The organism is Sphaerisporangium sp. TRM90804 (genome assembly GCF_029846175.1).
Taxonomy (GTDB): Bacteria; Actinomycetota; Actinomycetes; order Streptosporangiales; family Streptosporangiaceae; genus Sphaerisporangium.
The window spans coordinates 393,740-442,517 of sequence record NZ_JARWAC010000004.1; the positions used below are offsets into that span (position 1 = coordinate 393,740).

35 protein-coding genes and 1 tRNA gene (1 of these 36 only partly in view) are annotated in these 48,778 nt (G+C 72.4%); 12 read left to right on the forward strand and 24 right to left on the reverse strand.

Annotated features, from left to right (window positions below):
• Positions 1-618 carry the 5' portion of a hypothetical protein gene (locus tag PYR91_RS05810; protein ID WP_279777983.1) on the reverse strand. 9 nt of this gene lie to the left of the window's left edge, so only the first 618 of its 627 coding nucleotides appear in the window; it begins with the start codon at positions 616-618; its stop codon lies off the left edge, out of view.
• Between the two features lie 206 nt (positions 619-824).
• Between PYR91_RS05810 and PYR91_RS05815 the strand changes: the two genes are divergently transcribed.
• Entirely contained in the window at positions 825-2,204 is a 1,380-nt protein-coding gene (locus PYR91_RS05815; protein WP_279777985.1) for a helix-turn-helix transcriptional regulator, read from the forward strand.
• Between the two features lie 80 nt (positions 2,205-2,284).
• On the opposite strand, the gene PYR91_RS05820 is transcribed toward PYR91_RS05815, so the two are convergent.
• The 5 genes from PYR91_RS05820 to PYR91_RS05840 all read right to left on the reverse strand — a co-directional run bounded on the left by PYR91_RS05820 (position 2,285) and on the right by PYR91_RS05840 (position 7,747).
• Entirely contained in the window at positions 2,285-2,572 is a 288-nt protein-coding gene (locus PYR91_RS05820; RefSeq protein WP_279777986.1) for an iron-sulfur cluster biosynthesis family protein, read from the reverse strand.
• Between the two features lie 160 nt (positions 2,573-2,732).
• Positions 2,733-3,143, reverse strand: a complete 411-nt coding sequence (locus tag PYR91_RS05825) for a VOC family protein (RefSeq protein ID WP_279777987.1) — start codon at positions 3,141-3,143, stop codon at positions 2,733-2,735.
• A gap of 112 nt (positions 3,144-3,255) precedes the next feature.
• A complete protein-coding gene (gene fumC, locus PYR91_RS05830; RefSeq protein WP_279777988.1) occupies positions 3,256-4,719 on the reverse strand; it encodes a class II fumarate hydratase in 1,464 nt (487 codons plus the stop codon).
• 86 nt (positions 4,720-4,805) lie between these two features.
• On the reverse strand, positions 4,806-6,578 hold the full coding sequence (locus PYR91_RS05835) for an NAD-dependent malic enzyme (protein WP_279777989.1): 1,773 nt from the start codon (positions 6,576-6,578) through the stop codon (positions 4,806-4,808).
• A 161-nt stretch (positions 6,579-6,739) separates the two neighbouring features.
• Positions 6,740-7,747, reverse strand: a complete 1,008-nt coding sequence (locus PYR91_RS05840) for a helix-turn-helix domain-containing protein (RefSeq protein ID WP_279777990.1) — start codon at positions 7,745-7,747, stop codon at positions 6,740-6,742.
• 221 nt (positions 7,748-7,968) lie between these two features.
• On the opposite strand from PYR91_RS05840, the gene PYR91_RS05845 reads away from it, so the two are divergent.
• The gene (locus tag PYR91_RS05845) at positions 7,969-9,165 is read left to right on the forward strand and encodes an MFS transporter (protein WP_279777991.1); all 1,197 of its coding nucleotides are present in this window, start codon (positions 7,969-7,971) and stop codon (positions 9,163-9,165) included.
• Between the two features lie 29 nt (positions 9,166-9,194).
• Here PYR91_RS05845 and PYR91_RS05850 read toward each other — a convergent pair whose 3' ends face one another.
• The 3 genes from PYR91_RS05850 to PYR91_RS05860 form a co-directional block, all read right to left on the reverse strand.
• Positions 9,195-10,793 carry a LuxR C-terminal-related transcriptional regulator gene (locus PYR91_RS05850; protein WP_279777992.1) on the reverse strand — a complete coding sequence of 533 codons (1,599 nt, stop codon included), beginning with the start codon at positions 10,791-10,793 and terminating at the stop codon, positions 9,195-9,197.
• Positions 10,790-10,981: a hypothetical protein gene (locus tag PYR91_RS05855; protein WP_279777993.1), complete on the reverse strand. Its 192-nt coding sequence runs from the start codon at positions 10,979-10,981 to the stop codon at positions 10,790-10,792. The genes PYR91_RS05850 and PYR91_RS05855 overlap by 4 nt, the downstream gene beginning before the upstream one ends.
• A gap of 614 nt (positions 10,982-11,595) precedes the next feature.
• Positions 11,596-13,971, reverse strand: a complete 2,376-nt coding sequence (locus PYR91_RS05860) for a discoidin domain-containing protein (protein WP_279777994.1) — start codon at positions 13,969-13,971, stop codon at positions 11,596-11,598.
• A gap of 570 nt (positions 13,972-14,541) precedes the next feature.
• On the opposite strand from PYR91_RS05860, the gene PYR91_RS05865 reads away from it, so the two are divergent.
• From PYR91_RS05865 to PYR91_RS05880, 4 genes are all read left to right on the forward strand, one after another.
• Positions 14,542-15,918 carry an extracellular solute-binding protein gene (locus PYR91_RS05865; RefSeq protein ID WP_279777995.1) on the forward strand — a complete coding sequence of 459 codons (1,377 nt, stop codon included), beginning with the start codon at positions 14,542-14,544 and terminating at the stop codon, positions 15,916-15,918.
• A gap of 70 nt (positions 15,919-15,988) precedes the next feature.
• Positions 15,989-16,906, forward strand: coding sequence for a sugar ABC transporter permease (locus PYR91_RS05870; RefSeq protein WP_279777996.1), 918 nt, complete (start codon positions 15,989-15,991; stop codon positions 16,904-16,906).
• A gap of 15 nt (positions 16,907-16,921) precedes the next feature.
• The gene (locus PYR91_RS05875; RefSeq protein WP_279777997.1) at positions 16,922-17,926 is read left to right on the forward strand and encodes a carbohydrate ABC transporter permease; all 1,005 of its coding nucleotides are present in this window, start codon (positions 16,922-16,924) and stop codon (positions 17,924-17,926) included.
• An 88-nt stretch (positions 17,927-18,014) separates the two neighbouring features.
• Complete coding sequence (locus PYR91_RS05880) at positions 18,015-19,565, forward strand: glycoside hydrolase family 13 protein (protein WP_279777998.1); 1,551 nt, start codon at positions 18,015-18,017, stop codon at positions 19,563-19,565.
• A gap of 177 nt (positions 19,566-19,742) precedes the next feature.
• Here PYR91_RS05880 and PYR91_RS05885 read toward each other — a convergent pair whose 3' ends face one another.
• The 4 genes from PYR91_RS05885 to PYR91_RS05900 form a co-directional block, all read right to left on the reverse strand.
• Positions 19,743-20,393 (reverse strand): TetR/AcrR family transcriptional regulator, encoded by a 651-nt coding sequence (locus PYR91_RS05885; RefSeq protein ID WP_279777999.1) that lies wholly within the window; start codon positions 20,391-20,393, stop codon positions 19,743-19,745.
• 136 nt (positions 20,394-20,529) lie between these two features.
• The gene (gene mshB, locus PYR91_RS05890) at positions 20,530-21,384 is read right to left on the reverse strand and encodes an N-acetyl-1-D-myo-inositol-2-amino-2-deoxy-alpha-D-glucopyranoside deacetylase (RefSeq protein ID WP_279778000.1); all 855 of its coding nucleotides are present in this window, start codon (positions 21,382-21,384) and stop codon (positions 20,530-20,532) included.
• Positions 21,385-21,547: 163 nt separating this feature from the next.
• On the reverse strand, positions 21,548-22,576 hold the full coding sequence (locus PYR91_RS05895; protein WP_279778001.1) for a LacI family DNA-binding transcriptional regulator: 1,029 nt from the start codon (positions 22,574-22,576) through the stop codon (positions 21,548-21,550).
• 287 nt (positions 22,577-22,863) lie between these two features.
• A complete protein-coding gene (locus PYR91_RS05900; RefSeq protein WP_279778002.1) occupies positions 22,864-23,793 on the reverse strand; it encodes a pyridoxal-phosphate dependent enzyme in 930 nt (309 codons plus the stop codon).
• Between the two features lie 81 nt (positions 23,794-23,874).
• On the opposite strand from PYR91_RS05900, the gene galK reads away from it, so the two are divergent.
• On the forward strand, positions 23,875-24,999 hold the full coding sequence (galK, locus tag PYR91_RS05905; protein ID WP_279778003.1) for a galactokinase: 1,125 nt from the start codon (positions 23,875-23,877) through the stop codon (positions 24,997-24,999).
• A 198-nt stretch (positions 25,000-25,197) separates the two neighbouring features.
• Here galK and PYR91_RS05910 read toward each other — a convergent pair whose 3' ends face one another.
• The 5 genes from PYR91_RS05910 to PYR91_RS05930 form a co-directional block, all read right to left on the reverse strand.
• Positions 25,198-25,548, reverse strand: coding sequence for an STAS domain-containing protein (locus PYR91_RS05910; protein WP_279778004.1), 351 nt, complete (start codon positions 25,546-25,548; stop codon positions 25,198-25,200).
• Positions 25,549-25,662: 114 nt separating this feature from the next.
• Complete coding sequence (locus PYR91_RS05915) at positions 25,663-25,866, reverse strand: cold-shock protein (protein ID WP_279778006.1); 204 nt, start codon at positions 25,864-25,866, stop codon at positions 25,663-25,665.
• Between the two features lie 326 nt (positions 25,867-26,192).
• A complete protein-coding gene (locus PYR91_RS05920) occupies positions 26,193-26,969 on the reverse strand; it encodes an enoyl-CoA hydratase-related protein (RefSeq protein WP_279778007.1) in 777 nt (258 codons plus the stop codon).
• Positions 26,970-27,005: 36 nt separating this feature from the next.
• Complete coding sequence (locus PYR91_RS05925; protein ID WP_279778008.1) at positions 27,006-28,271, reverse strand: nitric oxide synthase oxygenase; 1,266 nt, start codon at positions 28,269-28,271, stop codon at positions 27,006-27,008.
• Positions 28,272-28,678: 407 nt separating this feature from the next.
• A tRNA-Asn gene (locus tag PYR91_RS05930) sits at positions 28,679-28,751 on the reverse strand.
• A 228-nt stretch (positions 28,752-28,979) separates the two neighbouring features.
• On the opposite strand from PYR91_RS05930, the gene PYR91_RS05935 reads away from it, so the two are divergent.
• Positions 28,980-29,282, forward strand: a complete 303-nt coding sequence (locus PYR91_RS05935; protein WP_279778009.1) for a YtxH domain-containing protein — start codon at positions 28,980-28,982, stop codon at positions 29,280-29,282.
• A 164-nt stretch (positions 29,283-29,446) separates the two neighbouring features.
• Here PYR91_RS05935 and PYR91_RS05940 read toward each other — a convergent pair whose 3' ends face one another.
• The 3 genes from PYR91_RS05940 to dnaG all read right to left on the reverse strand — a co-directional run bounded on the left by PYR91_RS05940 (position 29,447) and on the right by dnaG (position 33,219).
• A complete protein-coding gene (locus PYR91_RS05940) occupies positions 29,447-29,926 on the reverse strand; it encodes a hypothetical protein (protein WP_279778010.1) in 480 nt (159 codons plus the stop codon).
• 119 nt (positions 29,927-30,045) lie between these two features.
• Positions 30,046-31,149 (reverse strand): RNA polymerase sigma factor RpoD, encoded by a 1,104-nt coding sequence (gene rpoD / locus PYR91_RS05945; RefSeq protein ID WP_279778011.1) that lies wholly within the window; start codon positions 31,147-31,149, stop codon positions 30,046-30,048.
• Between the two features lie 177 nt (positions 31,150-31,326).
• Positions 31,327-33,219, reverse strand: a complete 1,893-nt coding sequence (gene dnaG / locus PYR91_RS05950) for a DNA primase (RefSeq protein ID WP_279778012.1) — start codon at positions 33,217-33,219, stop codon at positions 31,327-31,329.
• A 133-nt stretch (positions 33,220-33,352) separates the two neighbouring features.
• Between dnaG and PYR91_RS05955 the strand changes: the two genes are divergently transcribed.
• Positions 33,353-34,348, forward strand: coding sequence for a M23 family metallopeptidase (locus PYR91_RS05955; protein WP_279778013.1), 996 nt, complete (start codon positions 33,353-33,355; stop codon positions 34,346-34,348).
• Here the strand turns inward: PYR91_RS05955 and PYR91_RS05960 are convergent.
• Both PYR91_RS05960 and ppdK read right to left on the reverse strand, forming a co-directional pair.
• Positions 34,320-35,582 (reverse strand): deoxyguanosinetriphosphate triphosphohydrolase, encoded by a 1,263-nt coding sequence (locus tag PYR91_RS05960; RefSeq protein WP_279778014.1) that lies wholly within the window; start codon positions 35,580-35,582, stop codon positions 34,320-34,322. The two genes, PYR91_RS05955 and PYR91_RS05960, sit on opposite strands and share 29 nt — an antisense overlap.
• 192 nt (positions 35,583-35,774) lie before the next feature.
• Complete coding sequence (gene ppdK / locus PYR91_RS05965) at positions 35,775-38,447, reverse strand: pyruvate, phosphate dikinase (RefSeq protein WP_279778015.1); 2,673 nt, start codon at positions 38,445-38,447, stop codon at positions 35,775-35,777.
• A gap of 397 nt (positions 38,448-38,844) precedes the next feature.
• On the opposite strand from ppdK, the gene PYR91_RS05970 reads away from it, so the two are divergent.
• Positions 38,845-39,636, forward strand: coding sequence for an aminotransferase class IV family protein (locus PYR91_RS05970; RefSeq protein ID WP_279778016.1), 792 nt, complete (start codon positions 38,845-38,847; stop codon positions 39,634-39,636).
• Positions 39,637-39,818: 182 nt separating this feature from the next.
• Positions 39,819-41,066 carry a serine hydrolase gene (locus PYR91_RS05975; RefSeq protein ID WP_279778032.1) on the forward strand — a complete coding sequence of 416 codons (1,248 nt, stop codon included), beginning with the start codon at positions 39,819-39,821 and terminating at the stop codon, positions 41,064-41,066.
• A 127-nt stretch (positions 41,067-41,193) separates the two neighbouring features.
• Here PYR91_RS05975 and PYR91_RS05980 read toward each other — a convergent pair whose 3' ends face one another.
• Positions 41,194-45,339, reverse strand: a complete 4,146-nt coding sequence (locus tag PYR91_RS05980) for a helix-turn-helix domain-containing protein (RefSeq protein ID WP_279778017.1) — start codon at positions 45,337-45,339, stop codon at positions 41,194-41,196.
• A 213-nt stretch (positions 45,340-45,552) separates the two neighbouring features.
• Between PYR91_RS05980 and PYR91_RS05985 the strand changes: the two genes are divergently transcribed.
• The gene (locus PYR91_RS05985; protein WP_279778018.1) at positions 45,553-48,519 is read left to right on the forward strand and encodes a hypothetical protein; all 2,967 of its coding nucleotides are present in this window, start codon (positions 45,553-45,555) and stop codon (positions 48,517-48,519) included.
• The last annotated feature ends 259 nt before the right edge of the window (positions 48,520-48,778 follow it).

Consider the following 48,778-nt stretch of genomic DNA (forward strand, 5'->3'; position numbering starts at 1 on the left):
GCAGGAGAACGACGCGTCGACGAGGTGCGGCAACGGCAGATCCTCGCCCGAACGTGTCGGCAGAGCGAAGGCCACCGCCTTGGCGGGCGCGCCGGTGATGATCGTGCGGGTGGGGTAGGCCCGGCAGCGGCCGTCGGAGAGCTGGTAGGCGAGCAGCAGGCCCCGGCCGCTCTCGGCGAACAGGTCGAGCCCCTCCGCCCGGGCGTACACCACCCCCTCGGCCTCCTGGAGCCCCACCGCCTCGCCGTCATCGCCGTCGCGGGCGCCCAGGGCGGGGCCGACCTTCAGGCGCAGGACGTCGAGCACCCGGGAGACCTCGCCGAGGTCGGGATCGGCGTCCACGATCTCACACCAGATGGGGACGTCCCCCAGGCTGAGGACGCGCAGCTCGTACGGCTGGCGCGCGTGCCGTTCGCAGTTGGCGGCGAGCTCGGCCACGACGATCTCGGCGTCGCCGATGGCGGGCTCCCGCACCCCCGCGCCCTGGAGCGCCTCCCTGATCACCGCGCGTGCCCGGCGCGACGCCGAACCGGGCGGCAGGATCCTGACCAGCACGCTGAGATCGTCATGGGGCCGGCCCCCGGAAACGTCGGCCGGGCCGGTGTCGGCTGGTCGCATGCACGCTCCATTCACATCGGTGATCGCGCACAGCAGGAAACGCCATGTAGCCAGGGTGGCAAAGGCTGATTTCACTCCCTTTCCACCTCGCCGGAGCCCTTGCCGATCTGGTGCCGTTTTCCGGACGTTTCCTGAGCCCGGATGGCGGCACCCGCATACTGCCATGACAATCTGTAGTCATTCGATTACCCAAGAGGAGCGTGGCGATGCGTGCGATGCGCCGTTACACGGGTCGTCCGGGTCTGGTCAGGGCGCGCAAGCGGCTCGGCATGAGCCAGGAGGCGGCGGCCGAGGTCGTCGGCGTGACGCCGAGAACGTGGGGGCGGTGGGAGCGCGGCGACCAGGGCGTCCGCCCCGTCTACCGCAGACGCCTGGCCGTCATGTTCGACGTCGACCCCGCCGAGGTCGAGCGGTGGCTGGAGGGCGAGACCCTCACTCCGGCCACCAAACTGTCCCCGATGACGGACTTCGGGCGCGGATCGCTGGTCGCTACGGTGAGGACGGCCGAGCATCTGTGGAGGTGCGACATGGACCTGTCCCGCCGTCACGTCCTCACCGCGCTGCCCTTCGTCCCCACGGCCCTGGGCGAGTGGCTGTCGGGCTGGGCCTACGACACGCCGGGCTCGCCTGCGGTACACGAGTCGGCCGCCCCGTCGGTAGGCTTCGGCGACGTCACCCGGATCAATGAGGCACGGCACGCCTTCGAGCAGATGGACAACCAGTTCGGCGCCGCGCTCGTCCGACCGGCCGTCGTGGACTACCTGAACACCGACGTGGGCCCCCTGTTGCGCGGCCAGTACGGCGGCAAGGTGGGGCCGTCCCTCATGACGGCCGCCGCCGGGATGACCGAGATGGCAGGCTGGACGGCCTTCGACCTCGGTCATCAGGGGCTCGCCCAGTACTACCTCGGCCAGGCGTTGAAGCTGTCGCAAGCGGGCGACGACCCGATGATGGTCGTCCGGGCGCTGAGCACCCTCACCGTCCAGGCCATTCACCTGGAGCAGCCCCGGTGGGCGGTGCGGCTGGCACGCGCGTCCGTCGACGCGGCGACTCAGGCGCACGCCTCGCCCCGCTACATGGCTTTGCTGCTGGGACGACAGGCATGGGCTCAAGCCCTTCAGGTGAACCTGGCGGATACACGCGACGGGCACGGTGCCACCGAGGTGGAACACCTGCTCACCCGAGTTGAGGACGCGTATCAGGCGGGGCCCTCCGAACGTGACCCCCGGTGGGCCTACTGGTACGGAACAGCGGCCCTGGCCGCCGAGACCGGCCGCGTCTGGCATCTCCTGGGCGAGCACCGGCGGGCGGCGAGTTGCGCGGAGACGGCGGCGCGAGAGTACGGTCAGGCGTTTCCCCGCGGGATACAGATCTCCCATGTGAACGCCGCCGAGGCGTACCTCGGGATGGGCGAGCTTGAGCGGGCGCTGGACCTCGCGGGGGCCTCGGTCTCCATGGCGCGGACCCTGACCTCAAGTCGCTCGCTCGAACGGCTGCAACGCTTTTCCAAGCGACTCGACCCGTACGCGGGCACCGTCCAGGTCCGCGAGTTCCGCGACCGCATGCGCCACGAACTCGCCGCCTGACCGGTCCCCGAAGGCGATCAGGTGGGGGCGTGGTCGTCGGCGGTGCCCCTGGCGGGGGCACCGGGTGTGGGAGTGCCGGGTCAGACGATCTGGTTCTCCACGTGGAAGGAGACGCCGCCCTGGTCGTCGATGTCGGCGTCCAGGGCCTTGTCGTCGAGGACGGTGGCGGCTACGGGGTCGAGGTAGACCCTGGCGCCGGCGCTTTCGATCACCTTGTCGGTGTTCTCCGGGCCCTCGGCGACCGAGAGCATCAGGGAGCCGGCGTCCTCGCCCTGCGAGGAGATGCGGATCCCTCGCTCGGCGGGCCCCTCGGCCTGGCCGTTCAGGTCACGGATCACCTTCGCGGCGGTGTCTGTCAGCGTGAGCATGTCCGTCTCCTCGCGGTGGTGGATTTGTCCCGCTTAGTCCGGCTTTGCCGCCCGTCACATGTCTAAAACCGCCACGCCGGGCGATGCGAGGTCCAAAGTAGACAAAACCCTTTGGCACCCCGTTGACACGACCACCGGTGACGAAGAGCCGGGTGGACGGTCAGCGGCCCCGGGCGGAGATCTGCTGGACGGCCCAGGCGTTGCCGTCGGGGTCGTTGAAGAAGAGGAAGCCGACGTTGTCCAGCGGGTCGAGCGTGGGGGTGCGGCTCTCGCCCAGCACCTGCACCTCGCCGACGTCCACGCCCCGGTGTGCCAGCTCGGCGCGGGCCTTGCGAATGTCGGGCACCACGAGCTGCAGGCCCTTGAGGGACCCCGGCGCCATCTCGGGCGCGACGCCCGTGCCGATCACGATCGAGCACCCCGACCCCGGCGGGGTCAGCTGGACGACGCGGAAGTCCTCGCTGGCCCGGGTGTCGTGGTCGACGTGGAACCCAAGCTGGTCGGCGTAGAAGGCCTTGGCCCGGTCGACGTCCGACACCGGCACCACCACGACCTCAAGCGTCCAGTTCACAATGCTCCTCAAAGCTCTCCGCCGACCACGATTCCGGCCGGTCGCCGCCCCATCCTGCCGCGCGACGGGGCCGGGCCGAGCAGCTCTCAGAACACCAGCGCGATCAATGGCCTCACCCGTGCGCCGGACCGTCCCCGGCTCCGCCCCCGTCCTGACCGGCCGTGCCGGGGCGGGTGAGGCGTTCGGGGACCACGACCTCGTCGAAGAGCTTCTCGGACACGCCGCACGCCAGGGCGGCCTGCTTGAGGGTGAGGTTCTCGTCCAGGGCGCGATGGGCGATGCGGGCGGCGTGGTCGTAGCCGATGATCGGGCTGAGGGCGGTGACCAGCATGAGCGAGCGGTCGACGTCGCGCCTCAGCCGGGCGCCGTCGAGCTTGGCGCCCTCGACCATGAACCTCCTGAAGTGGTCGCACGCGTCGGCGAGCAGGCGCACCGAGTGCAGCACGTTGCCGATCACCACCGGGCGGAACGCGTTCAGCTCGAAGTTGCCCTCCGCGCCCGCCATCGCGACGGCCGCGTCGTCGCCCGCCACCTGGACGCACACCATCAGCATCGCCTCGGCCTGGGTCGGGTTCACCTTGCCGGGCATGATGGACGATCCCGGCTCGTTGGCCGGCAGGATCAGCTCGCCCAGGCCCGTGCGCGGCCCCGAGCCGAGCCAGCGCAGGTCGTTGGCGAACTTGAACAGCGAGACGCTCAGGGCGCGCAGCGCGCCCGACACCCGGACGAGCGGGTCGAGCGACGCCTGCGCGGCGAACCTGTTGGGAGCGCCCACGAAGGGGTGCCCGGTCAGCCCGGCGATCCGCGCGGCCACCTCGTCACCGAACCCGGGCGGCGCGTTCAGCCCGGTCCCGACCGCCGTCCCCCCGATGGCCAGCCGGTACAGGCCCGCGACCGCGACCCGCAGGAACGCGGCGCCGTCGTCGAGCTGGGCGACGTAACCCGACCACTCCTGACCGGCCGTGAGCGGGGTGGCGTCCTCCAGGTGCGTGCGGCCGATCTTCACCTCGTGCGCCCACTCGCGGCTCTTGCGGGCCGCGGCGTCGCGCAGGCGCGCCAGCGCGGGCAGCAGCGCCTCGTCGATCGCGATCACCACCGCGATGTGCATGGCCGTGGGGAAGGTGTCGTTGGACGACTGGCCCATGTTGACGTGGTCGTTGGGGTGGACGGGCGTCTTGCCGCCCAGCTCGCCGCCGAGGAGCTGGATCGCCCGGTTGGAGATCACCTCGTTGACGTTCATGTTGGTCTGGGTGCCCGACCCGGTCTGCCACAGGTACAGCGGGAACTCCGCGTCCAGGTGCCCGGCGATCACCTCGTCGCAGACCCGCTCGATCAGGTCGGCCATCCAGACGGGCAGCCGGCCCGCGCTCGCGTTGGCCGTCGCCGCGGCCTTCTTGACGTAGCCGTACGCGTGGTAGACGGCCTTCGGCATGCGGTCGTCGCCGATGTCGAAGTGCCGGAGGGAGCGCTCGGTCTGCGCGCCCCAGTAGTGGTCCGCGGGCACCTCGACCTCGCCGAGCGAGTCGCTCTCGGTGCGCGTACCCCGCGCGTCCAGCCCGATCGGCACGTCACGCACCGGCGGCCCCTCGCCCGCCCCGGCGGAATCCCGGCCGGGCGCGGCGCGGCGCTCCCGCGGCCCCTCGCGGGCTCCCGAGGGCATGGTCAGCCCGCCCTGAGCCGGTGGTACTCGGGCGACCACATCGCCGCGGCCACCTGCGCGGGGATGTCGTGCAGGTCGGCGCGGGCCAGCCCCTCCTCGGCCGCCTGCCGGGCGACGGCGACCGCCACCGCGGCCGAGACCTCCCGCAGGTTGTCCACCTGCGGGAGCAGGGAGGCGCCTGGCGCGCGCACGTCCACCAGGCCCGCGACCGCCTCGGCCGCGGCGGAGAACATGCCCGCGCTGATCCGCCGTGCCCTCGCCACGACCGCGCCCAGCCCGAGGCCGGGGTAGAGCAGCGCGTTGTTGGCCTGGGCGATGACGTGCGTGACGCCGTCCACGGTCACCGGGCCGACCGGGATGCCGGTGGCGACCAGGGCACGCCCGCCGGTCCACCGCAGGACGTCGCCGGGCATCGCCTCGATGCGCTCGGTCGGGTTGGACAGCGGGAAGATCACCGGCCGCTCGACACGCGCCGCCATCTCCCGGACGATCTCCTCGGTGAAGGCCCCGCGCGCGGTGGAGGTCCCGACCAGCATGGTGGGCCGCACCCGCGCGACCACCTCCCGCAACCCGATGCCGCCCTCCCCCGCCGTCGAGGCCGCGCCGGACGCCGCTCCCCGGCCGGGCCGCGCGCCCGCCCCCGCCCAGGACGCCACCTCGGCCGCGGGGCGGGCGTATGGAACCTGGTAGTCACGCAGATCCGGCATGTCGTCGGTGAGCAGGCCCTGCTTGTCGACGGCCCAGACGCGGCGGGTGGCCGTCTCGGCGTCCAGGCCGTCGCGGACCATCGCGTCGCGGAGCTGGTCGGCGATGCCCATGCCCGCCGTCCCCGCCCCGAAGACGACGACGCGCTGGTCGCGCAGCGGCGTGCCGCTCGCGCGGACGGCGCTGAGCAGCGCGGCCAGGGTGATGGCGCCGGTGCCCTGCATGTCGTCGTTGAAGGTGGCCACCCGGCCGGCGTACTTCTCCAGGATGCGCCGGCCGTTGCCCGGCCCGAAGTCCTCCCAGTGCAGCACGGCCGAGGGGAACATGCCGGTCACCGTCGACACGTAGGTCTCGATGAAGTCGTCATAGGCCCGCCCGCGCACCCGCGCGTGCCGGTTGCCCACGTAGAAGGGGTCCTCCAGCAGGGCCGGGTTGTCGGTGCCGACGTCCAGCGCGACCGGAATCACCCGCGCCGGGTCGATGCCCGCGGCGGCGGTGTAGACGGCGAGCTTGCCGACGGCGATGCCGATCGCGCCGCCCGCCCCCCAGTCGCCGATCCCCAGGATCTCCTCGGCGTCCGACGCCACGATCAGGTCGACGTCCCCCGGCCCCAGCCCGAGGTTGGCGAACGCCGTCGCGACACCGCCCGGGTCGTCGACCGACAGGTACACCCCCCGTGGCCGGCGGTACTCGTGGCTGTACCGTTTGATCGCCTCGCCCACGGTGGGGTCGTAGACGATCGGCAGCATCTCACGCAGGTGATCGGCGAGCAGCCGGTAGAACAGCACCTCGTCTCGGTCGTGCAGCGCGGTCAGGTAGACGTTCTTCAGCAGGTCGCTCGGCTGGGCCAGGTACTGCTCGTACGCCCGTCGCGCCTGCTCCTCCAGCGACTGGACGGCCGCCGGCAGCAGCCCGTCGAGCCCCAGCTCCGCGCGCTCGGCCTGGGTGAACGCCGTCCCCTTGTCCAGCAGCGGATCGCGAAGCACCTCCATCCCCCTGGCGGAGGTGACGTAGGCGCCGTCCGGCTCCTCACGGAAGACATGATGCGCTCCAGTCGATCTGGCGGTCACGGCGACCTCCCAGGACACGCGGCGGCGGGTCGAGGCCGCCTGCTGAAAGCCTAGGCGCCCGGCCTCCAACCCCCGGTCAACACCTGGTCACCTCGAACCGGTCGAATCACACCGGACGGCGATCACAAAGAGCGCCGTCGTCACAGCTCACCCCCGGCCGGTCACCGCGCCGGACGGCGATCGCGGGGCGGGCCGCCGCCGTGCGTCTGGGCCGTGACCAGGATGTCGCCGGCGTCCGTGCGGTGGTAGAGCACCGAGCGGCCCGCGCGGCGGCGCCGCACCAGGCCGGCGTCCAGCAGCACCTTCAGGTGACGGCCCACCGAGCCAAGGCCCTGGCCGGTCAGCGCGACGAGCTGCGTCGTGCTCACGGGCGTGCCCAGCAGCACCAGCACGCCCGCCCGCGCGGGGCCGAGCAGCCGCGACAGCGCGCCAGGCACGGCGACCGCCGGCCCGACGTCCGCCAGCGCGCCCGTGCAGGGGTACACCGCCGCGTACCGGTGCGGCTCGTCCCAGGAGACCCAGCCGTGGCGCGAGGTGACCGGGACGAACATCAGCCGCGCGCCGGAGATCTCCCGGGGCGGATAGTCGTACGCGTTGATCTGCAGCCGGCCCTCGCCGAGCCACCGCATGCCCGGCCGCAGCTCGTCCAGCGCGGCGGCCCAGCCGCCCTGGCTCAGCCGCGTCGTGCGGGCCACGATGTCGGCCTCGATGATCCGCCGCCGTCGCGGCCAGTACGGGACGACGGTCTCCTCCCACACCCACTCCAGCAGCCCGGCGGCGCGCAGCGGCAGGTCGGCGCGCTGCAGCGCGGCGGGCAGCGGCCCGCCGAGCGAGACCGACACGTCGGCGCGCGCCACCTCGGGCGGCGTCTCGCGAACCCGGGCCAGCTCGGCCGCGAAGTCCGGCTCGCCCTCCCCGGTGGGCGTGGGCAGGAGGAAGTCCGACAACCACGGCCCGCTCAGCGCCACCCGTATGAGCAGCGCCGTCACCGGGTCGTCCGCCAGCCGCTCGCGGAACGCGGGCCGGTGGTCGTCCAGCCACGCCCGCTCGGCGGGATGCGCGGCCGCCCCTTTGACGAGCGTCATCAGGCTCGCGGTGGCCTCGGCGATCGGCGACACCACGAACCGGCTCCGCGCCAGCGTGTCCGCGCTGACCTGCCACCACCCCATCCCCCACCCCCCGTGAGATCGCACCGTCCTGTCCGGGCCCGGCCGCCCCCGGCGTGCGGCGGTACCAGGCGGGCGCCGCCCCGAGGGATCATGCCGTCGGCGCCCACCGGGCGCTCCCCCGCGAGACGCATGACCGTACGCGCCGGGGCCACCGTCCCGAAGTTTCGCCCTCACGCGAAACTGTAACGCCCGCGGCGGTGGCCGCCCGAGACTTCCCGGCCATGCGCACCTATCGGGAGCTGTTCGGCACGCCGGAGTTCACCCCACTCTTCCTGACCGTGTCGGCGCAAGTCGCGGGCGGCACCGTGAGCGGTCTGGCGCTGGCCACCCTCATGTACGCCGCCACCGGGTCGCCGCTGCTGAGCGCGCTCGCCATGTTCGGCCCCGCCCTGGCCCAGCTCGTCGGCGCGACCACGCTGCTGTCGGCGGCCGACCGGCTGCCGCCGCGCGCCGCGCTGAGCGCCCTGGCGCTGCTCTACGGCCTCGGCGTCGCCGCCCAGGCGATCCCCGGGATGCCCGTGTGGGGCGCGTTCGCGATCCTGCTGGCCCAGGGGATGCTCGGCGCGCTCGGCGGCGGGGTGCGGTTCGGCCTGCTGAACGAGATCCTCTCCAGGGACGGCTTCCTGCTGGGCAGGTCGGTGCTCAACATGTCGGTCGGCACCGTGCAGATCTGCGGGTTCGCCCTCGGCGGCCTGCTGGTGACCACGCTGTCCCCGCCCGGCACGCTGCTCGCGGGCGCCGCCCTGTTCGCCGTCGCGGCGGCGGTCGCCCGGTTCGGCCTCACCCGCCGCCCGCCCCGCGCCACCGGCCGCCCGTCGGTCGCCGCGACCTGGCGGACCAACGGCCTGCTGTGGTCCTCCCGCCCCCGCCGCTACGTCTACCTGGCCCTGTGGGTGCCCAACGGGCTGATCGTGGGCTGCGAGTCCCTGTTCGTCTCCTACGCCCCCCGCCACGCGGGCCTGCTCTTCGCCTGCGCCGCCGCCGGCATGCTCGCCGGCGACGTCCTGGCCGGCCGCTTCCTGCCGCCCCGGTGGCGCGAACGGCTCGGCGCGCCCCTGCGCCTGCTGCTGGCCGCCCCCTACCTGGTCTTCCTGCTCGCCCCTCCGCTGCCGGTCGCCGTGGCCGCGGTCACGCTGGCGTCGGTCGGCTACTCGGCCAGCCTCCTGCTCCAGGAACGCCTGATGTCCCTCACCCCCGACCACCTCAGCGGCCACGCCATGGGCCTCAACACCTCAGGCATGCTGGCGGGCCAGGGCGTCTGCGCCGCCCTCGCCGGCACCGTCGCCCAGTTCACCACCCCCGCCACCGCCATCGTCGTGATGTCCGCCGCCTCCCTGGCCGTCACCCTGGCGCTGGCGAACGGCCTGCGCCCCCGCCCCGACGTCCTCGTTCCCGGGGACCCGGCGCGGCGGACGTGAGGCGACGGTTCACCTGGCCCTCGATGTCCTCACCGGGCCGCCATTATCTTCATGACGGCCGCCACCCGTGACGAGACACCGAGCTTGGTGAAGATACGCGAGAGGTGGTTCCGAACCGTACTGACGGAGAGGTACAGCGCCTCGGCCATCTCGCGGTCGCTGTACCCCTTCGTCATCAGCATCGCGACCTCCACCTCACGGGACGTCAGTCCCAGCAGGCCCGACTTGACGCCCCAGTCGGACGGGAAGGCGACCCACCCGTCGAGGTTGCCTTCCTTCACACCGATACTCATCGGCGTGAATGCGGAGCCGGGCAGGCCCTCGTACTGGGTGGAGAAGCTCTCCTCGTAGAGGTCGTTGGAGACGATCAGGCCAAGGGAGGCGGGCCTCGCCGAGAAGGCCGACCTGAACTCGTCGGCGTCGAGCATCCTGAAGGCGTTGACGATGGCGCGCCCGGTCATGCCGTTGGCGTCCGTGTGCACCACCCCCACGTCGATCGCCATGCGCAGGCGAATCCGTGCCCGTTCTGAGGAGGTCTGGTTGTGCTGCCGCAGGTGGCCGAGGAGCCGGTCGACCAAGGCGGTGATCGTGAGCGGGTCCACGCGCGCGGAGTCGAGGACGACGACGGCGCCGTCCCCCTGGTCCTGGACGATGGCGCCGTCCCAGCCGAGGCCCACCTCGTCGAACGAGCGGCGCAGCATTCGGTACAACGCGTCACGGATGTGCAGTTGCACGGCGTCGGCGCGGCTGCTGTATTCGAAGACGTCCACCGCGATCACCACGCTGCGGCCGGCGACGGAGGGAACCTCCCGGAGGTCGCCGCCCGCCACCCACTTCGTCCCGCGCTCCGCACTGTCACCCTCTGCTGTGCCGGGCTCGTATCCGGAGAACGGAATGTCCACGTACCCCGCCGGCACCAGTTCCTCGGGTGTTAGTCGCGCCACCTGACGCAGCGCCTCGACATCGGCGAGCGTGACACGACCGCGACCAGTGCCGACCACACCCGCTTCGCGTAGTGAGCGCAGGGCTCGGGCGACCGAGGGCAGCGAGGAGTCGGTCAGACCGGCGAGGTGGGACTGGGTCAACGGGAAGGGGATCTCGGCGACGCCGTCCGCCGGGCCGTGGCGGGCCGCCAGCAGAGCCAGTGTCGCGGCCAGACGTTCCCTGGCGTCGCCCGAGGCGTTCAACTTCGTTCGCCGGTCGGCCTCGTCGAGGCGGAACTGCAGTACCTGCCACAACGCCAGCCAGGCTGTTGCACTGCGTCGCAGGAGGTCGATGAACCGGGTGACCGGGACCAGCAGGGCGCTCACGTCGGTGAGCGTCCTGCTGGTCTCCCGGATCACTCCCGGCCGGTTCAGGGGCGCCACCGCCGATTCCCCCACCAGGTCACCCGGCCCGTACACCCGCAGCACGGACTCGACGCCCTCGCGGCCGGCGGCGGCCAGGGCCCACCCGCTGCGGAGGATCAGCACGTGGCCGGTGACGGCCCCTTCGCTCATGAGCACGTCCCCGGCCTTGTAGAGGGCCGGGGCCGACATCGACATGAGGGCTACCCGGGCGTTCGGCGACAGCAGGGTCAGAAAACTGTCGCGCCGAACCCCGCCCTGAACGCCCGGGCGCCCGCTCACGCGCCGAAGACCGCGTACAGCACGGCGGGCAGGGCTACGAGGATCGGCGCCAGTGAGGCGATGATCACGGCCGGCCTCGTCCGCTCGGAACGCGTGACGATATAACCGACCAGGAAGAACAGCGAGAGACAGATGACCACGATGCCTAAAACAGGCACGACGGAATCAACCAGTTGGGCGGACCACATGGGACGTCGGCTCCTTCACGGTGTTCGGCTGGGATCTGGACTTGCCCGCCGCGGGAGCCGGTAGGGACCGGGAATTGTGCTGTCGAAGTCCGGTCCGTCACCTCGCCGACAGCGAGTAACAAAGACGGTATCCGCATCGGAGAGTTAAAACCAGTGCACCCAGAGCGCATGAAAAGGCGGGCCCCCTCGGACTTCGACCTCCGAGGGGCCCCACCTGGGCAGACGCCAGATCCCAGCCAGGACGCCAACGTCTGTAGTCCGAGTTAACCGCGACGCCGCTCCGCTCTCCATATCAGATGACATCATTGGAGGCTCTTATGCATCGGCGATTGTCAAATAGTTGAACGAAGCGGGGACTGTGCACACGTGGTCGACAGGGATACCCCGCGAGATGACGGCCGGCGCCCGCGTCACCGAAAGCCCCCGAGTCCGGCAGGGCCCGCACAGGGCCGTGCCCCCGGAGGAGAGGGGATTCCTCTCCTCCGGGAGCGTTGGCGCCGGGCCAGTCCAGGTTGGCCCGGGTCTTTGGGGGGGCGGCACGTGGCGGGCCGGGGGGAGGGCCTCGGGGGCGGGTGCGTCCTGCCGTCCCCGAGGGCCCGGTCCGCGTCCCCGGGTCAGGAGCTGTAGACCTCGAACTCCGAGAGCTGGCCCGCCGGCCAGCCGGTGTTGGCGGTGAAGTTCAGGCGCAGGTAGCGGCGGTTGGTGGGCGTGAAGGTGATGGTGGCGGTGTTGCCGGTCGCCGGGTTGAAGGTGTGGGACGCGGGGCCGGTGACGGTGCTGAAGGAGCCGCCGTCGGTGCTGCCCAGCACGGCGATCGTCTGCGAGCGGGTGGCCCAGGCCGCCGCCGGGGGCAGCTTGAGCACGACCCTGCCGACGGTCGCGGTCGTGCCGAGGTCGACCGTCAGCCACTGCGGGAAGGCGTTGTTCGGGCTCTCCCAGTAGGTGTTCGCGTCGCCGTCGACCGCGTTGCCCGAACCGTAGTTCTGGGTGTGGCCGCTCTCGCTGGTCGCCTTGCCGCGCGCCAGGTTGCCGGTCGGCGGCGTGGGCGTCGGGGTGGGGGTGGGCGTGACGGTCGGGGTGGGCGTCGGGCCGGGGTTGCCGCCGCCACCGGGATAGATGTAGTTCGGCGCCGGCCAGGTGCCGGTGCAGGTGGTGGAGCTCGGGCTCCAGCCGGAGTTGCCCGAGCCCTGGGTGATGTTGAGACCCTGACCCACGCAGTTGTGGATGGCGACGCCGGCGCCGATGTGGTCGGCCCGGGTGTTGGTGAACGACACGTTGGCCGCGGCCTGCGCCTGGATCATGTAGGTGCCGGTGCCGTCGACGCGGACGTTGTTGAAGTTGACCGTGCTCGTGCTGCCCTCGATGAAGTGGATGGCGGCGTACGAGCTGTCCAGGATGTCGGTGTCGGTGACGTTGATCGTGGCGTTGACCGGTTCGTTGAGCCCGCTGAACCAGATGGCGCCGACGCCGAAGTTCCAGTTGTAGTCGGAGTTGCCCGCCCGCAGCAGCGTGTTGCGCGCCACGGTGTGCGTTCCGGAGACCGCGGTGCCGCGTCCGGAGTTCACGTTGGTGTACCGGTTGGCGATGTGGATGCCGCCGCCGTTGGTGACGGTGTCGGTCACCACGTTGTCGGTGATCTTGATGTCCCTGCCGCCGTACGTGACGATGTTGTTCGCCAGGATCGGCGCCACCACGGTGTTGCGCGTGAAGGAGTTGTTCACGTTCGGCACGCTGTCGGACCACATGGCCAGGCCGTCGTCGCCGGCGTTGCGCACGAACGTGTTGGTCACCGTCGAGTTGGTGACGCCCCAGTGGAAGTTCACGCCGTCCGCGGTCTGGTCGAGGATGCGGCTGTTCCTGATCGTGAAGTTGTTCATCGGGCCGTCCATCCAGGCGCCGACCTTGGTGTGCTGCATCCAGACGTTGTCCACCACGGAGTCGCTCATCGCGCCGCCCATGGCGTTGACCTGGTCGTTGTCCACGCGCTCGGTGATCTCGCCCATGATGGCGAAGTCCCGCAGGGTGACGTTGCGGCTCGGGCCGTTCGCCTCGTGCGAGCGCACGCCGCCGCCGTAGCCGCCGCCGGGGACGTACTTGCCGTACACGCCGACGGCCCTGCTCCGGTCGGTCGGGTGGCGCCCGGTGAGCACGCTGTACCAGGGGCCGGCGCCGGCGAGCGTCACGCCGTCGACCACCACGTGGTCCCACAGGGTGTAGGTGCCCTCGGGGATGTAGACGACCTTGCCCTGCGCCTTGCCGGCGTCGACCGCGCGCTGGAACGCCGCGGTGGAGTCGGTCGTGCCGTTGCGGACGGCGCCGAAGTCGTCGACCGACAGCGAGCCCGAGGGCCGGCCGATCGGGGCGGGCACCAGCTCGAAGTCGGCCAGGTCGACGGTGATGGAGTTGGTCACCGCGGTGGTGGAGACCTGGATGCGGACCTTGGCCCCGGCGGGCAGCGTGGACCCGAACATGGTGCGGGTCTCGTCGTAGAAGTGGTGCGGGTTGTTGCCCGGCTGGTTGGTGAAGGGGTAACCGCCGTAGTACCAGCCGTACCGCGAGGTGAACGACAGGTCCTTCAGCCGCGAGCCGTTGACCCGCAGCTCGACCGGGGTGGTCAGGCCGGTGCCGGACGGGCTGTCGGGGATGCTGTAGCGCACCACCATCGCGTTGGCGGGCTTGGTGAGGGTGAACTCGACGTACTGGCCCACCGCCGACAGGCGCACCGCGCGCCGACCGGAGGCCTCGGAGGGCAGCCGGCCGTAGATGCGGTCGGGGCCGATGACCTGGCCGTTGTGGGTGGCGTGCGCCGTGTCCTCGGCCTCGAACTCGGTGAACGGGACGGTGGCGCCGCGCCCCGAGAAGTCCCAGGGCGTGTCCGCCGCGGCCGCCGCCACGGCGTCCGTCGGCAGCAGCGGCAGGGACACCGCTCCCGCCGCCAGAGCCGTGATCGCGGCGATCGTCCAGGCGCGAAGCCTGCCGGTCGTCTTCATGCAGTTGACCTTTCCGGGGAGGGGGGAAGCCGGACGTTTCGCGGTCGGGGACGCGCGGACCGTCGCCTGCCCGGCGGACTGGCCAACACCCTAAGATGACAGACAGATAACTGCAATGTTTCGACGGAAATCTGCAACGTAACGACCAGGCGCCGGGAACTTCGCCCCATTCCACCTGCGGTGCCGGGTTCCGACGGTCGCTACGCCAGCCGCACGGCTACATCTCGCAAGTAACTTGCAGAATCCTGACAAGTATTTGCGACATCTCTACCCGTCCGGTGTGTCAACGACCGCCCCATCGCACGCCACGGCGCGCGGCAGGCCCCGCATCCGGCCACACCCCCTCCCGTGAGGGCGTCCGCCATGGACGGCCCGGGCTGGATCCGTGGCCGCTCGGGACCCCAGGGACGCCCGTTCCCCATGCGCCGGAGAGCACTGTCACTTTCTTGCATCATGTTCGGCGGGCTCTTGCTGTCATATGTCCCCCTCTATATGTTGCTCCCAACCGGTTCGCGAAGTGCTAACAGATCTTGAGCCCGGCCTCGGGGGAAGTCCAGGAGGGAAACACCCATGAAACCCCGCAACCTCGCGATCCTGCTCAGCGCAGGACTCGCTTTCGCCGCCGCGGGATGCGGCAGCGACTCTGGCTCCACCCAAAGTGGCGCGTCGCCCTCGGGCTCCGCGGCCGGCGCCGCCGCCCCCGTGACGATCAGCGTGGGCTGCCAGCCGCCGAAGTCGAACCCGAAGGAACGCGCCCAGTGGGACGCCGACGTCGCCGAGTTCCAGAAGGCGAACCCGACCGTCACCGTCAAGGGCAACGACGCGTTCCCGTGCATCGTCCCTGAGACCTTCCAGGCCAAACTGGCCGGCGGCGACATGGACGACGTCTTCTACGTCTACTACACGGACGTGCGCAAGATCATCCAGGCCGGGCAGGCCGCGGACATCTCGCCGTACCTCAGCGAGGTCCCCGCGCTGGCGAACATCCGTCCCGACGTGATGAGCGTCTTCAAGGACGGCGAGAAGGTCTACGGCCTGCCGAGGACCAACTACTCCACCGGCCTCGTCTACAACCGCAAGCTCTTCACCCAGGCGGGCCTGGACCCCGACGCCCCGCCGAAGACCTGGGCCGAGGTCCAGGAGGCCGCCAAGAAGATCGCCGGCCTCGGCGCGGGCTACGTCGGATTCGGCGAGTACAGCGCCGGCAACACCGGCGGATGGCACTTCACCTCCTCGCTCTACGGGCGCGGCGGCGAGGTCGTCAGCCCCGACGGCAAGACGGCCGCGTTCAACTCGCCCCAGGGCAAGGCGGTCCTGGAGAACCTCAAGACCATGCGCTGGACGAACGACAGCATGGGCACCAAGCAGCTGCTGCGCTGGGAGGACCTCATGCGCATGATGGGCAGCGGCAAGCTCGGCATGATGATCGGCGCCCCGGACGTCGTCAAGGAGGTCAACAACACCTTCAAGGGCAAGTTCGAGGACTACGGTGTGGCCGGCCTGCCCGAGGCCACCGCCTCGCTCAGCGGCGGCGACGGTTACATGTTCAACCCGAAGGCCACGCCCGACCAGATCAAGGCCGGTCTGAAGTGGCTGGAGTTCAAGTTCCTCACCCCCGGCAAGGGACAGTTCAACTACGAGCGCGCCAAGAACGACGGGCTGCCGGTCGGCCTGCCCGACACCGACCTGTTCGGCAGCACCGAGCCGGGCGCCAAGGTGCAGGAGCTGCGCAAGCAGTTCGCGACGGTCCCGGTGGAGCACTTCCAGCCCTACGTCGACGCCAACGCCAACGTGCAGTTCAAGCTGGAGCCGCCGAAGGCGCAGGAGATCTACGCCATCCTCGACACGGCCATGTCCGCCGTGCTGACGAGGCAGGACGCCAACGTCGACCAGCTCCTGGCGGACGCTGAGAAGAAGGCCAACAACGTGCTGGCCAGGTCGAGCTGACCATGGACTCCGGGTGCCGGCCTGCAGGCCGGCACCCGGCCGGTCCAGGTCCGGATCAGGAGTTCCTTCGATGACCACAATGACCGCGCGCGGCTCGCGGCGGCGCACCCCGGGGGCGGTGCGACGCGGCCTGCGCCGGAACCTGACGGCGTACGGGTTCCTCTGCGGGGCGCTGATCTGCTTCGGCTTCTTCTCCTGGTACCCGATGGTGCGGGAGTTCCTCCTCAGCTTCCAGAAGACCAACTTCGTCGGGCCGCCCGAGTGGGTCGGCCTGCAGAACTTCCAGACGGTGATCGAGGACTCGGCGTTCGCCCAGGCGTGGATCAACACCGCCGCGTTCACCGGCCTCGCCCTGGTCATCGGGTACGCCATCCCGTTCGTCGTGGCGATCGTGCTGAACGAGCTGCGGCACGCCAAGGGCTACCTCCGGTTCGTCGTCTACCTGCCCGTGATGCTGCCTCCGGCCGTCGCGGTGCTGCTGTTCAAGTGGTTCTACGACCCGGGGCCCGGCCTGTTCAACCAGATCCTCAGCACGGTGAACCTGCCCACGCTGAGCTGGCTGGACTCCACGAGCACCGCCCTGATCTCGCTGGTGCTGGTCTCCACCTGGATGAACCTCGGCACCGGCACGCTGATCTACCTCGCCGCGCTGCAGAGCATCCCGAGCGAGCTGTACGAGGCGGCGGAGCTGGACGGCGCGAGTCTGCTCAGGCGGGTGTGGCACGTCACCATCCCGCAGACCAAGCTCATCCTGCTGGTGATGCTGCTGCTGCAGATCGTCGCCACCATGCAGGTGTTCATCGAGCCCTACCTCCTCACCGGAGGCGGCCCGGAGGACGCGACGGTCACCGTCGTCTACCTGATGTACCAGTACGCCTTCAGCTTCGGGAACTTCGGCGGCGGCGGCGCGCTCGGCCTCATGCTCATGATCGTTCTGATGGTCTTCTCGGCCATCTACCTGCGTGTCTCGCGGGACAACCAGACCTAGGAGGGGGGCCGACCGATGTCGCACACAGTTCAGTCGTCGGGCACCGGCGTCCGGCCGGACCGGCCGCTCCGGGCCGTCCCGCCGCGCGGGGACGGCGGCGGGGCCTCCCGCCGCCGGCCGCGCAGGAACAAGGCCCTGGAGCGCCGCGAGTTCCGCGGGCTGGTCTCGCCGCACTCGCTGAACACGCCGCGCGGGCGGATCATCTACTGGATCGTGCTCGTCACGATCGTGGTGTTCTTCACCGCGATCTTCGTGTTCCCGCTGTACTGGATGGCCACCGGGGCGCTGAAGTCGTCGGAGGAGATCGCCCAGATCCCGCCCACGTTCTTCCCCACGTCGATCGACTTCTCGGTCTACGCGGAGGCCTGGGACCAGCTCGAACTGGGCACGTTCCTGCTCAACACGGTCATCTACGCGGGCGGCGCCTGGCTGTTCACGCTCGCCATCGACGTCACCGCCGCCTACGCGCTGTCGAAACTGCGCCCGGTGCTCGGCAAGGTCGTGCTGGCGCTGATGCTGTCGACCCTGATGATCCCGCCGATGGTGATCCTGCTGCCGGCCTACCTGACGGTCAAGGAACTGCCGATCCTCGGCTGGAACCTGCTGAACACCCCCTGGGTGATCTGGCTGCCCGCCGCCGCGAACGGGTTCTTCATCTTCCTGCTCAAGCGCTTCTTCGACTCCATCCCCCGGGAGCTGCTGGAGGCCGCCCAGATCGACGGCGCCGGCTCCGTCCGGATCCTGTGGTCGGTCGTTCTGCCGATCTCGCGGCCGATCATAGGCGTCGTCTCCATCCTCGCGGTGGTGTCGGTGTGGAAGGACTTCGTCTGGCCGCTGCTCGTGCTGCCGGACGGCGAGAAGATGCCGATCAGCGTCGGCATCGCCTCGCTGGCGGCTCAGATGCCGCAGAACGTGCTCATGGCCGCGCTGGTGATCGCCAGCATCCCGGCCATCGTGGTCTTCTTCGTCTTCCAGCGCAGCATCATGGCCGGTCTCACGGCCGGAAGCCTCAAGGGATGACCCGGCGCGGGCCGCACCCACCGAACCGCGCGAGCCGCACCACCCAGCGGCGCGAGCCGTACATCGAATCCTAAGGAGAGACTCCAGCATGTCCGAAACGTGGTGGCGGGGAGCCGCGATCTACCAGGTCTACCTGCGCAGCTTCGCCGACGGCAACGGCGACGGCATCGGTGACCTGGCGGGGCTGCGGGCTCGTCTGCCCTACCTCTCCGAGCTGGGTATCGACGCGATCTGGCTCAATCCCTGGTATCCCTCGCCGATGGCCGACGGCGGCTACGACGTCGCCAACTACCGCGACATCGAGCCGACGTTCGGCACCCTGGCGGAGGCGGAGGTCTTCATCCAGGAGGCGCACGCCGTGGGGATCAAGACGATCATCGACGTCGTGCCCAACCACGGGTCGGACCAGCAGGAGTGGTTCGTCCAGGCCGTCGCGGCCGGACCGGGCTCCCCCGAGCGCGACCGGTTCTGGTTCGCCGACGGCCGGGGCGACCTGCCGCCCAACGACTGGAAGTCGATCTTCGGCGGTCCCGCGTGGACCCGGGTGCCCGACGGGCAGTGGTACCTGCACCTGTTCGCGCCCGAGCAGCCCGACTTCAACTGGAGCAACCCCGAGGTCGCCGAGGAGTTCCACGACGTCCTGCGCTTCTGGTTCGACCGGGGCGTGGACGGCATCCGCATCGACTCCGCGGCCGTGCTGATCAAGGACTTCACCAGCGTCGAGGAGTCCTACACCGACCACGACGGCGTGCACGACATCTACCGCGGCTGGCGGCGGGTCGCCGAGGAGTACGACAACCGGCTGCTGGTCGGCGAGGTGTGGCTGCCCGACCAGGAGCGCTTCGCGCTCTACCTGCGCTCGGACGAGCTGCACACGGCCTTCAACTTCGACTTCCTGGCCTGCCCGTGGGACCCGACCGCGCTGCGCAAGTCGATCGACACCACGCTCGCCACCCACCTGCCGGTGGGGGCGCCGCCCACGTGGGTGCTGTCCAACCACGACGTGACCCGGCCGGTGACCAAGTACGGCAGGCAGGACACCTCCTTCGACCACGCCGACCGCAAGCACGGCATGCCGTCCGACCCCGTGCTCGGCGTGCGGCGGGCCCGGGCCGCGGCGCTGCTGGCCATGGCCCTTCCCGGCAGCGTCTACGTCTACCAGGGCGAGGAGCTCGGCCTGCCCGAGGTCGAGGACCTGCCCGACCACCTGCGCCAGGACCCGATCTGGACCCGCTCGGGCCACACCGACCCGGGCCGGGACGGCTGCCGGGTGCCGCTGCCGTGGTCGGGCTCCGCGCCGCCGTTCGGCTACAGCACCGGCGAGCCGTGGCTGCCGCAGCCCGCCGACTGGGGCACGCTGACCGCCGAGGCGCAGAAGGCCGACCCGGGCTCCATGCTGCACCTGTACCGGGCCGGCCTGCGCATCCGCGGGGAGCAGCTCGGCGACGGCACGCTGCGCTGGCTGGACGTGCCCGAGGGCGTGCTCGCCTTCACACGCGACTCCGGGCTCACCTGCGTGGTCAACCTCACCCCCGACCCGGTGCCGCTGCCCGCGCACACCGAGGTCCTGCTGGCCAGCGGCCCGCTGGACGGCGACCTGCTGCCCTCCGACACCACCGCCTGGATCCGCACCGGCTGATCCCGCCGTCGGAGCCACGCCCTCGGCCGCGGGCACGCCGCCCGCGGCCAGGTCACCGCCCTCCCCGAGCGGCCGAGGCCCGGACCCCCGACGCACGGGGGCCCGCGCCCGGTGACGGACGTACGGCTCGCGCCCCTGGACGCGGGGCGCGAGCCGTACCCGTTTCGCCAGGCCGCCTCACGGTGACCCCGCCGCGTCCCCGGCCGGTTCCGGCTCCGCGAGCAGCCGCTTCCAGCCCCGCTCGACCGAGGCGCGGCACCTGCCGGGCTCGTCTCCCGCGCTGACGAACAGCGCGGCGAGCATGGGGGCGCAGTGGTCGAGCGTCTGGCGGGGCAGGGGGCCGTTGGCGACCAGCGAGACGAGCCCGTGGCCGATGGCCCAGCTCTGGATCGCCAGCTCCAGCGGGTCGACGCCCGCGCCGAAGCGGCCGGCGTCCCTGGCCCGCCGCACGGCCTGGACCAGATGCTCCAGGGTCGCGTCCGCGGCCGTGAGGTCTTCGAGGTCGAAGCTCGCGTCGAACATCACCCGGTACAGGTCGGGGTGGTCCAGGGCGTTGCCGAGATAGCCGGCGACCAGCACGGTCAGATCCTCGACCGGGTCGCCGGAGCCGGTCACCGTCGCGAACCTCGCGGCCAGGCGGGTGAAGCCCTCCTGCCGCAGCGCCTTCCACACCCCGTCCATGCCGCCGAAGTAGGTGTAGACGCACATCGTGGACATCCCGGTGCCGGCCACCAGCGAGCGCAGGGTGATGGGCTCGCGGGTGCGGAGCATCTGGGCGGCCCGTTCGATGAGCAGGATGCGGACCGCCGGATCCTTCGTCCTCGCCATGGCGCTCAGAATACATAGCATTGCATTGTTATGGTTTGACCGCGCGGCGCCGCCGATCACCCGGTCGGCCGCGACTACGCCCGGCCCCACGGGTCGGACGGCCGGGTGAGCCGCGCCTTTGCGAGCCGACCGGCCCTCAGGGGCCGAACAGGCCGGTCTCGCGGCCGTCCTCGCCGGCGGGCCCCGGCTCGCCGGCCAGCAGGGTGTAGTACTCCTCGCCGAGGACCGGCTGCCCCACGTCGTTGGACAGGGCGAAGTAGCCGCCGCTGACGCTGAGCTGCGTGCGGTGCGCGCGCAGCGCGGCGATCTTGGCCTCGACGTGCGCGGTGGCGTCGACGCGCGTGGTGACCTGCTCGTCGGGGACGCCGAAGCCGAACTCCTCGACCGTCGCCAGCCGTTTGAACGGCCCGGTGTCCACGGCCCGCGCGAGCACCGACAGCGGCATGGCGGTCGCGTAGAACCTGGACGGCGTCCACGGCTCCTCCTCGCCGAAGGACGGGTCGCCCGCCTTCTCGAAGGCCCGCCACGCCACCCGGTGCGCCTGGATGTGGTCGGGGTGGCCGTAGTAGCCGTTGTCGTCGTACGTCACCACGACCTGCGGCCGCACCTCCCTGATGACGCCGACCAGCTCCGCGGCGGCGAGGTCGAGGTCGGCCTGCCAGAAGCAGGCGGGGTCGTCGTTGGTGGGCGCGCCCATCATGCCGGAGTCGCGCCAGCGCCCCGCGCCGCCGAGGAACCGGTGGTCGTGCACGCCGAGGGCCGCGCAGGCGCGGGCCAGCTCGCCGACGCGGTACTGGCCGAGCCGGTCGTCGCGGTCGGCGCCGAGGTGCCGCAGCTCGGAGGGGATCACGTCGCCCTCCTCGCCGCGGGTGCAGGTGACCAGCACCACGTGCGCCCCCTCGGCCGCGTACCTGGCCATGGTGGCGCCGGTGCCGATCGACTCGTCGTCGGGATGGGCGTGGACGAACAGGATCCGCCGCTCGGACGTCATGCCCCCGCCTGCCTTTCGCTGTGTGATTACCCCCGCGGGACCGTCGCCGGGAAACCCGCTACCCGAATCTTGCCCTGCCCCGCGGCCCCGGCGCACCGGAAGCGGCCGGTGGGGCCCCTGGTGGCTGCGCCGAGGCCGGCGCGGGACCGGACTCCCATGAGGTCTAGCGGACCGAGGCTACCGGGCGGACCTTGGCGGGCGCCGTGGAGCCGCGGACGACCAGCTCGGGCTCGAACAGCAGCTCCTCGGCCGTCACGGTGGCGCCCTCTATCTGGCTGACCAGCAGCGTGACCGCCGTGCGTCCCATGGCCTCGATCGGCTGCCGGACGGTGGTCAGCGGCGGGTTGGTGCAGTTCATGAACGCCGAGTCGTCGAAGCCGACCACCGAGACGTCCTCGGGCACCGACATGCCGACCCGGCGCACCGCGCGGATGGCCCCGAGGGCGAGCGGGTCGCTGGCGCAGATCACGCCCGTGACGCCCTTCCTCAGCAGCCTGCTGACGACGGCCTGGCCCCCCTCGGGGGAGAACAGCGTGCGCTCCACGAACTCCGGCTCCACCCCGAGGCCGGCCTTCTTCGCCGAGGCGACGAACGCCGCGAGCTTGCGCCGGGACGGGATGTGGTCCTCCGGGCCGAGCACCAGGCCGATGCGCTCGTGGCCGAGCGAGGTGAGGTGGCCGAACGCCTGCTCGACCGCGACGGCGTCGTCGGTGGACACCCGGGGGAACTCCAGGCTGTCGGTGGCGGCGTTGACCAGCACGACGGGCAGCCGCAGCTCCAGCAGGCGGTGGTAGTGCTCGTGCGGCGCGTCGGCCTCGGCGTAGTGGCCGCCGGCGAACACCACCCCGGAGACCTGCTGCTCCAGCAGCATCTCGACGTAGTCGGACTCCGACAGACCGCCCGCGGTGCGCGTGCACAGCACCGGCGTGAACCCCTGCTGGGCGAGCGCGCCGCCGACGACCTCGGCCAGCGCCGGGAAGATCGGATTGCCCAGCTCGGGCAGCACGAGGCCCACCAGCCGGGCACGCTCGCCCCGCAGCTGGGTGGGGCGCTCGTAGCCCAGCACGTCGAGCGCCGTCAGCACGGCCGCGCGGGTGGCGTCGGCCACCCCGGGTTTGCCGTTCAGCACCCGGCTCACCGTGGCTTCGCTGACGCCGACCTTCTTCGCAACTTCCGCGAGTCGCCGAGTCACGGCGTAATCATAAGGCAGCGGACTGCAAACCGCTTACATCTCAGCCGTTCATCATGAAATCAGACGACATCGTGATCGGCCGGATCACACCTTCCAGAGGTGACGGGCCCTCGACTCGCCTTCGAATTGCCGCGGTCATTCGGCGCGACCGGCCGGCGATGCACCGTTCCCACCTCGTGTTTGCCGGAGCCCTCTCCGGCCGGCGGTGGCGTGCGCCGCGAATGCTGAAACTTGCAGGGGTTTACACAGATTTGCAACTACAAGCAGTGACGCCTGTCATGGCCACCTCACAGAGCGTCGCCGGGCCCGGTGATGACGGCGACGACGCGGGTGCCGGGCGCGAAAGCCCCCCGCGCGGCCAGCGCGAAAACGCCGTACATCATCTTGCCGACGTACACCCGGTCGAGCGCGACGCCGTGCCGCTCCCCGAAGTCGCGGACGAACGCGTCCAGCTCGGGGGTGCTCCTGGCGTAGCCGCCGAAGTGGAAGCCGCACTCCAGCGCCCAGTCCCCGCGCACCCGGCCGAACGCCTCGCGCTGCAGGCGCTCGACCTCCTCCGCCAGGAACCCGCCGCCCTTCAGCACCGGGAACCCGATCGCCCGGGCCCCGGGCGGCAGCCCGCCCGCGACGCCCGCGATCGTGCCGCCGGTGCCGCAGGCGCAGCAGACCACGTCGAACCCGGGCGCTCCCCCGCCGGGGCCCCGCGCGCCCGCGGTCTGCGCCACCAGCTCGGCGGGCAGCTCGGCGCAGCCCAGAACCCCCTGGACGTTGCTGCCGCCCTCGGGCAGCAGGTAGAAGTCGCCCCACCGGTCGCGCAGCCGCGAGAGCAGCTCGGGGTCGCGTTTGGCGCGGTAGGCGGCGCGGTCGAGGTAGGTCAGGCGCATGCCGCGCGCCGCCGCGTACGCCAGGGACGGGTTGAGCGGCGTGTGCTCCTCGCCGCGGATCACGCCGATCGTCGCGAACCCGAAGAGGCGCCCGGCGGCGGCGGTCGCGCGGATGTGGTTGGAGTAGGCGCCGCCGAAGGTGAGCAGCGTGCGCCTGCCCTGCCTGGCCGCCTCTGCGAGGTTGCGCTCCAGCTTGCGCCACTTGTTGCCCGGCAGCTCGGGGTGGAGGAGGTCGTCCCGTTTGACCAGCAGCCGTACGCCGCCGAGCCGCTCGTCGTGGATCTCCTCCAGAGGGCTCGGCAGCAGGGCGGGGGTGCGCACGCCGTCGTCCACAGGCACCAGCCTGGCACGCCGGGGCCGCGCGGCGGGTCGGTAGGCTACGAGCCCGCCCCCGAACCAGAGGAGATCTGCGTCATGCGCGTCGCCGAAGCCTTCCAGGCGGCCTTCGGCCACGAACCCGAGGGAACGTGGCACGCCCCCGGGCGGGTCAACCTCATCGGCGAGCACACCGACTACAACAACGGCTTCGTGCTCCCCTTCGCGGTGCCCTGGGGGGTCACGACCGCCGTCCGCCGCCGCACCGACGGCACGGTCAGGCTGCTGTCCCTCCAGGCGTCCGGCGGTCCGCAGGTGATCACCGAGCTCGACCGGGCGCAGGGCTGGGCGCGGTACGCGGCGGGCGTCCTGTGGGCGTTCGAGCGGGCCGGGCACGCCGTGGGCGGCGCCGACATCGCGATCGACGGCGACGTGCCGCAGGGGGCGGGCCTGTCCTCCAGCGCCGCGCTGGAGGTCTCCGTCGCCACGGCCCTGAACGACCTGCACGGCCTGGGCGTCTCCCCGATCGACCTGGCCCTGCTGGCGCAGAAGGCCGAGAACGACTTCGTCGGCATGCCCTGCGGCATCATGGACCAGGCGGCCTCCGCCCTGTGCGAGGAGGGGCACGCGCTCTTCCTCGACTGCCGCAGCCTGGGCACCCGCGCCGTCCCGCTCGACCTCGCGGCCGAGGGCCTGGAGCTGATGATCATCGACACCGGCGTGCACCACGAGCTGGCCGACGGCCAGTACGCCCGGCGCCGCGCCGACTGCGAGGGCGCCGCCGAGCGCCTGGGTGTCGAGTCCCTGCGCGACGTCACCGATCTGGCCGCCGCGCTGTCGGTGCTGGAGGGCGACGAGCGCAAGCGCACCCAGCACGTGGTCACCGAGAACCACCGGGTGGAGGCCCTGATCGGCCTGCTGCGGGCGGGCGCGGCCCGCGAGATCGGCGCCCTGCTGAACGCCTCCCACCTGTCGCTGCGCGACCAGTTCGAGGTCTCCTGCCCCGAGCTCGACGTGGCGGTGGAGTCGGCCCTGCGCGGCGGTGCGCGCGGCGCCCGCATGACCGGGGGCGGGTTCGGCGGCTCCGCCATCGCCCTGGTGCCCGCCGGCGGCGCCGGCCGGGTCCGCCAGGAGGTCGAGCAGGCCTACGAGCGGCACGGCTGGGCGGCGCCGCGTGTCTTCCCCGAGGTCACCCCCGCCCCCGGCGCCCGCCGCCTCACCTGACGCACCGCCGCCTCACCGGCGACCCCGACGGCCGTCCCCGCCGAGAGGCGGGGTGCCCGCCGGCGGGCCGGTGGCGGGGCCGGCGGGCAGGGCGCACATGACGACGCCGCCCACCGGGGGCACGCGCGTGTCGCGGCGCCGGCGGTGGGCGGGTGAGGAAACGTGTGGGGTCCGGCGGTCGTCCGGCGGATCGCCGCGCTAGTCGCGGGCGACCAGGACGCGCAGGCCGGGGTCGGTCGAGGGGTTCGGGGCCACGGAGAAGCGCATGGCGAGGCCGCTGGCCTGCAGGACACGCTTGACCGGTGATGACGGGGCCAGGAGGCGGACCGCGCCCCCCAGAACGGTGGAGCGGCGGCGTGCGGCCATAAGGGCTCCCAGGCCGCTGGCGTCCATGAAGGTGACGCCGGAAAGGTCGACGACGAGGTGGACCCGGGGATGCTGGAGCACGGCGAGCAGCCGTTCTCGCAGCAGGCCGGAGGTGGAGATGTCGACGTCCCCGCTCACCCGGCACAACGTCGACTTCGACTGCGCGATCACGATCAGGTCCATACGGACCTCCTATCGATGAACGCCGGGACCGCTCGCACGATGTGCGAGCCGTCCCTCACGCGTCCGTCAGGTCGAGGTGGGGTGGCCACCTCGTGGTGCCTCGCGGCGTGAAAGTCAGAGCGGACGAACCTGCTCTGCCTGGGGGCCCTTCGGGCCACGCGTCGTGGTGAAGTCGACGCGCTGGTTCTCTTCCAGCGTGCGGTAGCCGCTGGAGTCGATGGCGGAGAAGTGCACGAACACGTCGGCACTGCCGTCATCGGGAGCGATGAAACCGAAGCCCTTTTCGGCGTTGAACCACTTAACGGTTCCCTGAGCCATGTAACACAATCCCCTTACGAGACGATCTTCGAGAGCCCACGAACGTGGGATCCCGGTTGCTGCGTGCGACCGACCGCCCCTTGATAAGCCATTGGAAGGCACGTGCGCTTCGCGCGGTGGAACGCCCGCTGCCAGAACCTCACAGGCGCTACTGCGATGACGAACCTCCACTGCAACCGCCTCTCATTCAACACCATGAAGGCGCGTCATGGCCAACGCGGGGGGCGACTGGTCTCCGCGCCAATCGAACTCCCCCGTTGACAGCCTGAGAAACCTCCCGAGTTCGCGACACGGCGCGCGGCCGTGAAACACCTGGCAGAGGCGCCCTAGGCCAGTGGCGGGAAGGCCGGGGGGCGGCGCTCGACAAAGCTGGCTACGCCTTCGGCGAAGTCGGGGCGCCGGAAGGCTTCAAGCATGAGGCCGAAAGCGTCGGTGGCGGACGCCTCGAAAGATTTGTCCCAGTCGCCCCAGACTTGCCGCTTAATCACCGCCATCGACGCGGGCGAGCTGTGGACCGCCAGCTCGCGCGCGTAGGCCAGCGCCTCGTCCAGCAGCCGCTCCCCCGGCAGGACGCGGAGGGCGAGCCCCAGCTCGCCCGCCTCCGTCCCGGTGAACGTGCGGCCGGACAGCAGGATGTCCATGGCCCTGGCCTGGCCGATGAGCCGGGGCAGCAGCCACGCCATGCCGTACTCGGCGATGAGGCCGCGGCGCGCGAACGCCGTGGTCCACTTCGCGTCGGCCGCCGTGAAGACCAGGTCGCACGCCAGCGCGTGGATCATGCCGAGCCCGGCGCAGGCGCCGTTGACCGCCGCGATGACCGGCTTGCGGATCGTGGTGGCGTAGCTGGCGGGCCGCTTGTCCGGCTCCTCGTCGTAGGTGCCGTCCTGCAGCGCGCTCAGCGTGTCGAAGTCGGCCCCCGCGCAGAAGGCCCGGCCCGCGCCGGTGACCACGATCACCCGCACCTCGGGGTCGCGCTGGGCCTGCTCCAGCAGGTCGAAGTAGCGGCGGCCCATGGCGTCGGTCCAGGCGTTCATGCGGTCGGGCCGGTTGAGCGTCAAAGTCAGGACGCCCTCCGCCAGGGAGGACAGGACGAGCTCGGACATGGAGCCTCCAGGGGTTCGGGGTCACCGAACTATGTTCTACACCACCGCGCCCGGCCTGGTGAACGGCGGTCCGTCCGCGTACGGGTTCTCGCGACGGTGGTGGACGAAGGCCGGCCAGAGCCGGACGTCGTCGTAGTAGCGGTGGAAGACCGGCGTGGCCGCCCCCGACAGCGGGGGGACGATCCACGACCAGTCGGCCGGGCAGACCCGCCCCGAGCGCTCCTCACGCTCCAGGTGGGCCATGAAGCGGCGCGACTCGGTGTGGTGGTCGGTGATCGTCACCCCGGCCCGCGTGAACGAGTGCAGGACGGCGACGTTCAGCTCCACCAGCGCGTGGTCCTTCCACAGCGTGCGGTCGTCGGAGGTGTCCAGGCCCAGCCGGTCGGCCACGACCCGCAGCCGGTCGTAGCGGCCCTCGTCGGCGAGGTTCCTTGCTCCGATCTCGGTGCCCATGTACCAGCCGTTGAACGGCGCGCAGGGGTAGCAGACGCCGCCGATCTCCAGGCACATGTCGGAGACCGCCGGCACCGCGTGCCAGCGCAGGCCCAGCTCGGCGAACCACCCGTGGACCGGGTGGGTCAGCGGCACCTCCAGGACGGCGTCCCCGGGGACGGCGGCGAGCAGCGGCGGCCGTCCGCCCGCCTCGATCACCAGCGGCAGCACGTCGAAGGCGGTGCCCTCGCCGCCGGGCCACCCCAGGCGGCGAGCCGCGGCGGTGAGGCCGGCGCCGCGCGGGTCGCCGTTCACCGTCCCGTCCGGCCGCTCGTATCCGGCGTACCGGACGAGCTGCTCGTTCCAGATGCGCGGCCCGGGACGGCCCGGACGGTCCTGGGCGAAGACGGTGATGGTGGGACGGATCCTGCCCGTCCCGGTGGCCGCCCGGAGGTGCTCGACGCACTCCAGCGCCACGCCCTCGGCGCTCGCGACCGAGCGGCGGTCGCGCACGTGCAGCGACCTCCAGTAGAGGCGGCCGATGCACCGGCCGCTGTTGCGCCAGGCCACCCGCGCGCCGTAGGCAAGCTCCTCGGCGGTGTGGGTGTAGGTGCCGTGCCGGGCGATCTGCCCGAGCACCTCCCGCAGCCGCGGCTCCACCGGCCCCGCCGACCGGTTCTCGGCGTGGAACAGCCGCAGGAATCCCTCGGCCTCCGCCGCGTCGACGACGCCGGTCCCGGCGCCCCCGTGGCGCGCCGCCGGCTCGCCCGCGGGCCGTGGGCAGCCGGTCGCGCCGGATGCCCGCCCCGGCTCGTCGCCGGGCGACGTCCGCCTCTCCGCGACGCCCGGCGCCGCCTTCCCGCCGTCCACGCCGGGCATCGTGTGCCCGCGGGCCCCGGGTCGCTCAGGGAGCGAGACGGGCCGAGGGCCGGACACCGGACGTCGAGTTCTCCACCAGGCCAGCACGAAACGACCGCCGTAAGGTCCACGAGCGTCCGGCACCGTTCCGGCGGTGCGGGCGCCCTGACGCGTGGCGGCCCTGCCCGCCACGCCTGCATGATCCGCGGCCGCCGCGCCGTCGCACCCTCGGACCGCCACCGGTCACGGGGAGCGGCGGCGCGTGCGCGTGGCGCTACGAAGCGCGGCAGACCCACATCTTGGGCCATCGCGGATGATTTGTCGTGCCATATGACGGAAGAGGATGCCTTCGCCGGGCATGGCAGGTCGCCCCAAAACAGAACAGCCCCAGGGAGATCACCCTGGGGCCGTGGGACCAGCTCCCGCGATAGGACTCGAACCTATAACCTGCCGGTTAACAGCCGGCTGCTCTGCCGATTGAGCTACACGGGATCGCGCTGTGCGCCGCGGCTGGAGGGGCTCTGCCCTTCCTTGCGGCGCGGAACCAGGTTAGCGCATTCCGGGGGGTGCGTGTCGCACCCCGATCCATCGGACACCCCCGCAAACCGGTGCACGTCGCCCGACTTTCCCAAAGGTCCCCCGCGTGAGAACCATAACCGCGTCCAGTGAGGGTAGGGCACCTTGCAGAGCGGGGATGCCAGCGGGACGCGGAGGTGAAGGATGCGATATCGATTGACGTTCGCCGTGGGGATGGCCGTGGGCTATGTCCTCGGCAGCAGAGCCGGCCGTGAGCGGTATGAGCAGATCAAACGGCTCAGCCAGCGGGTGACCGACAATCCGATGGTCCAGCAGGCGGCGGGCCTCGCGGGCGCCCAGGCGTCCAAGGCCGCGGAGGTGACCCGGCACAAGCTCGGCGACGTGCTGGGTGACAGGGTGCCGTTCCTGCAGAGGAACGGCTGGCACGTCAGCCCGGACGACACGGGAACGGGGTGGCCGGAGACCCAGACCAACCGCGTCACCTGACGCGAAAGGCAAGGCGGCGGCCCGCGTGATCTACTCACACGCGGGCCGCCGCCTTTTCGCGCGCCGCCCGGCGGCGAGTGCTTGCCAGGCGCGGCGACCGGCGGCCGGGCGGAGACGTCGGACGGCGGGCGGAGACGGCGGGCGGGGACGTCGGACGGCGGGCGTCAGACCCCGAGGGTGCGGCGGAGCTGTTCGAGGACCTGCTCGGCGGCGGCGCGCAGCCCGGGGTCGTCGGCGTCCAGGCCGGGGTCGAACACCAGGTCCCACCGCGCCGTGTCCTGGCCGGGCACCCGGCGCGCGACCATGCGGACCCCGCCGTGGTCGCCGAGGCGCACGTGGCGGTTGACCAGGATCGAGGAGGTGACGCGCTCGCGCACCGCCTCCGGGACGCGCCCGGGGTCGGGCAGCGCCGCGCGCCACTCGGCGCCGTCGACCGCCACGACGTGCAGCCCCACCTCGTCCCACTGCGCCCGGTCGATGCGGTGCCATGGCAGCGGCTCCTCGCCCGGCAGGTACAGCGCGAGGTCGGTGGCCACCACGTAGCCGCCGCCGGGGGTCCGCGCGTGGACGAGCACCCGCTCACCAGAGGTGAGAGTGACGCCGGCCTCGGCGGGCAGGGCGCGGGAGCGCCAGGGAAATCGCATGGCTGAAAGCTACCCGCCGGGTGGCCGGGCCCGTCCGCCGCCGTCGCGCCGGCGTACCGCGGGCCCGTGCCGCGCCCGCCCGTGACCCTCACGGGAGCCACGGGCGGAGCGCGGGCCGCTCATTCGAGATAGTCGCGCAGCATCTGGGCCCGTGTCGGGTGGCGCAACTTGGCGAGCGTCTTGGACTCGATCTGCCGGATGCGCTCGCGTGTCACGCCGAACTCCCTGCCGACCTCCTCCAGCGTCCGCGGGTGGCCGTCGGCCAGCCCGAAGCGGAGCTGGATGATGCGCTGCTCGCGGTCGGACAGGGTGGCCAGGATGTCGTCGAGCTGGTCCTGCAGCATGATGAACGCCGCGGCCTCGATGGGGACCACCGCGTCGGCGTCCTCGATGAAGTCGCCGAGGTCGGAGTCCTCCTCGCCGATCGGCGACTGGAGAGAGACCGGCTCCTGGGCGATGCGCTGGATCTCCACCACGCGGTCCACGGGGAGGTCCATCTCCATCGCGATCTCTTCGGGAGCGGGCTCCCTGCCCAGGTCCTGGTGGAGCTGACGCTGCACCCGCACGAGCTTGTTGATCGTCTCGACCATGTGCACGGGAATGCGAATGGTCCGCGCCTGGTCGGCGATGGCCCTGGTGATCGCCTGGCGAATCCACCACGTCGCGTACGTCGAGAACTTATATCCCTTGGTGTAGTCGAATTTCTCGACCGCGCGGATGAGGCCCAGGTTGCCCTCCTGGATGAGATCCAGGAACAGCATTCCGCGCCCGACATAGCGTTTCGCGATCGAGACGACGAGCCGCAGGTTGGCCTCGATGAGACGTTGCTTGGCCCGGACGCCCTCCCAGACCAGCTCCTCGAACTCGGGCTTGACGACCCGCGCGCCGAGGTCGCACAGCTTGTCCTCGGCGAAGAGGCCGGCCTCGATGGCCTTGGCGAGCTCCACCTCCTCCTCGGCCGTCAGCAGCGGCACCCGTCCTATCTCGCGCAGATAGATTCGGACGAGATCGCTGGTCGGCGCGCGTTTGCCGACATCCTCCTCATCGGGTCGGACGGTGTCGTCGTCGCCCTGGGGCTCGAGCACCTCCACACCCTTTTCGGCGAGCATGCGCACGACGCGTTCCAGCGCGTCGGCCGGCAGCTCGGAGCGGTCGAGCGCGGCGGCCACGTCGTCGACGGTGACGCTCCCGCGCTCCCTTCCTCTCGCGACGAGATCCGCCACCTGGTCTACCGATGGCGGTCCGCTTGGCAGCACCGATGCACCCACGGAAGACAGTCTGCGGTATGGCGAGGATAAAAGGGCAGGCCTATTTTTGGCACGGAAGGTAAGGCCGAGACCATTACCGAATCGATATCAAAGTCGAGTTTGACGACTGTGAGCAGCGGATAGTAAAGATTATTACGCTCCGAGGGCGCGTTCTCTTAAGACCCGCCGTTGTTGTTCAAGGGCGACCAGTTCACCGAACAGCCGGTTGTACTCCTGCTGCTGCTCAACCGGGTTGAGCCGCTCCATGCGGGCCTTGATCTGGACGAGCGCGCGCGTGACCGCGACCTCGGCCAGCCGGGCGAGCACCGCGGCGCCGTAGCGCTCCTCGTTGGCCAGCTCCGACCGCAGGGGCTCGACCGCGAACCGGGTGGCCAGCGTGCGCAGGCCGGTGTCCTCGGTGGCCTTGAGCAGGAGGTCGACCCAGTCGCGCCCGCCGGGACCGCCCGCCACCGTGCCGCCCGCGGCGATGACGAGCTCGTACAGCGCGACGTGCTCGGGAGTGGTGAACGCCTGCGCGCCCAGGGCGTCGAACTCCGGGCCCATCAGGGCCGGGCGCTGCACCGCCAGCTTCAGCGCCTCGGACTCCACCCGGATCACGGGGTCGGCCGGATCGGGCGCGGGGCGCGCGGAGGCCCTGCCCCGGGCGCCGCCCGGTCGCCCGGACGGGCGCTCGCCGGCGGGACGGCCGCCTCCCGAGCGGGCGGCGACCTCCTGGATGCGCGCCAGCACCAGCCGCTCGTCCATGAACCCCAGCCAGCGGTCGAGGTCGACGGCGTACCTGCTGCGCAGCGCCGGGTCCTTGATGCCGGCCACGAGCGGCGCGGCGGCGTCGAGCGCGGCCAGGCGGCCCTCGTTGGAGTCGAGCTCGTAGCGGGAGATGACACTGCGGATGGCGAACGCGAACAGCGGCTCGCGGCTGGCCACCAGGTCGCGCACGGCGCCGTCGCCCCGCTTGACGCGCAGGTCGCAGGGGTCGAGGCCGTCGGGCTGCACGGCCACGAAGGTCTGCGTGACGAACTTCTGCTCGTCGGCGAAGGCGCGCAGCGCGGCCTTCTGCCCCGCCGAGTCGCCGTCGAAGGTGAAGACGACCTCGCCGCGGAACTCGGCCTGGTCGAGCAGGAGCCGCCGCAGGACCTTGATGTGCTCCTCGCCGAAGGACGTGCCGCAGGTGGCGACGGCCGTGGGAACGCCGGCCAGGTGGCAGGCCATCACGTCGGTGTACCCCTCGACGACGACGGCCTGCGAGCGCTTGGAGATCTCGCGCTTGGCGAGGTCGATGCCGTAGAGGACGGCGCCCTTCTTGTAGATGGGCGACTCGGGGGTGTTGAGGTACTTGGGGCCGTCGTCGCTTTCGAGCAGCTTGCGCGCCCCGAAGCCGATCACCTCGCCGGTGATGTCGCGGATCGGCCAGACCAGCCGGCCGCGGAAGCGGTCGACCGGCCCCCTGCGGCCCTCCCTGGCCAGGCCGCCCTTGATGAGCTCCTGGGTGGTGAAGCCCTTGGCCAGCAGGTGGCGGGCCAGGCGATCCCACTCGGCGGGGGCGTAGCCGACGCCGAAGCGCTCGGCGTCGACCCGCTCGAAGCCCCGCTCGGACAGGAACGCGCGCCCCGGCGCGGCCTCTGCCTCGGCCAGCAGGGAGGAGTAGAACTCGGCGGCGACCCGGTGGGCGTCGATCAGGCGGCTGCGCTCGCCGTGCTCGCGGCCCGGGACGTAGCCGCCCTGCTCGTAGCGGAGCTGGATGCCGGCCCGCTGCGCCAGCCGCTCGATGGCCTCGGTGAACGACAGGTGCTCCAGCTTGCGGACGAACGTGATGACGTCGCCGCCCTCGGCGCAGCCGAAGCAGTACCAGTAGCCGCGCGAGGGGGTGACGTTGAACGAGGGCGACTTCTCCTCGTGGAAGGGGCACAGGCCCTTGAGGTTGCCGCCGCCCGCGTTGCGAAGCTGGATGTGCTCCCCCACGACCTCGGCGATCGATGAGCGCTCCCGCACGAGCGCGATGTCCTCGTCACTGATCCGCCCTGCCACGCCGCGAGTCTACGGCTCCCCCGCGACAACCTGGGCGATCGCTGTCCACGATGGGGGATTTTCCGCGAATGGGTCATGGTGACGCTGGTGGTCGGTTACAAAGGAAACGCTCGTTTTCGATAATGTCCAACGGATGGGGATCATGCGATCGGGGCGACTCGCCGCCATTGCCGTGACCGCGCTGGTCACGGCCGCCTGCGGCACGCCCGGCGGGGTGGCCGGCATCAGCACCCTGCCCCCGCCGCCGCCCTCGGGGAGCACGACCCCCACCGCCGCGTCCGCGACGGACGGCACGGCGACCGGGGACGACGCGTCCGCCGGGGCCACGGCCACGACGACGCCCGCCGCCGCCGGGACGCCGGAGGCGCCCACCGCGTCCCCCACCGCGACCGATCGCGACGACCTCGACGCGGCGAGTCTGGAGCCCGAGGCGTCCCCGAAGCCGGTCGCCGTCACCCCGCCGCCCGGTGACGACCCGGTGCGGATGCCGCCGCCGAAGGTGTCGCGCTACAGCTACCTGTTCCCGGTGCGCGGCTGCCGGGTCGACTACGCCCGCACGGCGGGCTCTCCGCCCAAGACCACGATCTGGGCGGGCAGGGGCTGCGCGTTCGTCGCGCCGGTCGACGGAAGGGTGCACGAGGTCAACGCCCTCAACCGCTGGCGGCCCTCCACCGACCGCGGGGCCGACCGCGAGGGCCGCTTCGTCTCGATCATCGGCGCGGACGGCGTCCGCTACCTCGGCGGCCACCTGGAGGCCGTCTCGGCGGGCATCCGCCCCGGCGTCCCGGTGCGGGCCGGCCAGGTGCTCGGGACCGTCGGCAACTCGGGCGACGCCAGGGACGGGGCCCCCAACCTGCACTTCGCCGTCTCGTGGCCGACCGACTCCCGGTACTGGTGGGTGCGGCGCGGCATGGTCGACCCGTGGAGCTACCTCGACGCGTGGATGAGCGGCAACCGCACGCTGTCCCCCGGCGACCAGGTGGCCGCCGTGCGCGCCCAGGTCGGCAGCACGCCACCGTGCCGCGTGCTGTGCGCCTCCAAGCCGGTGAAGCAGCGCCCGAAGCCGCGCAGCTCCCCCACCGGCGACCCGTCGCCCGTCGTCACCAGAGGCGCCGGAACGGCGTCCTAGAGTTGCGGCGGCCGAGCTCGCGGTGCAGGGCCACGGCCGAGACGTCGGTCAGGGAGGCGAGCTGGTCGACGACGACGCGCAGCCGCGTGGCGTCGTCCCGCGCCTCGGTGAACAGCGGGCGCAGGGCCGGCTCCAGGGTGCCGGGCGCGCCCAGCATGATCATCGACGCCAGCTCCGCGATCAGCTCGCGCTGCCGGGCCTGGTTGGCGTTGTGGTCGTCGCGTGACATCACGTAGTGCGCGGTGATCCCCTTGACCAGCGTGCACTCCATGCGCGTGCGCTCGGGCACGATCAGCCGGGCGCCGTGGCGGGTGCGGCCGGGGCCGTACGCCTCCAGGGTGGCGGCCTGGGCGTCGTTGCAGAACCGCCCGATGAGACCGCTGGTGAGCGACTTGAGCGCCACCAGGTCGGCCATGGTGCCCTGGAAGCGCGGCAGCCACAGCGGGTCGGCGATCAGGCCCGCGAGGACCTCCTCCAGCTCGTGGACGTCGGCGTCGCCCGCGTACCACTTCAGGGTGCGCTCGGCGACGCAGCGCCGCTCCCCGGCGTCGCGCAGCATCGCGGGCGTGACGTGCCCGGAGTGGATCGCGTCCTCCAGGTCGTGCACCGAGTAGGCGACGTCGTCGGCCCAGTCCATGATCTGGGCCTCGAAGCTCGCCTGCCGCGGCGGCGCCCCCCGCCTGACCCAGTCGAAGACCGGGAGGTCGTCGGGGTAGACGCCGAACTTGGCGCCGCTCCCGGGGGGCCAGGGGTACTTCAGCGCCGCGTCGAGCGTGGCCCGGGTGAGGTTCAGCCCGGCGCTCCTGCCGTCCTCGGTGAGCACCTTGGCCTCAAGCCGGGTCAGCAGCCGCAGGCTCTGCGCGTTGCCCTCGAAGCCGCCGCACCTGGCGGCCAGCTCGTTGAGCACGCCCTCGCCGTTGTGCCCGAATGGAGGATGGCCGAGGTCGTGCGCCAGGCAGGCGGTCTCCACCAGATCGGGGTCGCAGCCCAGGGCCTTGCCCATCTCCCTGCCGACCTGGGCGCACTCCAGGGAGTGGGTCAGGCGGGTACGCGGGATGTGACGGCCGTGGTCGGGGATGTCTCCCGGGCCCACGACCTGGGTCTTGGCCGCCAGCCTGCGTAGCGCGGAGCTGTGCAGCACGCGCGCGCGGTCGCGTTCGAACGCGCCGCGCTCGGGGTTGCCGGGAGGTTCCGGCACCCATCGCGCCTGGTCCAGTTCGTCATAGCCGCTCATCGGTAGCGGGATGCTACCCCCGCCGGGGCGTTCACACGACAAACATGGGGGAAACTCACGAAGTCCGACCCTACCCGCCTATCCGCAGGTCAGGCGACCCCTTTCACCCCCCTGAAAACGCCGCGCCGACCCCCGCGCCGGACGGCGCGGGCACCCGGCCGGCGTCGACCGCCCAGGGCCCGCGCCCGCGCCTCAGGCGCCGGCCTCGGCGTGCTCCGGCCCCGCGCCCTCCAGGGCCGCCCGGCCCGCCTCCAGGCGCGCGACCGGGACCCGGAACGGCGAGCAGGACACGTAGTCCAGGCCGATCTCGTGGCAGAACCGCACCGACTCCGGGTCGCCGCCGTGCTCGCCGCAGATGCCGAGCTTGATGCCGGGCCGCGCGGCCCGGCCCTCCTCGACAGCGATGCGCATCAGCCGGCCCACGCCGTCGCGGTCGATCGTCTCGAACGGCGACACCCCGAAGATGCCGAGGTCGAGATAGCGGGAGAAGAACGCCGCCTCGACGTCGTCGCGGGAGAACCCCCAGGCCATCTGGGTGAGGTCGTTGGTGCCGAAGGAGAAGAACTCCGCCGCCTCGGCGATCTGCCCGGCCGTGAGCGCCGCGCGCGGCACCTCGATCATCGTGCCGATGAGCGCCTCCACGCCGACCTCCCGGAGGATTCCCTCGGCCTCCTCGCGCACGCCCTCCAGCTCCTGCACCGCGGCGACCAGCGGGATCATGATCTCGGCCCGGGGGTCGCCGCCGGCGTCGCGCCGCTCGGCCACCGCCTGGGCGATGGCGCGCACCTGCATGGCGAACAGCCCGGGGATGACCAGCCCGAGCCGCACGCCGCGCAGGCCGAGCATCGGGTTCTGCTCGTGCAGCCGCTTGACGGCCTCCAGCAGGCCGCGGTCCCTGGCGCCGGCGTCCGCGCCGGCGAGCGCGACCCTGACCGACAGCGCGGTGAGGTCGGGCAGGAACTCGTGCAACGGCGGGTCGATGAGCCGGATCGTCACCGGCAGGCCGTCCATCGCCTGGAAGATGGCGGTGAAGTCGGACCTCTGCAGGGGCTCCAGCGCGTCGAGCGCCGCCTGCCGCTCCTCCCCCGGCCCGGCCAGGATGAGGTCTTCGACCAGACGGCGGCGGTCGCCGAGGAACATGTGCTCGGTGCGGCACAGGCCGATGCCCTGCGCGCCGAACCGGCGGGCGCGGGCGGCGTCCTCCGCGTTGTCGGCGTTGGCGCGCACGGCGAGGCGGCGGCGGGAGTCGGCGCGGGTCATGACGCGGTCGACCGCCCTGACCAGCTCGTCGTCGCGGTCGCCCGCGCCCTCGAAGTACTCCACGACCGGCGACGGCACCACCGGCACCTCGCCGAGGTGGACCTCGCCGGTGGTGCCGTCGATGGAGATCACGTCGCCCTCGTTCACGACGACGCCGCCGGGCGCGGTGAACCGGCGCTCCTGGCCGTCGACCTCCAGCTCCTCGGCCCCGCACACACACGTCTTGCCCATGCCGCGCGCGACGACGGCCGCGTGGGAGGTCTTGCCGCCCCGGCTGGTCAGGACGCCCTGCGCCGCGATCATGCCGACCAGGTCGTCGGGGGTGGTCTCGCGGCGGACCAGGACGACGTCCTCGCCCTGCTCGGCCAGCTCCTTGGCGCGCTCGGAGGAGAAGACCGCCTTGCCCACGGCCGCGCCGGGCGAGGCGTTCATGCCGGTGGTGATCGGCCGGCGGTCGGCCTCGGCGTCGAAGCGGGGGAACATGAGCTGGGCGAGCTGGTCGCCGGTGACCCGGGTGACGGCCTCGTCGAGGTCGATGAGCCCCTGGTCGGCGAGCTGGACGGCGATGCGGAAGGCCGCGCCGGCGGTGCGCTTGCCGACCCGGGTCTGCAGCATCCACAGCTTGCCGCGCTCGATGGTGAACTCGATGTCGCACAGGTCGCGGTAGTGGTTCTCCAGCGTCCTCATGATGTCGAGAAGCCTGCGGTAGGACTCGGCGTCGATGCTCTCGAGCTCCTGCAGCCGCACGGTGTTGCGGATGCCGGCCACGACGTCCTCGCCCTGGGCGTTCTGCAGGTAGTCGCCGTACACGCCCTTCTGGCCCGAGCCGGGGTCGCGGGTGAAGGCCACTCCGGTGCCCGACTCCATGCCCAGGTTGCCGAACACCATGGCCACGATGTTCACGGCGGTGCCGAGATCGGCCGGGATGCGCTCCTGGCGGCGGTACAGCACGGCGCGCGGGGCGTTCCAGGAGTCGAAGACCGCCTCGACGGCCAGCCGCATCTGCTCGCGCGGGTCGGACGGGAAGTCGTGCCCGGTCTGCGACCTGACGATCCCCTTGTAGGTGTCCACCAGGCGCTGGAAGTCGGCGGCGTCCAGGTCGAGGTCGCTTTCGACCCCCTTGGCGCGCTTGGCCTCCTCCATGGCGTCCTCGAACAGGTCGGCGTCGAGGCCGAGGACGGTCTTGCCGAACATCTGGATGAGCCTGCGGTAGGAGTCCCAGGCGAAGCGCTCGTCGCCCGCCTGCTTGGCGAGGCCGTGCACCGACTCGTCGTTGAGCCCGACGTTGAGCACGGTGTCCATCATCCCTGGCATGGAGAACGCCGCGCCGGAGCGCACGCTCACGAGCAGCGGGTCGTCGGCGGCGCCGAGGCGCTTGCCCATCGCCTTCTCCAGCGCGGCGAGGTGGGCGTCGGCCTCCTCCCGCAGCCCGCCGGGGAGGCGGCCGTCCGCCAGGTAGCTTCGGCAGGCTTCGGTCGTGATCGTGAACCCCGGCGGCACCGGCAGGCCGAGGTTCGTCATCTCCGCGAGATTGGCACCCTTGCCACCGAGCAGATCCTTCAGATCCTTGTTTCCCTCGGTGAAGTCGTATACGTACTTGGGCACTCGAACTCCTTCAACGACCTCAATGCATGTGATTCCGGCACTCTACCTATGATTTCAAGCAGGAAACGTCACCGGCAGTGCGTGAGGATGTTCGCGCAGCTAGAGACCAATATAGCGGTCTAATCCATTCCACTCCGCGACGGAGGGACGACGGCCGGAACGGGTGGGTGCCGGCGCTGGTATATACCAATTCAGCCCGCCATTCAGCCGCGTTCGCCGCCCATTCAATGGCCGCGGAATGGTGTAGACCAGTTCGACCGGCGACGGCGAATCCCGCCGCCTGCCGGGCTTCGCGGCCGGCGCGCCGGGGGCCCCGCGGCACCGTCCGCGTCACGCCTCGGGCGAACAGAGGCCCGTGGCGGCCGGGGCGCCGCGCGGGAGCTGCCAGGATGGCCGGATGATGGAGCTGAACGGACGTCCCGTCACAGCCGAGGAGCTGCGAGCCCTGGCGTTCGCCAACTACGGCCACTTCACCTCCATGCGCGTGGAGGGCATGGGCGTGCGCGGCCTCGCACTGCACCTGGAGCGGCTGCAGGGCGACTGCCGCATCCTGCACGGCGTCGACCTCGACCTCGACCGGGTGCGCCACCTCGCCCGGCGCGCCGCCGCTGCGGCGCCGTCTCCGGTCATGATCCGGGTCACCGTGTTCGACCCCGAGCTCGACGTGGCCCGTCCCGCGGCCGACGCCCATCCGGAGATCCTCGTCAGCACCCGGCCGGCGCCGCCCGACGGCCCGCCGCCGCTGACGCTGGGCACAGCCGACTACGAGCGCGACATTCCCGAGATCAAGCACACGGGCCTGTTCGGCACGGTCATGCAACGGCGGTTCGCCCAGCTCACCGGCAGCGACGACGTGCTGTTCACCGACTCCGTCGGCCGCATCCTCGAAGGGGCGACCTGGAACATCGGCTTCGTGCGCGACGGTCGTGTCGTCTGGCCCGGCTCGGGCTGCCTCAACGGCGTGACCATGCGCCTGCTGAACGGCGTCATGGAGCGCGCCGGCATCCCGCACACCACGGCCGAGGTCGACCTCGACGACATCCACCGCGTCTCGTCCGCGTTCGTCACCAACGCCGCGGCGGGCCCGCGCCCGGTGCGGTCGATCGACGGCGTGGAGCTGGACGCCGACGCCCCGATCCTGACCACGCTCAGGCGGGAGTACGCCGCCATCCCCGGCGACCCGCTGTAGACGGACGTCCGGCCGCCGTCGACGCCCCCGGCACCCGCGTGAGGGCGGGCGTGAAACATGTCGGAAATCCTCCGCATTGAGGATGGCAGCGTAGATCCTGGCCGTCAGAATCGTCCTTCTTCGTTCAGCGATCGCAGGGGGATGCACGTATGACGTCGGCTGCCCGTTTCTCGACCCTTCGCATGGTGACCGCCGGGCTTGCGCTCGGCGCCTCGCTCGCCGCGGGGACGGCCGTGGCCGTGCCCGCCGCCGCGGAGCCCGCCCCGGCGGGCCTCGACCGCGCCGCCCTGCGGTCCTCGCTCGACGCGGTGCGCGACGCCGGCATGTACGGCATCTACTCCAGCGTGCGCGACGGGCGCGCGACCTGGCAGGGGGCGTCGGGCGTCGCCGACGTGCGCACCAGGCGTCCCGTGCACCCGACGATGGCGCACCGCATCGGCAGCGTCAGCAAGACCTTCACCGCCGCGGCGGTGCTGCAGCAGGTGGCCAAGGGCCGGGTCGACCTGGACGCCCCGATCGGGCGCTACCTCCCCGGGCTGGTGCCCGGCGAGCGCGGCGAGACCGTCACGGTGCGGATGCTGCTCAACCACACCAGCGGCATCGGCGACTACATCGGCGGGGCCTTCCCCTCGCTGACCATCCCCAACGGGGACAGCCTCGACGACAACCGGTTCCGCACCTTCCGCCCCGAGGAACTGGTGAGCTTCGGCCTCGCGGCCCCCGCCCCCGGCGCGCCCGGGCAACTGTGGTCCTACTCCAACACCAACTACATCCTCGCCGGACTGCTGCTGGAGAAGGTGACCGGCACCGGCGCCGAGTCCTACATCACCCGGCACGTGATCCGCCCGGCGGGCCTGCGGAACACCTCGTTCCCGCGCACGCCGTTCATCCCCGGCCCGCACTCCAAGGGCTACGAGGCGCTGTACGGCCTCATCGACCCGCCCAAGGACTACAGCGTCTACAACATGTCGTGGGCATGGACCGCCGGGGCGATGGTCTCCACCATGGACGACCTGAACACCTTCTACCGCGCCCTGCTCGGCGGCAGAATCCTCGACCGCGAGCGGCTCGCCGAGATGCAGCGCACCGTGCCCGTCAGCGACCCGCAGGGCAACGTGTACATGCACTACGGCCTCGGCATCTACGCCCAGGATCTGCCCTGCGGCCGGTTCTGGGGCCACGACGGCGGCGTCTTCGGCTACGGCACCTACTCCATGTCCAGCGCCGACGGCCGCAAGCAGGTCTCCCTCGGCTTCAACCTGATGAAGTACCAGGAGCTCGACGAGAACGGCGTCGTTCCGCACGCGATCGACTTCGCGCTGGGCGGCCACCTCCTCCAGGCCACCTGCGGCTCCCAGCCCACCACCCGCGCCCAGCGGCCGCTGCCCTTCCTCCCCACCGCCCACCTCTCCATCCCGGTCGGCAAGTAGCCGGCGCGTCCCTCGCCCGCGCCTGTACGCGCGGGCGGGGGACGCGCTGGAGACGGCCCGGGTCATGGCCCCGCACACCGCGCCCGCACGCGCGGGCGAGGGACGCCTTCACCGGCGGTTCGCCCGGTCACGGGCAGGGCGGGCGGTAGGGGACGTCGCGAAGGTGGCGGCTCCAGTCCGCGCGGGAGACGCGGGGGTGGGCGAGCGCGCAGACCCGCGCGGCGGCCCGTTCGGGGTCGGTCTCCCACAGGCGCACCGTGGCGTCGACGCCGCCGGTGGCGAGGGTGTGGCCGTCCGGGGCGAAGGCCACGGCGTAGACGCGGTCGGCGTGCCCGCTGAGGGTCGTGGCGGCGTCCGGGTGGCCGGGACGGGTGAGGTCCCACAGTCGGACGGTGGTGTCCAAGGCGGTGGAGGCCAGCGCGCGGCCGTCCGGGCGGAAGGCCAGGCCGGTGACGGCGTTGGTGTGGCCGGTCAGCGTCGCCAGGCCGCGCGAGCGGCGCGGGGCGGTGACGTCCCACAGCCGCACGGTGCCGTCGGCGGCGCCGGAGGCGAGGCTGCGGCCGTCGGGGCTGAACACGACGTCGTTGACGGCGTTGGTGTGGCCCGTCAGCGTGGCGAGCGGGGCCGGGCGGCGCGGGTCGCTCACGTCCCACAGCCGGACGGCGCGGTCGGCGGAGCCGGTGGCCAGGACGCGCCCGCCGGGGGCGAAGGCGACCGACAGGACGGTCTCGGCGTGGTCGTCCGCGGACGCCAGCCGCCGGGGCCGTCGCGGGTCGGCGGCGTCCCACAGCCGCAGGGCGCGGTCGGCGCCCACGGTGGCGAGCACGCGCCCGTCGGGGCTGAACGCGGCGGCGTAGGCGTTGTCGGTGTGCGCGTCGATCGACGCCAGCGGCTCGGGGTGGCCCGGGTCGGCGACGTCCCACAGTCGCACGGTGAAGTCCAGGCTGGCGGTGGCGAGCACCCGGCCGTCCGGCCGGAACACCGCCCGCATGACGCCGTCGGCGTGGCCCGCCAGCGTGCCCAGCGCACCCGGACGGCCCGGCAGCGTGGCCACCCCGGGAGGCGCGCCCGGCGGGGCGGCCAGAGGGCGAGGGCCGCCCGGCGGGGTGGCCCTCGCGCGAACGTCGCCGGGTGCGGTGGATTGCGCGCCGGGGCCGACCGGCGAGGTGGCCAGGGCACGAACGTCGCCGGGAGCGGCGGTCCGCGTGCCGGGGCCGACCGTCGGCGTGGCCCGGGCACGAGCGTCGCCGGGTGCGGCGGTTTGCGCACGGGGACCGCCCGGTGGGGTGGGCGTCGGGTCCATGCTCCACAGCCGCACGGTGGTGTGGTCCGCGGTGGCCAGCGTGCGGCCGTCGGGGCTGAAAGCCACGGCGAAGACGGTGCCGCCGTGCCCGCCCAGCACCGGGACGCGCAGGTCCCACAGCCGGGCGGTGCCGTCCCTGGAGGCGCTCGCCAGCGTGTCGCCGCCGGGGCCGAAGGCCAGCGACAGGACGGTGTCGCCGTGGCCGGCGAGCTTCACCGGCGTGCCGGGTGAGCGAGGGTCGGTGAGATCCCACAACCGGACCGACATGTCGTATCCGCCGGTGGCGACGGCGCGCCCGTCGCGGCTGAACGCCACCGCCGCGACGCCGCCGCCATGCCCGGCGAGCGTCGTCAGCAGGCGGGGGCGGCGCGGGTCGCGCACGTCCCACAGGCGCACGGTGTTGTCGAAGCCGCCCGTGGCCGCCACACGGCCGTCCGGGCTGAACGCCGCCGAGAGCAGCCCGGCGGTGTGGCCGGTCAGGGCGGCGAGGCGCCGGGGACGGCGAGGGTCGGCGACGTCCCACAGGCGCGCGGTGGCACCGTTGCCCACGGTCGCCACCGTCCGCCCGTCCGGCCCGAACGCCACGGACGTGACCAGGTCGTCCCCGTCGGAAAGGGTGGCGATCGTGCGCGGTGAGCCGGGACCGGCCACGTCCCACAGCCGCGCCGTGCCGTCGTAGCCCGCGGTGGCGAGCGCGCGGCCGTCGGGGGCGAACGCCACCTGGCGGACGGCGGCGGCGTGGCCGCCCAGGGTGGCGACCGGACGCGGCCGGCGCGGGTCGGACACATCCCACAGGCGGGCGGTGCGATCGTCGCCGGCGGTGGCGAGCGTACGCCCGTCCGGGCTGAACGCCACTGCCAGCACCCCGGCCGTATGGCCGCGCACGGTGGCCAGGACGCCGGGACGGTGCGGGTCGGCGACGTCCCACAGCCGCACGGTCTGGTCGAGGCTCGCCGTGGCGAGCAGGCGGCCGTCCGGGCGGTAGGCGGTCGCGTAGACGGCGTTGGAGTGCCCGGTCAGACGGGTCGCGTAGGAGCCGGCCAGCGTGCCGAGCAGCCCGCCGCGGGCCTCGGCGGTGGGGGCGAGCCGGTACCCCGCCAGGCTGAGCTGCGCGGCGAGCGCGGGGTCGGTGACCCGCAGCGCGCCGGTCTCCCCGGCCACCTTCTGCGACAGCGCCACGTCCCGCTGCCGGGTCGCCGCCCGCTGCGCCTCGGCGGCCGTCCGCTCGGCCCGCAACGCGACGCCGGACGCGGCGAGCGCGAGCGCCAGCAGCACGCCGAGCGCGGCGATGGTCTGGTACAGCCTCCGCGTCCGGCGCCGGGCGTGCCGGACCCCGGCCTCCAGGAACGCCTTCGTCGTCGGGGGCAGCTCGCGCCGCCCGGCGGCGGCCCACTCCTGTGCCGCCACCAGGCGTGCGCCCCGGTAGAGGGCGTCGGTGTCGCGTCCGTCGCGGTGCCAGGCGGACGCCGCCGCGGTGAGCGCGCGTCCGACGACCAGGCCGGCCCGGTCGGCGTCCAGCCACTCGCGCAGCCGCGGCCACGCGCGCAGCAGGGCCTCGTGGCTGAGCTCGGCGGTGTCGGCGCCGGCGGTGATGAGCCGCTGCCCCACGAACCGGTCGAACACCTCCTCCAGCTCGGCCGCCCGCACGCCGTCGTGCCCGGCCAGCAGCTCGGCCACGGGCACCCGGCGGCGGGTGTCGGCGGTGTCGGCCGCCACGTGCACCAACTGGAGGAACAGGTGGCGCGCGAGCTCGCGCTGCCCTTCGGTGAGCTCGTCGTACACGGCCCCGGCGCTGGCGGCGACGGCGCCGTCGATGCCGCCCACCGCGTGGTAGGCGGCGACGGTCAGCTCCCGTCCCCCGCCCTGGCGCCAGGTCGCGTACAGCGCGTGGGACAGCAGCGGCAGCACCCCGGGGTCATGGGCCCCCTCGCCCCGGGCGACGCCGCCGCGGGGGGTCACCTCGCGCAGCAGCAGCTCCACCAGGCCGTCCTCGATCTCCGTCCGCGCTTTGCGCGCCGGTTCGGTGATCGCCTCCCGCAGCCCGGCCTCGGCCATCGGGCCCACGGCGAGCTGGCCGTCCAGGACGGCGGCCAGCGGAGGGGAGCGCAGGGCCTGGGCGTAGAAGTCGGCGCGCAGGCCGATGACGACGAGCGCCCCGCCCTCCGGGGAGCCGGCGGCGCGGAGCGCGGCGACGAGGCACGCGCGCTCGTCGTCGGCGCACTGGGTGAAGACCTCCTCGAACTGGTCCACCACCACGACGGCCGTCCCGCCTCCGGCGGCGCGCCGGGCGTAGCGGGCGCAGCTCCCCGGGTCCGCGCGGATCGCCGCAGCGACCTCCTCACGGGGGACGCCCGCGCGCTCGGCCAGCCAGGCGGAGAGCTCGTCCACCGGGCGCTTTCCCGGGACGGCCAGCAGGAGCGGCCACTCGCGCGAGCCGGGCAGCGCGTCCGCGCGCAGCGCGGCCGCCATTCCGGCGCGCAGCAGCGAGGACTTGCCCGACCCGGACGGCCCGATCACCACCTGCACCCCGCCGCCGGCCTCGCGCAGCGCGGCCAGGCGGGCGAGCAGCCGGCCGGTCAGGTCGCGCCGCCCGAAGAACCAGCCGGCGTCCTCGACCTGGTAGGAGGCGAGGCCCCGGTACGGCTCGGGCCCTGCGGGGCGGCGGCCGGGCGCCCGCCGGACCCGCCGCCAGGCCGCCAGCCACCGCTCGACGTGGCCGGGGTCGGTCACCCCGCACACCTCCAGCACCCGCACCAGCAGGTCGCGCGAGGAGGTGGACGGCAGGCCCCGGCCGGCGAACCAGTCGCCGATCGTGCTGTGCGGGCCGCGGGCGCCGACCCGGGCCGCGACCTGCCGCACCGTCAGGCCGGCCTGTTCGCGGAGCGCCGTCAGCTCGCGGGCGAAGTCCTGGCGGCCGGTGACCCGGCCCGGATCGGGCGCGCCGGAAGCGGCCGTCGGGGAATCGGACACCCAGCCTCCTCGCCACCCACCCGTGCCCCCGCGCACGACCGTCGGATCCCTCGTACCTCTTCGTCGTCGCCGGACCACCGGGCGTTACATGCGCGACCACTGTACGGACTTGTCCGGATGATTCGGCGTCCGTTGCCGGTCATCGCCGGGATGGCCGACCGTCGAGTCGACATCGGCCCGCCCTCCCGGCGACGCCCGAAAGGAATGCGCCAAGTGCGACCACCACTCTCCCGATCCCCCTCGCGCCGCCGTCCCCGCAGGCGGTCACTACCGGCCCTGGCGGCGCTCGCGCTCGTCGCCGCGCTGCTGACGGCCGGGGTGACGGCCGCCGTGCCCGCCCGCCCGGCGCACGCCGCGCCGGGCGAGGTCTGCCGCCTGACCTTCACCGTGACCACCGGCGTCGACGGCCTGCACAGCACCTCGACCGAGACCATCTCCTTCGGCGGCGCCGCCGTGCTGTTCGAGGACGGCGACGGCGACGGCGCGACCGACCCGGCGCCCCAGCCGTTCCACCGCGGCGGAACCGGGGACACCCGGCACGCCACCTTCACCTGGCACGCGCTGCTGTCACCGTGCGTGCCCGCCAAGCACCTGGTCGACGGCTTCACGTTCACGCACGAGAGCACCGCGGACGACTGGCAGGCCGACAACTGGAACCTCCAGGCGCTGCGCGTGGTCGACCGCGACACCGAAGCCGTCTACTTCGACCGGGCCTCGACGGACCTCGAGCACCCGCTCCACCGCTTCTACAAGAACGCCGACCAGACGTGGAACACCAACGAGGGCCGTCCGGACGCCGACACCGACGGGGACGGGCTGACCGACCGGGTCGAGCTGTTCGGCATCCCCCGCCCGGGCGGCGCCCCGGACACCTGGCTGCCCGACCACGGCGCCGACCCGTGCCGCAAGACGGTCGCCGTGGAGATCGACTGGCTGGACGACGGGACGGCGTCCGACCGCCCGACCGAGACGGCGCTCGACGAGGCCCGGCTGATGTTCGGCGAGGCGCCGGTCAACGCGCCCGGCCTGTGCCCGTACGGGCCGCCGTCGCGGGCGGGCGTGCAGATGCTGCTCGACCTGTCGGACGCCATCGTCGTGACCCCGGAGGCGCGCAGGCGCCCGCTGCGCGAGAAGGGGCCTGACGGCCTCAACGACTTCGACCGGCACCGGGAGGCCAACTTCCCGGCGCACCGGCGCGACCTGTTCTTCTACAGCCTGTGGGGCTACAAGCACGACGCCTCCTCCAGCAGCGGCCTGGCGCCCGTGGAGGGGTACCGGAACGACTTCATCGTGTCCGTCGGCTCCTGGGACCGCCCCTCCGACCGCGTGATGAGCGGCACGTTCGTCCACGAGCTGGGGCACGTGCTGGGCCTGGGGCACGGCGGCACCGACGGCGTCAACCTCAAGCCGAACCACTTGTCGGTGATGAGTTACCGCTACCAGCTCATCGGCGTGCCCGACTTCAGCGCGTGGGAGGCCGCCCTCGGGCGCCTGTCGCCTGACAGCGACGTCAACCTGTGGGGGGAGACGGTGGAGGCGGTGAGCGACATCGACTACTCGCGGGAGAAGCTCGCCGACCTCGACATGACACGGCTGGTGGAGGCCAGGGGCGTCGGGTCGGCCACCGGCAAGGTGGCGGCCTGGTGGGACGACACCTACACCCTGCGGGCCGGTGACGCCCGGAAGGCGCTCGACTGGGACTGGAGCGGAGGCGGCGTGCCCGACCCGGACCCCTCGCGCGAGATGTCGGTCAACCTGATGAGCGCCACCCAGGTCTGCGTGACGCCGTTCAACCCCGTCACCCAGCGGTGGGACGGGCTGCAGACCGTGCTGCCGCCCGAATCCGCCGACGAGCCGGCCCACGACCACGTCTTCACCGGGCCCGACGACGAGTGCTCGACCATGGCCGACGCCGCCGACACGCAGGTGGAGAACCCGGACTACCCGGGCAGGGGTGCCCGGCTTATCGGGGCCGACGAGTGGCGGGCCATCAGGTTCGGCGTCGGCGTCTCCCCCGACGCGGGGGCGCCGCCGCCGTTCAGCCCGGAGCGGGGGCCGACCGAGGAGGAGGGGAAGCGCATCGTGTCCGAGCTGGTGGACGCCATGGTCGCCGCCGCCGCGCCGCCCGCCTCCACCGCCCCGCGCTGGGGGTTCGCGTACATGGACAAGGCCACCGCGCCCATCGGGGTGCAGACGCCGCTGGAGGGCATCTTCCAGTGGACGACCGGGCGGCGCGACCCGGCCACGGCCGGCCACCGTGCCGCGGTGACCCGGACGGGGACCGGCGAGTACGCGGTGCGGCTGCCCGACATCGCGTCCGAGTCCGGGGTGGCGCACGTGACGGCGTACCGCACGACCTATCGGGGGCGGACGTGCGCGGTCGCCGGGCATGAGCCGTCCGGGGCGGACGAGGTGGTCCGCGTGCGGTGCTTCGACCACACGGGGGCGCCGGTCGACTGGTGGTTCACCGTGTTCTTCGCCGCGCCCCGATCGGGCGACGCGACGTACGCGACGATCCGCTACAACCCGCCCGGCGGCGCCGGCTCCCTCACCCCGGTGCGCAACCCCGGAACGCACAACTCGGCGGGCCAGGTGAACCACGTCCTGCACGACGGCCCGGGACGCTACCGCGCCGTGCTCAAGGGCGCCGCCTTCACCGCCGACACCGGGTACGCCCAGGTCACTCCCTACGGCACCGGGGCAGCCGCCCGCTGCAACCCCGAGGGGACGACCGTCGCCGGCGGCGCCCTGGAGGTCACCGTCGCCTGCTACGCCATCGACGGCGGGCCCACGGCCCGCCCCGCCGACTCCCCCTGGCTGCTCTCATACGTCCAGGGCACCGGCCTCAACAACGACCCGTCCGCCCCCGCCGCCTACGCCACCACCACCGGCGACCCGGCGAACCCCACGATCGACCCGCGCCACTCCTACGCGTCCACCGGCGAAACCCCCACCGTCACCCGCCTGTCGACCGGCTGGTACCGCGTCACCTACACCACCCTCGGCAAGCCCACGGACAGCGCCCAGGTCACCTCCACGACCCCCGGCCACTACTGCCACCTGGGCACCCTGAACTCCTACAGCGCCCCACCCAACCTAGGCATAGACCTCTACTGCCACTCCCCTTCAGGCACCCCCGCCAACTCCACCTTCGCCCTCACCTACCTCCGCTCCCCATAAGCCCCAACCCCGAACCCACTCCACCGCCGGCCCGAACCCACTCCCAGCCCCAGGGCTGAATAACTCCCACAACCCCGGAGCCGAATCCACTCCCAGCCCCAGGGCTTCGTCCACCCCCAACCCCCAGAGCTGGATCCACTCCCACAACCAGGGCCGGATAACTCCCGGCCCTGGGCCTGGATAACTCCCAGCCCCAGGCCCGGGCAACTCCCAGCCCCGGACCCGGATAACTCCCAGCCCCAGGCCCGGGCAACTCCCA

Coding starts and splice junctions, on each gene's coding strand:
- PYR91_RS05815 (WP_279777985.1), top strand. CDS start 825: ATGCGTGCGATGCGCCGTTACACGGGTCGTCCGGGTCTGGTCAGGGCG.
- PYR91_RS05820 (WP_279777986.1), bottom strand. CDS start 2,572: ATGCTCACGCTGACAGACACCGCCGCGAAGGTGATCCGTGACCTGAAC.
- PYR91_RS05840 (WP_279777990.1), bottom strand. CDS start 7,747: ATGGGGTGGTGGCAGGTCAGCGCGGACACGCTGGCGCGGAGCCGGTTC.
- PYR91_RS05845 (WP_279777991.1), top strand. CDS start 7,969: ATGCGCACCTATCGGGAGCTGTTCGGCACGCCGGAGTTCACCCCACTC.
- PYR91_RS05855 (WP_279777993.1), bottom strand. CDS start 10,981: ATGTGGTCCGCCCAACTGGTTGATTCCGTCGTGCCTGTTTTAGGCATC.
- PYR91_RS05860 (WP_279777994.1), bottom strand. CDS start 13,971: ATGAAGACGACCGGCAGGCTTCGCGCCTGGACGATCGCCGCGATCACG.
- PYR91_RS05865 (WP_279777995.1), top strand. CDS start 14,542: ATGAAACCCCGCAACCTCGCGATCCTGCTCAGCGCAGGACTCGCTTTC.
- PYR91_RS05870 (WP_279777996.1), top strand. CDS start 15,989: ATGACCACAATGACCGCGCGCGGCTCGCGGCGGCGCACCCCGGGGGCG.
- PYR91_RS05875 (WP_279777997.1), top strand. CDS start 16,922: ATGTCGCACACAGTTCAGTCGTCGGGCACCGGCGTCCGGCCGGACCGG.
- PYR91_RS05880 (WP_279777998.1), top strand. CDS start 18,015: ATGTCCGAAACGTGGTGGCGGGGAGCCGCGATCTACCAGGTCTACCTG.
- PYR91_RS05885 (WP_279777999.1), bottom strand. CDS start 20,393: ATGGCGAGGACGAAGGATCCGGCGGTCCGCATCCTGCTCATCGAACGG.
- mshB (WP_279778000.1), bottom strand. CDS start 21,384: ATGACGTCCGAGCGGCGGATCCTGTTCGTCCACGCCCATCCCGACGAC.
- galK (WP_279778003.1), top strand. CDS start 23,875: ATGCGCGTCGCCGAAGCCTTCCAGGCGGCCTTCGGCCACGAACCCGAG.
- PYR91_RS05910 (WP_279778004.1), bottom strand. CDS start 25,548: ATGGACCTGATCGTGATCGCGCAGTCGAAGTCGACGTTGTGCCGGGTG.
- PYR91_RS05915 (WP_279778006.1), bottom strand. CDS start 25,866: ATGGCTCAGGGAACCGTTAAGTGGTTCAACGCCGAAAAGGGCTTCGGT.
- PYR91_RS05920 (WP_279778007.1), bottom strand. CDS start 26,969: ATGTCCGAGCTCGTCCTGTCCTCCCTGGCGGAGGGCGTCCTGACTTTG.
- PYR91_RS05935 (WP_279778009.1), top strand. CDS start 28,980: ATGCGATATCGATTGACGTTCGCCGTGGGGATGGCCGTGGGCTATGTC.
- PYR91_RS05940 (WP_279778010.1), bottom strand. CDS start 29,926: ATGCGATTTCCCTGGCGCTCCCGCGCCCTGCCCGCCGAGGCCGGCGTC.
- PYR91_RS05955 (WP_279778013.1), top strand. CDS start 33,353: ATGGGGATCATGCGATCGGGGCGACTCGCCGCCATTGCCGTGACCGCG.
- PYR91_RS05960 (WP_279778014.1), bottom strand. CDS start 35,582: ATGAGCGGCTATGACGAACTGGACCAGGCGCGATGGGTGCCGGAACCT.
- PYR91_RS05970 (WP_279778016.1), top strand. CDS start 38,845: ATGATGGAGCTGAACGGACGTCCCGTCACAGCCGAGGAGCTGCGAGCC.
- PYR91_RS05975 (WP_279778032.1), top strand. CDS start 39,819: ATGGTGACCGCCGGGCTTGCGCTCGGCGCCTCGCTCGCCGCGGGGACG.